41 protein-coding genes and 1 pseudogene are annotated in these 40621 nt (G+C 75.4%); 16 read left to right on the top strand and 26 right to left on the bottom strand.

What is annotated here, in order from left to right:
- The first annotated feature begins 146 nt into the window (after nt 1-146).
- Complete coding sequence (locus OO48_RS26495) at nt 147-746, top strand: hypothetical protein (RefSeq protein WP_081952401.1); 600 nt, start codon at nt 147-149, stop codon at nt 744-746.
- A gap of 108 nt (nt 747-854) precedes the next feature.
- Here the strand turns inward: OO48_RS26495 and OO48_RS26490 are convergent, their stop codons facing one another.
- The 3 genes from OO48_RS26490 to OO48_RS26480 form a co-directional block, all read right to left on the bottom strand.
- Nucleotides 855-1304 (bottom strand): hypothetical protein, encoded by a 450-nt coding sequence (locus OO48_RS26490; RefSeq protein WP_106970419.1) that lies wholly within the window; start codon nt 1302-1304, stop codon nt 855-857.
- Nucleotides 1301-2371 (bottom strand): DUF2804 domain-containing protein, encoded by a 1071-nt coding sequence (locus tag OO48_RS26485; RefSeq protein WP_033220640.1) that lies wholly within the window; start codon nt 2369-2371, stop codon nt 1301-1303. Before OO48_RS26485 ends, OO48_RS26490 begins: the two co-directional genes overlap by 4 nt.
- Nucleotides 2372-2528: 157 nt before the next feature.
- Nucleotides 2529-3992: an MFS transporter gene (locus tag OO48_RS26480; protein WP_167346482.1), complete on the bottom strand. Its 1464-nt coding sequence runs from the start codon at nt 3990-3992 to the stop codon at nt 2529-2531.
- Between the two features lie 123 nt (nt 3993-4115).
- On the opposite strand from OO48_RS26480, the gene OO48_RS26475 reads away from it, so the two are divergent.
- On the top strand, nt 4116-4577 hold the full coding sequence (locus OO48_RS26475) for a MarR family winged helix-turn-helix transcriptional regulator (RefSeq protein ID WP_033220638.1): 462 nt from the start codon (nt 4116-4118) through the stop codon (nt 4575-4577).
- A gap of 273 nt (nt 4578-4850) precedes the next feature.
- A complete protein-coding gene (locus OO48_RS26470; protein ID WP_033220654.1) occupies nt 4851-5615 on the top strand; it encodes a LamB/YcsF family protein in 765 nt (254 codons plus the stop codon).
- Between the two features lie 334 nt (nt 5616-5949).
- Here the strand turns inward: OO48_RS26470 and OO48_RS26465 are convergent, their stop codons facing one another.
- Both OO48_RS26465 and OO48_RS26460 read right to left on the bottom strand, forming a co-directional pair.
- On the bottom strand, nt 5950-6624 hold the full coding sequence (locus OO48_RS26465; RefSeq protein WP_033220636.1) for a B3/B4 domain-containing protein: 675 nt from the start codon (nt 6622-6624) through the stop codon (nt 5950-5952).
- Between the two features lie 29 nt (nt 6625-6653).
- Nucleotides 6654-7517: an EamA family transporter gene (locus tag OO48_RS26460; RefSeq protein WP_033220634.1), complete on the bottom strand. Its 864-nt coding sequence runs from the start codon at nt 7515-7517 to the stop codon at nt 6654-6656.
- 152 nt (nt 7518-7669) lie between these two features.
- On the opposite strand from OO48_RS26460, the gene OO48_RS26455 reads away from it, so the two are divergent.
- The 3 genes from OO48_RS26455 (at nt 7670) to OO48_RS26445 (ending at nt 10073) form a co-directional block, all read left to right on the top strand.
- On the top strand, nt 7670-8242 hold the full coding sequence (locus OO48_RS26455) for a GNAT family N-acetyltransferase (protein ID WP_033220632.1): 573 nt from the start codon (nt 7670-7672) through the stop codon (nt 8240-8242).
- A gap of 225 nt (nt 8243-8467) precedes the next feature.
- Nucleotides 8468-9310 carry an undecaprenyl-diphosphate phosphatase gene (locus OO48_RS26450; protein WP_033220653.1) on the top strand — a complete coding sequence of 281 codons (843 nt, stop codon included), beginning with the start codon at nt 8468-8470 and terminating at the stop codon, nt 9308-9310.
- Between the two features lie 313 nt (nt 9311-9623).
- Complete coding sequence (locus tag OO48_RS26445) at nt 9624-10073, top strand: VOC family protein (RefSeq protein ID WP_033220631.1); 450 nt, start codon at nt 9624-9626, stop codon at nt 10071-10073.
- Between the two features lie 55 nt (nt 10074-10128).
- Here OO48_RS26445 and OO48_RS26440 read toward each other — a convergent pair whose 3' ends face one another.
- Entirely contained in the window at nt 10129-11115 is a 987-nt protein-coding gene (locus OO48_RS26440; RefSeq protein ID WP_033220629.1) for an ArsR/SmtB family transcription factor, read from the bottom strand.
- Nucleotides 11116-11507: 392 nt separating this feature from the next.
- On the opposite strand from OO48_RS26440, the gene OO48_RS38570 reads away from it, so the two are divergent.
- Together OO48_RS38570 and OO48_RS26430 are read left to right on the top strand one after the other, a co-directional pair.
- On the top strand, nt 11508-12233 hold the full coding sequence (locus OO48_RS38570; protein ID WP_033220627.1) for a hypothetical protein: 726 nt from the start codon (nt 11508-11510) through the stop codon (nt 12231-12233).
- Nucleotides 12234-12448: 215 nt separating this feature from the next.
- A complete protein-coding gene (locus tag OO48_RS26430; RefSeq protein WP_033220625.1) occupies nt 12449-13171 on the top strand; it encodes a hypothetical protein in 723 nt (240 codons plus the stop codon).
- A gap of 200 nt (nt 13172-13371) precedes the next feature.
- Here OO48_RS26430 and OO48_RS26425 read toward each other — a convergent pair whose 3' ends face one another.
- The 3 genes from OO48_RS26425 to OO48_RS26415 form a co-directional block, all read right to left on the bottom strand.
- Nucleotides 13372-14130, bottom strand: a complete 759-nt coding sequence (locus OO48_RS26425; RefSeq protein WP_033220623.1) for a DUF1775 domain-containing protein — start codon at nt 14128-14130, stop codon at nt 13372-13374.
- 9 nt (nt 14131-14139) lie between these two features.
- On the bottom strand, nt 14140-15567 hold the full coding sequence (locus OO48_RS26420; RefSeq protein WP_033220621.1) for a hypothetical protein: 1428 nt from the start codon (nt 15565-15567) through the stop codon (nt 14140-14142).
- Nucleotides 15568-15847: 280 nt separating this feature from the next.
- A complete protein-coding gene (locus OO48_RS26415) occupies nt 15848-17332 on the bottom strand; it encodes a DNA-binding protein NsdB (RefSeq protein ID WP_033220619.1) in 1485 nt (494 codons plus the stop codon).
- Nucleotides 17333-17775: 443 nt separating this feature from the next.
- Here OO48_RS26415 and OO48_RS26410 point away from each other — a divergent pair, with 443 nt between their 5' ends.
- Nucleotides 17776-18936 (top strand): aminoglycoside phosphotransferase family protein, encoded by a 1161-nt coding sequence (locus OO48_RS26410; protein ID WP_245194813.1) that lies wholly within the window; start codon nt 17776-17778, stop codon nt 18934-18936.
- Between the two features lie 30 nt (nt 18937-18966).
- On the opposite strand, the gene OO48_RS26405 is transcribed toward OO48_RS26410, so the two are convergent.
- The 4 genes from OO48_RS26405 to OO48_RS26395 all read right to left on the bottom strand — a co-directional run bounded on the left by OO48_RS26405 (nt 18967) and on the right by OO48_RS26395 (nt 21829).
- On the bottom strand, nt 18967-20115 hold the full coding sequence (locus OO48_RS26405; protein WP_051732839.1) for an acyl-CoA dehydrogenase family protein: 1149 nt from the start codon (nt 20113-20115) through the stop codon (nt 18967-18969).
- A 55-nt stretch (nt 20116-20170) separates the two neighbouring features.
- Nucleotides 20171-20251 carry a putative leader peptide gene (locus OO48_RS41070; RefSeq protein ID WP_342449664.1) on the bottom strand — a complete coding sequence of 27 codons (81 nt, stop codon included), beginning with the start codon at nt 20249-20251 and terminating at the stop codon, nt 20171-20173.
- A 4-nt stretch (nt 20252-20255) separates the two neighbouring features.
- A complete protein-coding gene (locus OO48_RS26400; RefSeq protein WP_033220617.1) occupies nt 20256-20750 on the bottom strand; it encodes a hypothetical protein in 495 nt (164 codons plus the stop codon).
- Between the two features lie 824 nt (nt 20751-21574).
- Nucleotides 21575-21829 carry a DUF397 domain-containing protein gene (locus tag OO48_RS26395; RefSeq protein ID WP_033220615.1) on the bottom strand — a complete coding sequence of 85 codons (255 nt, stop codon included), beginning with the start codon at nt 21827-21829 and terminating at the stop codon, nt 21575-21577.
- Nucleotides 21830-22025: 196 nt separating this feature from the next.
- Here OO48_RS26395 and OO48_RS26390 point away from each other — a divergent pair, with 196 nt between their 5' ends.
- Both OO48_RS26390 and OO48_RS26385 read left to right on the top strand, forming a co-directional pair.
- Nucleotides 22026-22604 (top strand): PTS-dependent dihydroxyacetone kinase phosphotransferase subunit DhaM, encoded by a 579-nt coding sequence (locus OO48_RS26390; protein ID WP_342449663.1) that lies wholly within the window; start codon nt 22026-22028, stop codon nt 22602-22604.
- A gap of 162 nt (nt 22605-22766) precedes the next feature.
- Nucleotides 22767-23696, top strand: coding sequence for an NAD-dependent epimerase/dehydratase family protein (locus OO48_RS26385; RefSeq protein ID WP_033220614.1), 930 nt, complete (start codon nt 22767-22769; stop codon nt 23694-23696).
- Between the two features lie 42 nt (nt 23697-23738).
- Here OO48_RS26385 and OO48_RS26380 read toward each other — a convergent pair whose 3' ends face one another.
- The 6 genes from OO48_RS26380 to OO48_RS38565 form a co-directional block, all read right to left on the bottom strand.
- Nucleotides 23739-24218 carry an NUDIX hydrolase gene (locus OO48_RS26380; RefSeq protein ID WP_033220611.1) on the bottom strand — a complete coding sequence of 160 codons (480 nt, stop codon included), beginning with the start codon at nt 24216-24218 and terminating at the stop codon, nt 23739-23741.
- Nucleotides 24219-24314: 96 nt separating this feature from the next.
- On the bottom strand, nt 24315-24914 hold the full coding sequence (locus OO48_RS26375; RefSeq protein WP_033220609.1) for a NeuD/PglB/VioB family sugar acetyltransferase: 600 nt from the start codon (nt 24912-24914) through the stop codon (nt 24315-24317).
- Nucleotides 24915-25023: 109 nt separating this feature from the next.
- Complete coding sequence (locus OO48_RS26370; protein ID WP_033220608.1) at nt 25024-25698, bottom strand: sugar transferase; 675 nt, start codon at nt 25696-25698, stop codon at nt 25024-25026.
- 93 nt (nt 25699-25791) lie between these two features.
- On the bottom strand, nt 25792-26979 hold the full coding sequence (locus OO48_RS26365) for a glycosyltransferase (RefSeq protein ID WP_051732838.1): 1188 nt from the start codon (nt 26977-26979) through the stop codon (nt 25792-25794).
- Nucleotides 26972-27799, bottom strand: a complete 828-nt coding sequence (locus OO48_RS26360; protein WP_033220607.1) for a polysaccharide deacetylase family protein — start codon at nt 27797-27799, stop codon at nt 26972-26974. The genes OO48_RS26365 and OO48_RS26360 overlap by 8 nt, the downstream gene beginning before the upstream one ends.
- Nucleotides 27800-28090: 291 nt before the next feature.
- Nucleotides 28091-28351, bottom strand: a complete 261-nt coding sequence (locus OO48_RS38565) for a hypothetical protein (RefSeq protein ID WP_033220605.1) — start codon at nt 28349-28351, stop codon at nt 28091-28093.
- 344 nt (nt 28352-28695) lie between these two features.
- Between OO48_RS38565 and OO48_RS26350 the strand changes: the two genes are divergently transcribed.
- Nucleotides 28696-29709 (top strand): polysaccharide deacetylase family protein, encoded by a 1014-nt coding sequence (locus OO48_RS26350; protein WP_033220603.1) that lies wholly within the window; start codon nt 28696-28698, stop codon nt 29707-29709.
- Nucleotides 29710-29807: 98 nt separating this feature from the next.
- Here OO48_RS26350 and OO48_RS26345 read toward each other — a convergent pair whose 3' ends face one another.
- Nucleotides 29808-31031 (bottom strand): MFS transporter, encoded by a 1224-nt coding sequence (locus OO48_RS26345; protein ID WP_033220601.1) that lies wholly within the window; start codon nt 31029-31031, stop codon nt 29808-29810.
- A gap of 194 nt (nt 31032-31225) precedes the next feature.
- Here OO48_RS26345 and OO48_RS26340 point away from each other — a divergent pair, with 194 nt between their 5' ends.
- The 3 genes from OO48_RS26340 to OO48_RS26330 all read left to right on the top strand — a co-directional run bounded on the left by OO48_RS26340 (nt 31226) and on the right by OO48_RS26330 (nt 34072).
- Nucleotides 31226-31987 carry a glutamate racemase gene (locus OO48_RS26340; protein WP_033220644.1) on the top strand — a complete coding sequence of 254 codons (762 nt, stop codon included), beginning with the start codon at nt 31226-31228 and terminating at the stop codon, nt 31985-31987.
- Nucleotides 31988-32114: 127 nt separating this feature from the next.
- Nucleotides 32115-33296, top strand: coding sequence for a glycosyltransferase (locus OO48_RS26335; RefSeq protein ID WP_081952397.1), 1182 nt, complete (start codon nt 32115-32117; stop codon nt 33294-33296).
- A gap of 29 nt (nt 33297-33325) precedes the next feature.
- Complete coding sequence (locus OO48_RS26330; RefSeq protein ID WP_033220598.1) at nt 33326-34072, top strand: SAM-dependent methyltransferase; 747 nt, start codon at nt 33326-33328, stop codon at nt 34070-34072.
- A gap of 462 nt (nt 34073-34534) precedes the next feature.
- Here the strand turns inward: OO48_RS26330 and OO48_RS26320 are convergent, their stop codons facing one another.
- The 5 genes from OO48_RS26320 to OO48_RS40810 all read right to left on the bottom strand — a co-directional run bounded on the left by OO48_RS26320 (nt 34535) and on the right by OO48_RS40810 (nt 39970).
- The gene (locus OO48_RS26320) at nt 34535-35734 is read right to left on the bottom strand and encodes a glycosyltransferase family 4 protein (RefSeq protein ID WP_033220596.1); all 1200 of its coding nucleotides are present in this window, start codon (nt 35732-35734) and stop codon (nt 34535-34537) included.
- A gap of 2 nt (nt 35735-35736) precedes the next feature.
- Entirely contained in the window at nt 35737-36936 is a 1200-nt protein-coding gene (locus OO48_RS26315) for an ABC transporter ATP-binding protein (RefSeq protein WP_033220595.1), read from the bottom strand.
- Nucleotides 36926-37825, bottom strand: coding sequence for an ABC transporter permease (locus tag OO48_RS26310; RefSeq protein ID WP_033220594.1), 900 nt, complete (start codon nt 37823-37825; stop codon nt 36926-36928). Before OO48_RS26310 ends, OO48_RS26315 begins: the two co-directional genes overlap by 11 nt.
- 423 nt (nt 37826-38248) lie before the next feature.
- Entirely contained in the window at nt 38249-39025 is a 777-nt protein-coding gene (locus tag OO48_RS35435; RefSeq protein WP_051732836.1) for a thiol:disulfide interchange protein DsbA/DsbL, read from the bottom strand.
- 225 nt (nt 39026-39250) lie between these two features.
- Nucleotides 39251-39970, bottom strand: coding sequence for a DUF4232 domain-containing protein (locus tag OO48_RS40810; RefSeq protein ID WP_051732834.1), 720 nt, complete (start codon nt 39968-39970; stop codon nt 39251-39253).
- A 224-nt stretch (nt 39971-40194) separates the two neighbouring features.
- Here OO48_RS40810 and cutA point away from each other — a divergent pair, with 224 nt between their 5' ends.
- Nucleotides 40195-40521, top strand: coding sequence for a divalent-cation tolerance protein CutA (gene cutA / locus OO48_RS26295; protein ID WP_033220592.1), 327 nt, complete (start codon nt 40195-40197; stop codon nt 40519-40521).
- On the opposite strand, the pseudogene OO48_RS37650 reads toward cutA, so the two are convergent.
- Nucleotides 40518-40621: pseudogene (locus OO48_RS37650) on the bottom strand (IS481 family transposase); the annotation flags it as partial. The gene cutA and the pseudogene OO48_RS37650 sit on opposite strands and share 4 nt — an antisense overlap.

Genomic DNA, 40621 nt, shown 5'->3' with positions numbered 1-40621 from the left:
CAAGATTAGGGCTTTCCCCTGACAGGTCCGAAAAGCCCCTTTCGGGGGGCCTGTCCCCGCATGTTGAACACGTTCAAATACAGGTCTAGAGTCCTTCCCGCGACACCGTGTGCCACTTCCGGCACCCGCGTCACGAGGGGTTCCCCATGTCCGACATCGCCGTCGTCCCGGCCGGTTCCGCCACCGCCGGGCCGGATTCCGCGCCCACCCCCGACACCGCCCCGGTCCGCCGCCGGATCCGGCGCTGGCTGTGGCTGTTCATCGCCTGCCTGGTCCTCAGCGGCCTGACCGCCTTCCCCCTGCAGACCGAGACCTCCCTGCTGGCCCGCCTGCTCGACGCCACCGGACTGGACACCGCGCTGCCCGCCCTCGACGCCTGGGTCGACCGCGTCCGCCGGGGCGTCTCCGACGGCTACGGCACCTACCCCTTCCTCGCCTACGGCACCGACTGGCTCGCCTTCGCCCACCTGGTGATCGCCGCCGCCTTCTGGGGCCCGCTGCGCGACCCGGTCCGCAACGTCTGGGTGATCCGCTGGGCCATGCTCGCCTGCGGCGGCGTCATCCCGCTCGCCCTGGTCTGCGGCCCGCTGCGCGGCATACCCCTGTTCTGGCAATTCATCGACATGTCGTTCGGCGTCGTCGGCATCGTCCCGCTGCTGGTCGTCCACCGCCTGGTCCGCGCCCTGGAGTGGCAGCAGGCCGTCACCGCCCACCACGACTTCGCCCGCGCCACCCCCTGCCCCTGAACCGCTCAGGCCCCCGCGCCGCGGCCCGGCCCCCGGCGGCGAGGCGCCGGTACGCGTCCTCGTCCTCGACCGCGGCCGGGTCCGGCGCGGCCCGGGCCCGGAGTCCGGTCATCCCGGGGCGCCGGGCGCGGTCAGTCGCAGGTCGCCGTCCCAGGACTCGCAGCGGACGGTGCCGCCCGGGAAGTCGAGTTCGAGGGCGGTGCGGCCGGTGTCCGGGGCGTACTCCTGGCGGGTGGCGAGGACGGGCCGGCCGAGGTGCGGGGTGAAGGGGGTCCCGTGCGGGGCGGCGCGGACGTCGAGGCGGCCCCACTCGCCCAGGTCGACGTCGGCGTGCGGCTGCTCGTCGGCGACGATCAGGCACCAGTCGCTGCCGGTGCCGACGAAGGTGCAGCCGCCGTGGTCGTCGCGCAGCCACACCACCACGGGTTCGGCCGCGCGCTCGCCCTCGTGGCTGTACCAGGACGCGACCACGCCGGTGAGCCGGCGGCCGACCAGGGCGGCGAGGTCGGGGCCGGGGCCGTGCGCGGGGCACATGGGGGGCGCGGAGGGCGCGGTCACCAGCGCATCCGGACGTCCTCGGCCCAGCCCAGCAGCCCGTGCACCGTGACGCGCAGGCCGTCGTCGGTGCGGATCGAGCCCCGGTAGCGGCCGAAGCACTGGTCGGTGCGGTTGGCGATCAGGCCGGCCTCGGTGCGGGTGCGGCGGTCGTGGAAGGGGGTGAAGACCAGGTCGACCCGGTCGCTGCCGGGGGTGGTGATCCGCCAGGGGGCGAGCGGGTCGGCGGGGTCGTGGCGCCAGTCGAGCTCGGTGCCGATCTTGGTGAGCCGGCCGTCCACGCACAGCGCGTTCTCGGTGCTGCCGGTGCCCTCCGTCCACTGCCCGCCGAACTGCAGGCCGACCGTGTGCCCGTCGGTGCGACCGGACGCGGCGCCCCAGTTCCAGCCGAGCGAACGCGGCCAGCGCCCCCGGCCGTGGTCGAGCACGCCCCAGGCGTCCCCGTCCTCGCCGAACCCGTACGTGCGGTCGCCGAGGCGGACGGTGCCGGTGGCGGGGCGGGCGGTGTGCTTGGAGGTGTACTGGAAGCGCTCGGCGTCCCAGGGGACGACCACCGACAGGGTCTCGTGGCCGTCCGGCAGCGCGACCAGCAGGTCGGCCTCCAGCGGGCGCAGGTCGGCGGTGAGGGCGCGGGCGCGCAGCCGGGTGCCGCCGGGCTCGTGGCCGATCGAGATCCGGACCTGGCGGCGGTGGGGGCGCTCGGGGCCGACGGTGAGGTCCGCGCCGTGCGGGCCGCCGGAGCCGGCGATGCCCTCGGGGAAGGCGGTGCGGCGGGTCGGCAGGCCGGGGGCGATCGCGGTGCGCTCGTGCTCCTCCAGGACGCCGTGCTCGTCCCAGGAGAGGAAGTACGCGGTGTCGAGGGTGAGGAAGTCCAGGTCGCTGACGGTGAGCGCGAGCAGGTGGGTGGGCGTGGTCACGCACCAGTACTCCCAGCGCTTGGTGCGCCCCCAGCCGCGCAGGTTGCTCCGGTGCAGCGGGGTGCGCGACCAGCCGACGGCGCCGCGGTCCAGCCGCCCGTCGGGACGGCACAGGTCGGCGGGGGCGGTGATCTCTCGCTCGTGGGTCGCCATCCGCGCACCCTACTGCCGCGACTCGCGCGGAGGCCACGGTGCCCGGTTCGTCCGCGCGGGGACGGACCCCCGGGACGGGCCGCTCCCCCGGGGCCGGAGAGCACGGCGGGCCGTTCCTCCCCGCAGGGACGAACGGCCCGCCCGGGAACGGCGGCGGCTACTTCGCGGCAGCGCCCTCGGCGACGGCGTCCTGCGCCGTGCCGTCCTTCGGCCCGGCCTGGCCCGCGCCGCCGCCGGTGACCGCGCGGCGGACGCCCGGGATGGCGAGGGTGACCAGGGCGGCCGCGACGGCCGCGCCGGCGCCGATGAGGAAGGCGGTGCGGAAGCCGCTCTCCGACGGCAGGGGGTGGCCGTGGTAGTCGGTGGTCATGTGGGCCAGCACCACGCCGATGACGGCGGAGGAGCTGGAGGTGCCGATGGAGCGCATCAGCGTGTTGAGGCCGTTGGCGGCGGCGGTCTCGGAGACCGGGACGGCGCCCATGATCAGGGCGGGCATGGCCGCGTAGGCGAACGCGATGCCGCCGCTGATCAGGCAGGAGAAGAGCAGCACGCCCCAGGCGTGGCCCATCAGGGCGAGCGCGGAGAGGTAGCCGCCGGTGATGATGACGGCGCCGACCAGCAGCGAGACCTTGGGGCCCTTGGCCCGGGAGAGCTTGGCGGAGATCGGCGAGAGCAGCATCATGACCACGCCGGCGGGGGCCATCCACAGGCCGGCGGCGACCATCGACTGGCCGAGGCCGTAGCCGGTCTCGGTGGGCATCTGCAGCAGCTGCGGGGAGACCAGGCTCATCGCGTACATCGCGAAGCCGATCACCACGGAGGCCAGGTTGGTCATCAGCACCTGGCGGCGGGCGCTGGTGCGCAGGTCGACCAGCGGCTGCCGGGTGCGCAGCTCCCACCAGCCCCAGACCGGGAGGACCACGACGGCGACGGCCAGCGTGCCCAGGGTGGTGCCGGAGCCCCAGCCCCAGTCGCTGCCCTTGGAGATGGTGAGCAGCAGGGCGACCAGGCCGATGGTGAGCCCGATCGCGCCGACCACGTCGAAGCGGCCGCCGGAGCGCACCGGGGACTCGGGGACGAGGAGGAACACGGCGACGGCGATCGCCGCGCCGAGCACGGCGGAGATCCAGAACAGCGCGTGCCAGCTGGTGTTCTGGGCGATGACGGCGGACAGCGGCAGGCCGAACGCGCCGCCGATGCCGAGCGAGGAGCTCATCAGCGCCATCGAGGAGCCGAGCTTCTGCGGCGGCAGCTCGTCCCGCATGATGCTGATGCCGAGCGGGATGACGCCGGCGCCGATGCCCTGGAGCGCGCGGCCGACCACCATCGGGGCGAGCGAGCTGCTGAAGCCGCAGATCAGCGAGCCGATGACGAGCATGGTGAGGCTGGCGAGCAGGATCCGGCGCTTGCCGTACATGTCGCCGAGTCGGCCGAGCACCGGGGTGGCGACGGCACCGGCCAGCAGGGTGGCGGTGATCGCCCAGGACGCGTTGGCGGCCGTGGTGTGGAGCAGGTTCGGCAGGTCCGGGATCAGCGGGACGACCAGGGTCTGCATCAGCGAGACCACGATGCCCGCGCCGGCGAGCACTCCGACGACGGGTCCGGTGCGTGCCTGACTCATGGGGTACTTCCATCTCTTCGACTGGCTCTTCGGCTTGATATGCATGATGCACACAATGTGTACCATACATATGGCACCCTCGCGGGATATGCTGCCGAAAAGTGACGCAAGGGACGGAGGAGCATGCGGCGCGACAAGGAACTCGCCCTGATCGAACGGGAAATGATGCTGCTCGCCCGTCACCAGGTGCTCGCCACCGCACGCACCAACGGCGGCCCCGACGCGCTGGAGCGCAGCGCGTACACCCTGCTCAGCCGGATCGAGACCGAGGGCCCGCTGACCATCGGCCAACTCGCCGAGGCCTTCGGGCTGGACACCTCCACCGTCAACCGGCAGACCGCCGCGATGCTCCGGGCCGGCCTGGTCGACCGCATCCCGGACCCGGACGGCGGAGTGGCCCGCAAGCTGCGGATCACCGAGGAGGGCCTGCGCCGGCTGCGCCAGGACCGCGACTGGTCGATCCAGGGCCTGTCCCGGGTGGTCACCGACTGGACGGCCGAGGACCTGGCCGGCTTCGCCGAGGTGCTGGAGCGCTTCAACCGCGACATCGAACGGATCCAGGGCCGCCCCTGGCCGCGCGGCTGACCGCGACCCGCCCCCCTTCCCCGCCCGCCGCCCGCCCGCCGCCCGGCCCGCCCGTCAACCCCCCGGCGCCGGCCGCTCCCCCCGGCGGGCGTTGCGCCGAGCGGGTGGCCCTCGCGCCGCCCGCCCGCGACCTGACGGGTAAAACCCGCCGCCCGGGCCGCCACCGCCGCACCGGCCGAAACGATCAGGCCCTACGATCACCCCCAGGAGCGGACCCCGGGCCCGGACCGGCCCGCGCACGGAAGGGCGGACGAGGAAGAAGTGGCCGACGCGGTGATCGATCTCAATGCGGACCTCGGCGAGGGCTTCGGACGCTGGAGCCTGACCGACGACGAGGCGCTGCTCTCCGTGGTCACCAGCGCCAACGTCGCCTGCGGCTTCCACGCCGGCGACCCGTCCACGATGCGCCGGGTCTGCTCGCTGGCCGCCGAGCGCGGGGTGCGGATCGGCGCCCAGGTCTCCTACCGCGACCTGGCCGGGTTCGGCCGCCGCGCCATGGACGTCCCGCCGGACGAGCTGGCCGACGAGATCGCCTACCAGATCGGCGCGCTCCAGGTGTTCGCCCGCGCGGCCGGCTCCCGGGTCTCCTACGTCAAGCCGCACGGCGCCCTCTACAACCGGGTGGTGGACGACGGCGAGCAGGCGGAGGCGGTGGTCTCCGGCGTGCTGCGGGCCGGCGCGGTCTGCGACGGGCCGCTGCCGCTGCTCGGCCTGCCCGGCTCCCGGCTGCTGGAGGTGGCCGAGGGCGTCGGGCTGCCCGTGGTCACCGAGGCGTTCGCCGACCGCGCCTACACCCGGGTCGGCACCCTCGTCCCGCGCCGCGAGCCGGACGCCGTCGTGCACGACCCCGAGGCGGTGATCGCCCGCGCCGTCGGCATCGCCCGCGACGCCACCGTCACCGCCGTCGGCGGCGAGCCCATCACCGTCCGGGCCCGCTCCCTCTGCGTCCACGGCGACACCCCCGGCGCCGCCCAACTCGCCTGGCGGGTACGGGGCGCGCTGGCCTCCGCGGGCGTCCGCGTCGAGGCCTTCACCTGAGCCTCCCGACGCCCCGCCACGCCCCCGCGAGCGTGGCCCCCGCCGAAACCCCCGCCGAAACCCCACGCCGCAGGCCACACAGCCTCTAGCCACATAGCCTATGAACTGGTGTTTTCCAGATCTCCCCTGAGGATTGGCGGCACTGCGAGCCGCACGACCCGGTGTGCGACACGGTCGAGTCGGCCGCGAACGAGGTACCGCCTGGAGCCGCACCCTCCCGGCCGTGGTCAACGCGCTCTCGGCCCGGCTGGTCGCGGAGGAGCGCCGCGACGGTGCGAGACGGGCGGTGGTGGCCTGGCCGGTCGAAGGCCCCCACCCGCTTCCGGTTGACGCCTCAGCCCAGGTACCGCACCGCCACCTCCTCGCTATGCGGTGCCAGCAGGGCGCGCAACTCCTCGGCGGGCTCGGCGAGTTCGGCGCCGTCCATGGTCTCCAGGACGAACAGGACATCCGTAGCGCGCTCGGTGACGCGGGTGCGGTGGGCGTCGCGGTGGTTCCAGTGCCGGGTGAGGACGCCCGCCGCGTCGGTGTAGACCACCTCGCCGGGCTTGGGGTGCTCGACGGTGTCGGGTTCGCCGAGCGGGGTGAACCGTTCGGTGCCGTCGGCGAAGCGGATCTCGACGGGACCGTCGACCGCGGCCAGGTCGAACGCCCCGGCGGGGGTGGCGTGCCGGACGGAGACCGCGTTGTAGGAGTCGACGGCGGGGTTGATCCGGGGCAGCGCGCCCTGCTTGGCGAGGCGGCGGCCGAGTGCGTCCACGCTGGGGCGGACGCGGCGCGGGTTGGTGCCGAAGGCCCGGTAGGCGGTGTGCCAGGCGGCGATCCGCGGGTCGTGCTCGTCGGCGGGGTGCCAGCTGCCGTCGGCGAGTTCGGCCTCCAGGCAGGCGAGCGCGGCCTCGGTGGCGGGCCACGGCCCGGTGGCGCCGCGGACGCCGCGGGCGGTGAGGACGGCGATCCGGGCGGCGGGGAAGGCCGCGGCGACGGCGGGGTGCAGGTGCAGGTCGGTCACGGGAGGGGAGGTCCTTTCGGGCGGGGGTGTCAGGCCAGGGCCAGCAGGCCGACCGCGAGGGCGGCCGCGCCGAGGCCGGCCACCTGGCCCCGGTGGATGCGTTCGGCGAGGACGGTGCGGGCCAGCAGCACCGTGCCGGTCGGGTAGAGCGCGGTGACCACCGCGACCACGGCCAGGTCTCCGCTGCGCGCGGCCAGCAGGAACAGCACCCCGGCCAGCGAGTCGAGCGCCCCGGCGGTGGCCGCCAGGCCGTACGCGGGGCGCTCGGCGCCGAGTCGGCGGCGCCACAGCAGGACGGCGGTCAGGGTCAGGACGGAGGTGACGGCGCGGCCGACGATCAGCGGGGCGACCCCGCTGCCGGACGGCGCCTGGTGCAGGCAGACCAGCTGGACGGCGATCGCGGCGCCCGCGCCGAGCGCCAGCAGCAGCGCACGACGGCTCGCCCGCACCCGGCCGCCACCACCACCGTCACCGCCCTCGCCGCCACCCGGCCCCGCGCTCACCAGCACCACCGCGGCCAGCGCCAGCGGCAGCCCCAGCAGTCCGGCGGCGCCCAGCCGCTCACCCTGCAGCAGGCCGACGGCGACCGGCAGCATCGCCGAGACCAGCGCCGTCACCGGCGAGAGCACGTTCATCGGGCCGATCGCCAGCGTCCGGTACAGCAGGGCGAAGGCCGCGGCCGAGGCCGCCCCGGAGGCCGCGCCCCAGCCGACCGCCCCGGGCTCGAAGCGGGCGCCGAGCAGCGGCCAGAGCAGCAGTTCGACGGCCAGGCTGGCGGGCGCGGCGACCAGCACGGTGCGCAGCACGTGCGCGCGGCGGGCGCCGAGGCCGCCGAGGAAGTCGGCGCAGCCGTAGGCGAGTGAGCTGCCGAGGGCGAGCAGCAGGGCGATCATGGCACTTCCCGGGTGGTGAGGCGGAACAACTCGGACGGTACAACAGAGTGAACGCATCAGGCCAACATAATGATCGCCGCGCGCATTCCCTGCCCGCCCGAACCCCCGGAAACCGCTTGCCCCGCCCTCCCCCACGGTGCTCTGCTCGCCCGGTGACCGACCTCCGCCTGCGCACCGACCGGCTCGCCCTGCGCCGCCTCACCCCCGCCGACCTGCCCGCCGTCACCGCCCTGTGCGGCGACCCGGAGGTGATGCGGTACATCGACGACGGCCGCCCCGTCCCGCCGTCCCGGGTCGCGGACGAGCTGCTGCCGGCCCTGCTGCGCGAGTACGCCGAACTGCCGGAGGGGCTGGGCTGCTGGGCGCTGGAGGCCGACGGCCGCTTCCTGGGCTGGGCGGCGCTGCGCCCGCCCGCCTCCGTCGGCCTGGAGGGGACGGACGGCCTGGAGCTGGGCTACCGCCTGCTGCCCGCCGCCCGGGGCCGGGGGTACGCGACCGAGGCGGCGGCCGCGCTGGTCCGCGCCGCGTTCGAGGAGCTGGGGGCCGAACGGGTCGCGGCCACCACGATGGCGGTCAACACCGCCTCCCGCCGCGTCCTGGAGCGGGCCGGCCTGCGCCTCGTGCGGACGTTCTTCGCCGACTGGCCGGACCCGCTCCCGGGCAGCGAGCACGGCGACGTGGTCTACGCGCTGACCCGCGCCGAGCGGGCCGCCGCCACGCCCTGACGCCTGCCGGGGACACCCGCCCGGGACACCTGCCGGGGCGCCCCGGCGGGTGTCGGCACGGAAAGGTCCGGTTTCCCACTAATTGCACCTTTGCGATCTTCAGTACATCCGGACGCCTTATCATCTGCCCGCACCGGACCGCGCCCCGGCCGCCGGACCACCCACGAGCGAACAGGAAACCGCCATGCTGAGCCTCCGAGAGATATCCGCGGCGGGTGTCCGGTGATCGACTGGTTCCACGCCGCCGTGCTCGGCCTGGTGCAGGGTCTGACCGAGTTCCTGCCGGTCTCCTCCAGCGCGCACCTGCGGGTGTTCTCGGCCCTGGCCGGCTGGGACGACCCGGGCGCGGCGTTCACGGCCGTGACCCAGCTGGGCACCGAGTCCGCGGTCCTGATCTACTTCCGCCGCGACATCGGCGCGATCATCAGGGCCTGGACGCTGTCGCTGTTCCGGGCCGAGTGGCGCGGCGACCAGAACGCGAAGCTCGGCTGGTACGTGATCATCGGCACGCTGCCGATCGGCATCCTCGGCAAGCTGTTCCAGGACACCATCGAGACCACCCTGCGCGACCTGCGGCTGATCGGCACCACGCTGATCCTGTTCGGCGTGATCCTGGCGATCGCCGACCGCTCCCGCGCCGTCCGCAACGCCCGGCCGATCAGCTCGCTGAACTTCAAGCACGCGCTGGTCTACGGCTGCGCCCAGTCCCTGGCGCTGATCCCGGGCGTCTCCCGCTCCGGCGGCACGATCAGCGCGGGCCTGTTCCTCGGCTACAGCCGGGAGGCGGCCGCCCGCTACTCCTTCCTGCTGGCCATCCCCGCCGTGCTGGCCTCCGGCGGTCTCGAACTGCTGAAGATCGGCGACGGCCCGGCCCCCGCCTGGGGCCCGACGATCCTGGCCACCCTGATCGCCTTCGCCGTCGGCTACGCGGCCATCGCCTGGTTCCTGAAGTACATCTCGCACAACAGCTTCACGCCGTTCGTGGTCTACCGGATCCTGCTCGGCATCACCATCATCGCCCTGGTCACGATGGGCACCCTCGACCCGAACGCGGGCGCCGCGCACTGATCCGCCCCGACCGCCGCCCCGACGGGGACGGGCCGCCGCACCCCCGGCCGCCCGTCCCCGTCGCCGTCCGGAGGTAGGCATCGAGATCACCGCGGTCGGGGTCGAGCAGGTCGCGGACCGCGGATCGCGGGTCGCGGCGAGCCGCGGGTGCCCGAAGGATCCGTCAGCCATGCGGCCGAACGCATGCGGGGCCGAGGCCCGACGGCCACCGCTCCCGCGCGGGCGGCGACGCGCACCGGTCGGACGGCGGCGCCGACACACCGGCCTCGGAGATCATTGCCATTCGATCTGATGTGCGATGAGATCCCTTGCCATGACGCTCACTTGGAAGCTGGTCGTGGACAGCACCGACGCCCCCGCACTCGCCGAGTTCTGGGCCGCCGCCCTCGGCTACGAGATCGAGGACCCGACCGCCCTGATCGACACGCTGCTCGCCGCCGGCCGCCTCCCCGCCGCGGCCGTGGTCGAACGGGACGGCCGCAAGCTGTTCCGCGGCTACTCGGCCGTCCGCCACCCCGAGGACCCGTACGAGCAGGCCAGCGGCATCGGCAAGGGCCGCCGGATCCTGTTCCAGGACGTCCCCGAGTCCAAGCAGGGCAAGAACCGGCTGCACATCGACGTCCACTCCGACGGCCAACTCGACGCCGTGGTCGACAGGTTGGAGAAGCTCGGGGCCACCCGCGTCGAGGAGCAGGACCAGGGGCCGGTCGGACACTGGTGGGTGATGCGCGACCCCGAGGGCAACGAGTTCTGCGTCGCCTGACCGGGCCCCGACCGTCGGTCCCGTCCGGCGGTCCCGTCCGGCGGCCCCGGCAGCCTCAGCCCGGGCCGGCCACCAGCCGGTCGCCCAGCGGGGTGCGGTGGTAGAGCACCCGGCGGCCCACCCGGGTGCGCTCCACCAGGCCGGTGTCGCGCAGGATCGCCAGGTGGCCGCCGACCGTGCCCACCGACTGGGCCAGCAGCAGGGCGAGTTCGCTGGTGGTGGCGGGCGTCTCCAGGTTCCGCAGGATCTGCGCCCGCCCGCCGCCGAGCAGCCGGGCCAGCGCCCGGCCGTCCCCCGCCGGGCGGGCGCCGGCCCCGCCCTCCCCCGTACCGCGCGCCGGGTACACCATCGCGAACGGGCGCCCCGGCGCCTCGCACAGCCAGGAGCTGCGCTGCGCCGTGACCGGGACGAACAGCATCCCGTCCGGCCCGACCAGCCGGTCCCGGCCCGGCCGGTCGCTGAACCGGATCGCGTCCGCCCCGACCCACGCGCTGGTGCGGCTCATCAGGTGCAGGGCCCGCGGCCAGCCGTGCGCGGCCAGCAACCCGGCCCGGTGGGTGACGTCGCGCCGCAGGGCGGCCCGCCGGGCCGGCCAGTCCGCGGCCAGGTGCGCGTCCCAGACCGCCCGGAACAGCTCGGCCGCGCGGGCGCCGTGGCCGCGCCCGGTGAGCCAGTCCAGCCGCTGCCCCGCCCGGGCGTGGGCCTGCGCGACGCGCAGCCCCGCCACCGCCACCTCGTCCGGGACTCCGGCCACCTCGGCGAGTTCGGACTCCAGCTCGGTCTCCATGCCGCCGCCCGGCGGCAGCGTCAGGTGGTCCGGCAGGTACGCGGTCGCCGCGATCAGCTCCACCAGCCCCCGCGCGTACCCGTCCTCCGCCAGCCGGGCCAGGAACGCCGGACGGTGCTCCTCCCGCCAGGCCGCGGCCCACGGCTCGGTGTACGGCCGGGCGAGCTGGACGATCGCCGCCAGCGTCTCGGCGAACGGCGACAGCGCGAACCTGGACCGCGACAGCGCGAGCGAGTCCAGCCGCAGCACGACCACGGCGCCCCCTCTCCTCGGTGGCCTTTCGGCGGACGGCGAAACGATAGAGGCCCGGGCCCGCCGCCTCCCACACTCTGCGGGTGCTTCCACCACTCCTTCACCACCCCGGCTTCCGCCGCTTCCTGCTGGGCCGGACGATCTCCCTGCTGGGCAGCGCGACGGCCCCGGTCGCGCTGGCCTTCGCCGTCCTCGACGCCACCCCCGGCTGGGCCGCCCGGTCAGGGGCCGCCCACCGGGCGTCGCTCGTCCGATCGGATGGTGGCTCGCGGGAGCGGGTGACGCCCGGGCCGTCTGCCACTCGACTGGCGGACAGCCGGGCCGTGTGCGAACGGGTAGCGTTCGGCCAGGCCGTTCCGGCCCCGTCCTCGTCTCACCGCCCGGATGGAGACTGCATGTCCCGGACACCGTGCCCCACGCCCCGCACGATCACCGGCAGAACCGCCCGGTGGTCGGCCGCCGCGCTGTTCGTCCCCCTCCTCGTGGCCTGCGGTGGTGGCGGTGGTGATCCGGGGTCCGGGGCGGCGTCCTCGGCCACGCGGTCCGGTGGCGACCTCGGGGACTCGCCGCCGGCGGAGGGCTCGGGGACGCAGCCGGACGACGACCGGACCGGGGCCGGCGGGAACCCGGGCGGGTTCAACGCGGCCGGTCAGGTCTCGGCGAACGCCAGCGGGACGTGGAGCCTCGCCCGGATCGACCTGTCGAGTCCGCGGGAGGAGACCTTCACGGCCACCATCAGCCAGGTCACCGACTGCACCGGCGGCAAGGAGTCCGCGCCCGCCAGCCCGACCAGCCAGGAGATCAGGGTGATCGACGGCAACACGCCCGAGACCGCCCAGTTCACCCTCGCCGGGCCGAGGCCACCGGCCGGGAGCAAGCGCACGATCTGCGTCACCGTCACCGTCGACGGCGCCAGCAATCGGGTCACCGCAGGCGGAACGGTCGACGTCCCCGAGAGCGCCCCCGCCGACGGCGGCACCGGTGGACCGAGCAGCGGCCCCGCTGGCGGCGGTACGCCCGGCAGTGGGGCGCCCAGTAGTGGGACGCCCGACAGCGGTACACCCGACGGCGGGGCGTCCGAGCAGCCCGTCCCCCTCGCCGAGTCCGCGAGCCCCCGCTGAGCACTACCGGCGAGCGCCCGTCCGGCGACGGCCCGTCCGACGAGCCGGAACCGCCCGGACCGGAGCAGCCACCCGGCCCGCCGCAGCCGGAAGGGCGCTCGTGGCGCAGTTGGATCGGCCTGATCGCCTCCTGGATCGCGCCGACCACCTTCGTCACCGCCCTGCTGTTCTTCTTCGGCTACGCCTACACCGACTCCTTCTACAGCTATTTCGGCGTGGACTCCGCCACGATCGGCTTCTCCAGCCAGGACCTCCTGCTCCGCAGCTCGGCCGCGCTCTACCTCCCGGTCGGCGTCCTGCTGTGCGGCGCCCTGCTGGTCGCGGTCGCCTACCACCTGGCCACCCGGACCGTCCGCAGCGGCGCGGAGGGGCGCCGGGCCGTCCACCGGGTCTGCCAGGTCGTCGCACTGCTGGCCGTCCCGCTCGCGGTGCTCGGGTTCCTCGCCGGCTTCGAGGTCATCGACGCGGGCCCCACGGGCACCCCGCTGCTGCTGGGCGGTGCGCTGCTGCTGGTGGTGCTGGCGAGGCTGCTGGCCGTACGGACGACCGGCGCCGCCTACCCGCTGACCGGGGAGCGGGCGGCGCTCGGCATCAGCGTGGCGCTGATCGTGCTCTGCTCGTTCTGGACCGCGGGCGGCGTCGCCCACCAGAAGGGCCACGGTGACGCCGAGCGGCTCACCCGCAACCTCGCGCTGCGCCCGGCGGTGGTCCTCGACACCACCGAGCGCCTCTACCTGCAGTGGGCCGGCGTGGCCGAGCGGGCGCTGCCGGACGCCGGCGCGGGGCAGAAGTTCCGCTACCGCTACCGGGGGCTTCGGCTGCTGGCCCAGGCGAACGACCGGATGTTCCTGATCCCGCGCGACTGGACGTGGGAGGAGGGCAACGTGCTGATCGTTCCGGTGGACGCCAACGTCCGGATCGTCTTCCATCCGGGCTGACCCGCGGTCGACCGCGCCCCGGTCCACGAGCCGCCGGCCGATGCCCCGCGCCGACGCGGCGGTGCCGCGGCTCGTCCCCCGACGCAACCGCGCGGCGTCCGACCGCTCAACAGGCCCGGCACCGCCAGGAGGGCTGGTCGGCCCCGGAAGACCTGCCTCGTCGTCGACGACCGCCGGTCACGTGATCGGCCGGGCAGCTCCTAGGCGGACCTGCGGCGGCGCACCACCAGGACGATCAGCGCGGCCAGGACGGCGGCGCCCGCGAGGCTGCCGAGCACGACGGCGGTGGTGCCGGTGCCGTCCTCGCCGTCCTTCGGGGCCTCGGCGACGGCGGAGACGGAGGGGACGCCGGACGGGCTCGCCGGCGCGCTCGCGCTCACGGACGCGCTCACGGACGCGGACGCACTGGCGGACGCGCTCACGGACGCACTCGCACTCGCGCCGGGCGCCGCGAGCGGGGTCGCGCCGGGGGCGGCCGGGCGCAGGGCGAGGGTGGGAGCGGGGTGCTGCGGCTCGGTGTCGCCCTGGGGGAGCTCGATCCAGCGGTCGGTGTGGCCGTCGGAGTAGTCGACCAGGGTTTTGAAGACCAGCGAGGCGGCGTCGGGCAGCTGCCGGACCCTGACCTTCCAGTCGGCGGCCGCGCCGGGGGCGAGGGCCGGGCCGGCCACCGCGTAGCCGTCGGCGGTGGGGGTGAGCGCCCAGCCGGCGGGGGCCTCGACCAGGGTGACGTCGGCGGGGGCGAGCCCGGTGGGCAGCACCACCTTGACGTCGGTGATGCCCGCCGTGGAGGACTCGCCCTCGGCGGAGAAGGCCACCTGGGCGTCGACCGCGAGCGCCTGCGCGGTCGACGACTCGACCTCGACGTGCGCGGCGGCGGTGCCGGCCGTGCCGAGCAGCAGGCCCAGCGCGAGGGCGGCGGGGACGGCGGACCGGCGGGTCACTCGCGGGTGTCGCTGCATGGCGGCACCCTACCGGTCGCGCGCCGTCAGACGGCCGCGCACGGCGGCGTGCACCTCGGCTTCCTCGGCCGGGTCGGCGGCGAGCCGGCGCAGCCGTTCGAGGACGCGGACGTCGCCGGTGGTGGTGACGTGGGTGGCGGCCAGCTCGCGGGTGGACTCCTCGCAGTCCCACAGGCACTCGACGGCGGGGCCGGCCCCGAAGTTGGGGTCGGTGACGGCGAGCGCCTGGGCGGCGCGGCCGCGCAGCTCGGAGGAGGCGGCCTCGCCGTAGACGTGCCGCAGGGCGGGGACGGCGGCAATGGCGTGCAGCCGGCCGACGCCGTCGACCAGGCTGCCGAGGGCGGCGCCGGTGACGCCGTTCAGCGAGATCCACTGGTGCAGTCCGGCGACGACCAGCGGGGCGTCGCCGGGCTCGCCGGCGTCCGCCAGCAGGCGGACGGCGGCTTGGGCGAGGGCGCTGTCCGCGCCGCCGGTCGCCGGGTCGGCCCAGCGGCGGGCGTGCGCGAGCGCCTCGGGACCTCGCATCCGGCCGAGCAGTTCCAGCGAGGCGCGGACCACCCGGTGGTCCAGGTCGGCGGCGGCGGCCTCGATCAGGCCGGCGGCGGCCGGGTCGCGCTGTTCGACGAGGTGCCGGAGCGCGGCGCAGCGGGCGCCGGCCGGACCGTGCGCGGCGGCGTCGTGCAGCAGCGACACGTCCTCGGGGCGGACGACGGCGGTGAGGCAGCGGGCGGCCGCGGCGGCGCGGCGGGCCAGCGCGTCGGGTGCGGCGCTGTCGCCCTGGTCGGCCCAGGCCAGCACGTCGGCGGTGGACCAGCCGGGGGTGACGCCGGGACGGGCCAGCTGGCGCTGCCACAGGTCGAACGGCGACTGCTCGGCGGCGGCGGCGACCCGCGGGTGGTGGGCGGCCCACAGCCGCCACACCCGCGGCTCGTACGCGGCGCGGACGGCTTCGCGCAGTTCGGCGTCGCCCTCCGGGTCGGCCGGGAAGCGGGCGAGGACGGCGGGGGCGAGGGTGAGCAGGGACTCGTCGGTGTCGCGCAGGGCGAGTTCGTCGAGGGCCCAGGCCCAGTTGGTTCCGGTGGTGGTGTAGGCGCGCAGCAGGTCGAGGGCGTCGCGGCGGCCGTAGCCGGCGAGGTGGCCCAGTACGGCGAGGGCGAGGCCGGTGCGGGCCTCGTCGGTGTCGAGGCTGTCCTCGGGCGAGTGCAGGTGGAGCTCGATGCCGGCGAGGGGGGCTTCGAGCTCCATGTAGAGCCGCGCGTAGTACAAGGAGCGGTTCTCGACCTGCCAGTCGGCGCGGGGGTCGTTGGTGACGCAGGTCTCGACGGCGGCGATCGCCTCGTCGCGGTCTGCGGCCAACGCATGCAGCTGCCCGTCTCCGCGGCCTCTCTGGAGGAGGCCGAGTAGGCTGGCGCTGGGCGCTATCACTGGCTCGAACATGAGGTCAGCATCCGTTGCGGCGGTCGTCGTGGCAACGGGATTTCCGTCGCCGGGGTCGGTTGGCACAGCTCAGGCGCCCGGGCGCCGGAATCACCGAAGGTTACCGCCTGGGTGACCGGTCTGCACACAGGGCAACGGATTTCCGCAGCGTGACGGTACCGGACCGGGTCCGTCCGTACCGGATCGACCCCTTCCGCAACGGATCGTGCGTTCGGGTACGAATCGGATCGGCCCGCAGCCGGGAAAGGCCGCGGGCCGGCGCCGGGTCAGATCGTCCGGGTCAGATCGTCCGGGGGCTCCTGGGGGCGGGCAGCGCGGCGTGGATCTGCTCGCGGAGTTCGGCCACCGCGGGGAGCCCCTGGTAGCGGGTGGAGAGCCGGTACATCTCGCGCAGCCGGTCCCAGGTGCGCTTGGACGAGGTGTCGTTGATCGAGGCCAGGGCGAGCTTGGCCTGCACCTGGGCCTCGTCGGGCTCGCCGGAGATCCAGTGGATGGACGCCAGGGTGATCCGGTCGAGCAGCGCGGAGCGCTCCCGGCCGGTCTCCTGGCGCAGCCGGATCGCGGTCCGGGCGTGCCGCACCGCGAGCGGGACGGCGCCGGGGTCGTGCTCGGCCAGGGTGCGGTAGACCAGGGCCTGCATGCCGTGCAGTTCGGCCTCGTTGAACAGCTGCATCCAGCTGGGCGGGGGTTCGACGGCGTCCTCGACGAACAGTTCCTCGGCCTCGCCGAGCACCCGGCGGGTGGCCTCGGAGCGGCCGAGCGAGGCGTGCGCCCAGGCTTCGACGGTGTGCAGCATGGCCCGGGTGCGCGGCTGGGTGCCGTCGCCGGGACCGGCGCTGGCGTTGGCGAGCTGCATGAGTTCGAGCGCGTCGTCGGCCCGGCCGAGGTGGAGCATCTGGCGGGCGGCGCGGGAGATCGCCTCACCGGCCCGGGGGCGGTCGCCGGCCTCCCGGGCGGCCTGCGCGGCGATCACGAAGTAGCGCTGCGCGGTGGGTTCGAGCCCCACGTCGTGGGACATCCAGCCGGCCAGCACGGCGAGGTTGGCGGCGACCGTCCACAGCCGGCGCTCCAGCGCGGCCGGGTGGCCGTGGGTGAGCAGGCCGCCGACCTCGTTGAGCTGGCCGACCACGGCCTTGCGCTGGAGCCCGCCGCCGCGCGAGGCGTCCCAGGCCCGGAACACCTCGACGGCGCGTTCCAGGGCGGCGACCTCCTCGTCGCCGACCGGCCCCGGCTCGTAGACGTCGAGGACGGGGCGGGGCCCGGCCTGGGTGACGACGTGGCGGGGGCCCGGCCGGCCGGCCGCCTCGGCGACGGCGCCGCCGGTGAGCCAGTCGTGCAGGTTGTCGGCGATGACCGCGCCCGCCGCGAGGGCGGCGGAGGCGCCGACCAGTCCGCGTCTGTTCAGCATGAGGTCCATTCCCGTGAACTCGGTGAGGACCGCGGCCGTCCGATCCGGTGCCCAGGGCTCCTTCGGCGGTGCTGCGCTGCTGCCGGACCTGGTGGGCCGGTGTCGTTCGAGACCAAGGTCCTCGGTGGTGACGACACGGCCGAGCCGCTCCGTGAACACGGCGGCCAGCACCCTCGGCACCGGGTCGCGCGGGATCTCGCCCTGCTCGATCCAGCGCCGGACCCGGGAGGTGTCGGTGGACAGCTGCTGCTCGCCCATCGCGGCACCCCGCCGGTTGACCAGCCGGGCCAGTTCGCCCTTCGACCATCCGGTCAGGGCGAAGTGGTCGGCCAGTCTGGTGTTCGGCCCCTTGCTCAACTGAAGCCCCCAGGATCCTCGGCTGGTCACCGACCCTAATGGCTCTGTCACTTGCCAGGCGACCATTCGCCAGGGTTCGCCAGGGTGCGCTACGTGGTGTGCCAGTGCCGTCCGGGTGTCAGGTAGGTATGCGCCACCCCGGCTTCGCACCGGAACGGCCCCCGACCGGCCCGGACCTGGTTCCGAAGGCACGTCGGACGGCCGTCCGGGAGCAGCGTTCCGGGGGGTGGCGCGACCGGGTGGCGCGGGGGCGCCGGGCAGGGCGCGGTGGGTACGGGACGGACGCACTCCCCAGGGTGCGGGCGGTTCCGGCGCACCGCGGACCGTGCCCGGCGCCCGCGCCCCACCCGGCGGCCCGACCCCCGCGGACCCGGGCCCCAGCAGCTCGCGGCTGCGCCGCTTTCCCGCTTTGCCGCCGGTCAAGGAAGGACCCTCACCAGCCCATGTACTCCACAGCCAGCACCGGTACCCGTTCGTCGTCCCCGACCGGGGTGGACGGCGCGACCGTACGCCAGTCACGCTCCCCCCTGCGCCCCCCGACCGCCGGTGCGGGCCGGCCCGCGCCGCGCGGCGCCGAGCTGCGCGACCCGCGCGGGCGCACCACCCTGGTGACCCGGCCGCTGACCGACCAGGCCGGGCGGCTGGGCCGGCCCGCCGCGGGCCGGGCCCCGGAGGCGTTCGTGGACCGGGTGGACCCGGCCGCGCTGCAGACCCCGGCGGTGCGGGCGGTGCTCGCCAACGTCGCGCGGATATGTCCGGCGTTCCTGCCGCGGCAGGTGCTGCGCGAGGGCAGCCGGCACATCCTGATCGCGGGCACCATCGGCCGGGCCCCGGTGGTGGCGAAGTGCCTGGCGCCGGCGGCGCTGCGCGGGGAGCGGGCGGAGCAGCTGGTGGAACGCTTCCACCACGAGGTGGCGGTGTACCGGGCGTTCGTGCGGCACCGTCCGCCGGTGCGGCTGCCGCGGCTGGTGGCGGCCGACCACGACCGCTGCGTGCTGGTGCTGGAGCGGGTGCCGGGCCGGCCGGCGGCCCGCGAGCGGCACCCGGCGAACGCGCCGACGCCGGGCGAGGTGCGCGCGGTGCTGGGCGCGGTGCGCACGCTGAACCTGTGGCGCCCGCCGACGGACGTGTTCGGCAAGCCGATGGACTACCAGATCGAGATCGCCCGGTTCCACTCGCTGGGCCTGCTGACCGACCGGGACGCGGGCGACCTGCGCGGTCTGCTGCACGGCCTCTCCTCGGTGCCGTGGCAGCTCAACCACGGCGACGCGCTGCTGGGCAACGTGCTGCTGGCCCCGTCCGGCCCGGTCCTGCTGGACTGGGAGCAGGCCGGCTGGTACCTGCCCGGCTACGACCTGGCGGTGCTGTGGAGCGTGCTGTCCGGGGACACCGCGGCGCGCCGCCAGATCAGCCAACTCGCCCAGTCCGGCGGCACGCTGGCCCGGGACGCGTTCCTGGTGAACCTGGTGCTGGTGCTGATGCGGGAGCTGCGGCTGCACGACGTCCCGGGCGCGGGCGAGGAGCAGCGGATCATGATCCGCCGGCTGTACGACGACGCGGCGCTGGCCCGCCGCGCGGTCCGCGCGGCGGTCGGCACCCGCTGAGGCCCGGCCGTCGAGCCTCCGCCTCGGGCCTCAGCCGCCCAGCAGGGCTTCGCCGAGGGCGTCCAGCACGGCGTCCTCGGCGGGCAGTTGGGCCCGCAGGCTGAGCGTGTCGCGCAGGTGGCGCTCCAGCGGGTGGCGGCGGTCGAGCCCGGCGCTGCCGGTGAGCGTGAGGGCCCGCTGCACGGTGTCGCCCGCGGTGCGGGCGGCGAGCAGTTGGACGGCGGGGGCCCGGGTGGCGGCGGCCGGGTCGGCGTCGGTGCGGGCGGCGAGGCCGTGGACGAGTTCCTCGGCACCGGTGAGCGCGGCGTCGAGCTCGCCGAGCGGCCGGCGGTGGGCGGCGGCGCTGTCCCGCAGCCGCCCGGCGGCCCAGTCGAGCGCGGCCCGGGCGGTGCCCAGCAGGACGGCGGCGAGGGCGAGTTGGTGCCAGGCCACGGCGACCGGGTCGGGGGCGGGCGTAGCGCCCCTGGGCAGCAGGACGGCGTCGGTGCCGATCCGGACGTCCTCCAGCAGGACGTCGTGGCCGGCGGCGGCGCGCAGGCCGAGCTGGTCGGCGGCGGGGTCGATCTCCAGTCCGGGGCTGTCGGCGCGGACCAGGAACAGCCCGGTGCGCGGCCGGGCCTCGGCGGTGCGGGCCTCGACGACCAGCCAGGCGAGCGCTTCGGCGCCGGGGCAGTAGGGGGCGCGGCCGCCGAGCCGCCAGGCGTTGCCCTGCCAGTGGGCGGTGACGCCGGGCGGGCGCCCGGCGGGCGCGCGCAGGGTGCCGACCAGGGCGGGGCCGCGGCGGGACTCGGTGAGCAGCCGCCGGTAGAGCGCGGCCGGCCAGGGCGCGGTGCGGGCCTGTTCGGCGTGGTGCAGCAGGGTGTGCGCGGCGAGCAGGGCGACGGAGGCGTCGCCGCGGCCGAGCCTGGCCAGCACCCGTACGGTGTCGGCGAGTCCGGCGCCCGGTCCGCCGTGCCGGTGGCCGACGGTGAGGGTGAGCAGTCCGGCTTCGTGGACGGTTTCGACGCCCTGGTAGGGGAAGGTGCCGTCGCGGTCGTGTTCGGCGGCGCGGGCGGCCAGCAGGTCGATCACCCGGGGCAGCCGGGCGAGGGCGCGCTCGACGGCGCCGTCCGCGTCCTCGGCGGTCGCGGCCGTGGCGGCGGGGGTGGGGACGGTCGGCTGCGCTGCGGTGCGGGTCATGGCGATGGCCTCCGGGCGGGCGGCGTGGGTGTCTGGCGTCCGTGACTTGGGGGTGTCAGGGAGCCGGACAGGCCGCGCCGGCGGTGCGCCGGAGGTCCACGTGCAGGCGTCGGGTCAGCAGCAGCGGCCGGGGCATCTCGCTAGCCCTGCTGGAACATCTCCGCCGGAAGCGGCTTCAGGAGCTGGTAGAGATCGTCCGAAATCGGCCGGTCCCAGGAGGCGATGGTGACCTGGACGCCGTCGCTGCGGCCGAACTGCGAGCAGTAGAGCCGCTCTTCGGTGACCTTGACCTTGCGGACGATCAGCAGGTCGTCCCCGAGCATGACCGGGAAGTCCTCCGCCGAGACGAAGTCGACCTGCTCCTCGTTCTCCAGCGAGGCGAGCAGCTGGCGGGCCTCCAGGGGCACGCCGTCCTCGCTCTCGCGGGCGGGCGACTCCTGCGGGACGTTCCCGATCAGCATGGCCGGGCCGCGGCCGCCGAGCAGGTCGTACTGCAGGAAGATGCCCTGGCAGGAACCGTCCTGACCAGCCAGGATCATGGCACCGAAGTCGCCGGGCCAGTCGCCCGGATCCATGGCCAGTACGTCGAAGTCCGGGCCCGCGGGCTGTCCGGAGCGACGGCGGAGAAATGACATGGGCCCATCGTACGTGCCCGGTGGGCGGGGGCCGGTGATCGGGTCCGCGATCAGGCCGAGATCTACGCTCAGGGACCAATGTTGACTCTGAGCAACCGTCCGGGCTACGTTCGGTTCAGCACGACGGCCGCTCCGGGGCGAGATCCACAGGGGGCGGTCTGTCGCAGCGTGCCTTGCGCGCATTCCCTCACTGCGCACGCGGTCGTGTGAACTCCGAGCACCATTTGCTGATTCAATGGTCCTTAGACTGTTCCTGGAGCCTGCGGGTGATTCCGGCCGGCTCCGGGCTGTCGAGGCGCCGTCGGGATCGGCGAACCCGAATACAGCCACATAACACCCAGAGCCAGGTTCGCGGGGCCCTCAGCCGTCGCGTTCGCGAACCTTGCCCGGATCACCGCCGCGTGGGGGCGTGCGGAATCCGGGCTCCGGCCCACCCGGGGAGTAGCTCTTCCCGGTCGGGCCACTCCCGCTGCGACGGCTGCCGCACTCCTTGTGCGGCACGGGAGGGAGAGCCCGTCATCGGCGCCGTTGACGGGCAGCAGAAGCGGGCGCCGTGCCTATACCGCGTGGGGGCGGTAGGCACGGCGTCTGCCTGCTCTTACTGTGCTGGCAGGCTTGTCGACCAGTCAACAAGATTCGGCCCATCAGAACTCTTTTGTAACCTCGGCGTATGCCCGTCCGTCACCTGCGCGCGGGCTCGGGGCCCCGGCGGCCGCCGCGCGGATCCGCCGGTCCCGGGCCGTGGCCTCCCGGTGAACGCCGGGCGAACCGGCCCTCCCTCCGGGGGCGCGGGTCGGCCGGTTCCGGTGCTTCCGGGCCGTCGGCTACTGCGGCGGCTGGTTCTTCAGGTCGAACTCGCCGTCCCGGGCGCCCAGGACGAAGGCCCGCCACTCGGCGGGGGTGAAGATCAGCGACGGGCCGTCCGGCTCCGCGCCGTTGCGCATCGCGATGTACCCGTCGACGAAGGCGATCTGCACGCCCTGCTCGTCGCCGGGGGCGTGCTGCCACTCGGCCCCGCTCACGTCCAGCTCGATCTTGCGCCGCTCGTTCGCCGCCTGGGCCGCCTCTGCCGGCGTCATCCGCACGTCCTCCCGCTCGGGCCCCCGCCGGGGGCCTGCTCCGATGGTCGGGCCCCAGCCTAGCCAGCCGGAGCCGCCCGGTCCGGCCGTTGCTCCCCGCCCGGCCCGCGGGGCGGGCGACTGCGCCGTTCCGGCCGTCCGGCGGCGACACCTGTGCTAAGGGCGGCGTTCCGGACGGCGGGCGGGTGAGGATGGGGTGACGAGCAGTCAGCCACGCACCCGGGAGCAGCCGATGGACCAGCGGGACGGCAGCCGCGCCGACGTCATCCCGATCACCACCGCGTCCTCGGCCCCGCCGGTGGGCGCCGCGACGGGCACCGTGACCGCGCCCGTGCCGTCCGTGCCGCGCCCCTCCCGGCCGGCCGGGCACGGGCGGGTGGGCCTGGTGCTGGTGTCGCAGAGCCAGGAGTTGGCGGACGCGGTGCGGGCGCTGGCGCTGGCGGTGGTGGAGGCGGACGATCCGGCTCCGGTCGTGGCGACCGGCGGCTCGCTCGCGGACGGGCCCGGCAGCAGCGCGGTGCTGGTGGCGGCGGCGGCCCGCCGGGTCGACCAGGGCCACGGCGTGGCGGTGCTGTGCGACCTGGACGGTCCGGTGCGCACGGTGCTGACGGTGCTGGCGGCGGCCGAGGAGCACGGCCTGCCCTTCCCGACCCGGTTCGCGGACGCCCCGTTCGTGGAGGGCGCGGTGGCCGCGGTGGCGACCGCGACCGCGGGCGGCGACCTGGCGGCGGTGCTGGACGCGGCGGAGGAGAGCGCGCGTCGGCCGAAGCGCTGACCCTCCTCTCCCCCGCCCGTCGGACGAGATGTGTCCGATGGGTTGGTTTGGTCGCGACTGTGCGGGTTTCGTGTACGCCGGGCCCCGGGGCGGCGCTAGAGTCGGCCGCACCGGCCCGGCGGGGGGATTCCCCGGGCCCGAAGCGAGGGGTGGTGCGCGTCGATGCGCGTGGTCGTCACGGGCGGGGCGGGGTTCATCGGGGCCAATCTGGCCAGGGAGCTGGTCTCCCGTCCGGAGGTGGCGGAGGTCCGGGTGGTGGACGACCTGTCCACCGGCAGCAAGGCCAACCTGGCGGGCCTCGACGTCACCTTCTTCGAGGGCAGCGTCCTCGACGCCGCCCTGCTGGACGCGGCGTTCACCGGCGCCGACGCGGTGGTGCACCTGGCGGCGCTGCCGTCGGTGCCGCGCTCGATCACCGCCCCGCTGGCCAGCCACCGGGTGAACGCCACCGGCACCCTGGAGGTGCTGGAGGCGGCCCGCCGGGCGGGCGGCCTGTACGTCGCGGCGGCGTCCTCCTCCTCGGTGTACGGCGCCAACCGGGAGCTGCCCAAGCGCGAGTCGATGCGACCGGTGCCGATGAGCCCGTACGCGGTCTCCAAGCTGGCCGCCGAGTCCTACCTCGGCGCGTACCACCACTGCTACGGCCTGGGCGTGCTGCCGCTGCGCTTCTTCAACGTCTTCGGGCCGCTGCAGGCCGCCGGGCACGCGTACGCGGCGGTGGTCCCGGCGTTCCTGGACGCGGCGCTGGCCGGCCGGCCGGTGACGGTGCACGGGGACGGGCTGCAGAGCCGCGACTTCACCTACGTCGGCACGGTCACCCAGGTGCTCGTCGAGGCGGTGCTGCGCCGGGTGGTCTCCGCGGATCCGGTGAACCTGGCCTTCGGGACGCGCACCTCGCTGCTGGAGCTGCTCGACCTGATGGGCGGGGTGCTGGGCTCCCCGGTCGCCGCCGAGCACGTCGACCCGCGACCGGGTGACGTGCGGGACTCGCAGGCCGACAACGCGCGGCTGCGCGAGCTGTTCCCGGACGTCGTGCCCGTCCCGCTGGAGGAGGGCCTGCGACGCACCGCGGGCTGGTTCCGGACGCTGTGAACCGGGGGCGGGGGCGCGCGCCGGGCGCGCGCCACCGCTCCGCTAACGCCCCGTCAGCTCGAAGTGCGCCGCGTCCTTTCCGGCCAGGGCGTGGGAGATGTGGTCGCGGGCGCGGTCGTCCAGCTCGGGCAGCGCGTCCGGGTGGAACCAGCCGACCTCCAGCGACTCGTCGTCGTTGACCCGGGCCTCGCCGGAGAGCGGGCGGCAGCGGAAGACCAGGTCGAGGTACTGGCTGCGGTCGCCGTTCGGGTACTCGATCACCGGGGTGACGCCGACCGCGACCAGCCGCTCGGGCCGCACCAGCACGCCGGTCTCCTCCAGGCACTCGCGCACCACGGTGTCCGCGGGCTGCTCGCCGGGGTCGATGATGCCGCCGATCAACGCCCACCTGCCGTTGTCGACGCGCCGCCCGAGCAACACCCGCCCGCCGTCGTCCACCACCACCGCCGACACCCCGGACAACCACAGCGGCCGGTGCCCGACCACCTCGCGCAGCTCGGCCAGAAACGCAGGAATTCCCATGCCCCGGAGCCTATGCGCTGCCCGGGCCGGGCGGGACGGGTGGCGGCCGTGCCCTCCGGGCGGGAACGGCGGAGCCGGAGCACTCGTGCGCGGGGGTCAGGGTTTCATCGGGCGGGCGGGGGTGCCGATGACGGTGGTGCCGGGCGGGACGTCGCGGGTGACGGTGGCGGCGGCGCCGACGAAGGCGGCGCGGCCGACGGTGCGGCCCTGGAGGACCACGGCGCCGGAGCCGACCGTGCTGTCGTCCTCCAGGTGGACGGCGCCGGAGACGTTCGCGCCGGGGTAGACGGTGACGCGGGCGCCGAGCCGGCTGTCGTGGCCGACGGTGGCGTTGTAGTGCACCTGGCTGTGCGGGCCGAGCCGGACGCTGCTGGAGACGTGCGCGCCGCCCATCACCAGGCAGCCGGGGGCGAGTTCGGTCTCGGGGGCGATGATCGCCCGGGGGTGCACCAGGGTGACGGGGTGTCCGCCGGCCGCGTCCAGCAGCGCGGCCAGCCGGGCCCGGACCGCCGGGTCGGCGATGCCGATCAAGTAGGGTGCGCCGGCCGGTAGTTCGGCGGGCCTGCGGACGGGCAGCCCGCGCACCCCGCCCCCGGCGAGCCGGTCGTCCAGGAAGCCGGCCACCGTGACGCCCGCGGCGAGCGCCACGTCCAGCGCCTCCCGGCCGACGCCGCCCGCGCCCGCGATCCACACCATGCGCCGTTCTCCGTCCTGCGCCGTTCTCCTGATGGCGGGTCAAAAGTACTCGGCCGGGCGGCCGCGGTCGCCCGCTGCCGCCCGGCCGGGGCGAACCGTCGCGCCCGGTTCAGCCGCGCAGTTCCTCCCGGGCCAGTCGGGGCCCGGCCGCGGCGGCCTGCCGGGGCAGCACGATCCGGGGCGCGGCCGGGGCGGGCGCCTCGGCGTGGGCCGGGACCGGGAAGCCGGGGTTGACGCCGCCGGCGGCGGTGATGCCGGTGGGGCGCAGCAGCGTCCTCACGGTGAGGGCGAGGATGCGCAGGTCGAGCGCCAGGCTGCGGTGCTCGATGTACCAGAGGTCGAGTTCGATGCGTTCGGGCCAGGTGATGGAGTTGCGGCCGCGGACCTGGGCCCAGCCGGTGAGGCCGGGGCGCAGGGCGAGGCGGCCGCGCTGGCGGTCGGAGTAGTGGGCGACCTGCTCGGGCAGGGTGGGGCGCGGGCCGATGACGCCCATGTCGCCGCGGACGACGTTCCACAGTTGCGGGAGTTCGTCCAGGCTGGTCTTGCGCAGCAGCGCGCCGAGGCGGGTGATGCGCGGGGCGTCGGGTTCGTCCTCGTAGTGCTTGTCGCGCATGGTGCGGAACTTGAGGATGCGGAACTCCTGGCCGTGCCGGCCGGAGCGGGTCTGTCGGAAGATCACCGGTCCGCCCATGGTGGCGCGGATCAGGAGGGCGATCAGCAGGCCGAGCGGGACGGCGATGATCCCGGCCAGCGCGGTGACCGCGAGGTCCCCCCCTCGCTTCATATCTCCCCCAACTGGTTTGGTGCGTTGTGGTGTTGTGGACGCGCTTCGGGCTGCTCGGCGCGGGCGGCGGTGTGGTCCTGGTTCCGGACGCGGTCAGTCGGTGCTCCAGCGCAGCCCGCGTCGGCGGGCGACGGCGGCGTAGGTCTCCAGCGAGACCCGGGCGACCGCGCGCTGGTCGAACTGGTCGAGGGCGCGGCGGCGGGCCGCCGCGCCCAGGCGTATCCGCAGGCCGGGCTCGGTGAGGAGCCGGTCGAGCGCGGTGGTCAGGGCGGCGGCGTCGGCCGCCGGGGCGAGCAGCAGGTGCCGGCCGTGGGTGCCGATCTCGCGGCAGCCGCGGATGTCGCTGAGCAGCATGGGCAGGCCGCTGGCGGCGGCCTCCATGCCGGAGCGGGAGAAGCCCTCCCGGTAGGAGGGGAGGACGAAGACGTCGAGCGCGGCGTACACGGCGGGCATGTCGTCGCGGGCGCCGAGGAACTCGAGGCCGGCCTCGGCGGCGCGCAGGGCGTCGGGCTTGTCGGGGTCGTCGGGGCCGATCCAGACGAAGCGGGCCTTGCCGGCCAGCGCGCGGGCGGCTTCGGCGTACTCCCGGATGCCCTTCTCGGCGACCCGGCGGCCGACTCCACCGACCAGCAACTCGTCCTCGGCGAGGCCGAGTTCGGTGCGCAGCCGGGCGCGCAGGGCGTCCCTGGCGGGGCCGGGGGCGGGGAAGCGGTCGAGGTTGACGCCATTGCCGACGACGCGCGAACACCAGGCGGGGACGCCCCACTTGGCGAGCGTGGCGCGGTCCTCGGCGTTCTGGTAGAGCTCGGCGTGCGAGAAGCGGGCGGCCAGCGCCTCGGCGCCGAGCACGGCGAGCCGTTTGGCGAGCGGGTCGTGGGCCTGCGCCCACAGGCCGTGGCAGGTGTTGACCACCACGGGGACGCGGGCGAGCCGGCCCAGGACGCGTCCGAGCACGCCGGTCTTCGGGTTGTGGGTGTGCAGCACGTCGGGGCGGATCTCGCGCAGCGCGGCGAGCAGTTCGCGGGCGGCGGCGAGGTCGGCGCGCGGCTGCCAGGCGCGGGTGAGCGAGGGCAGCGGCCGGTGCCGGACGCCGATCCGTTCGATCCGCTCCAGGTAGGGGCCGGGCGCGCTGATGCCGTAGGTGTGCAGGCCCTGCTCGACGTCGACGGTGAGTTCGGTGGCGAGCAGCAGGTGCAGCGACATGTCGACGGTGGTGAGGTGGGCGACCCGCAGCGGGCGGCCGCCCTCGCCGCGCAGGCGGAGGGGGAGCTGCTCAGGCACCGGCGCCCACCGCCTTCGCGGTGGCGACGATCCGGGCGTAGGCGCGCTCCGGGACGAGCCGGCCGTACAGCTTGGCCCGGAAGAAGTCGATCGGGTCGGTCCGGCGGACCGGGACGCGGTGGAAGCGGACCGGGTCGTAGCCGGGCAGGTTCCGGCCGACCTGGCCGGTGGCGCAGGTGCGGAAGCGGGCGCGCAGCGCGGCGTCCATGTGCGGGACGGGGCGGCCCCAGGTGTAGGCGAAGTGCCGGGGGCGGGTGCCGAGGTGCTCCTCGACGTCGTCGCCGCAGGAGTCGAGTTCGGCGGTGGTGAGCAGTTCGGGGCGGGCGTGGCTGCGGGTGTGGTTGGCGACGGTGCACAGCCCGGAGTCGGTCATCTCGCGCAGCTGCTCCCAGCTGAGGCCGGTGGCGGGGGCGCCCTTGGCGGTGGAGCCCTCCCAGCGCATCGGGGCGCCGACCATGCCGCTGGCCAGGTAGACGGTGAACGGCAGGCCGCGTTCCCTGAGCAGCGGCCAGGCGGTCTCGTAGGTGTCGGCGAAGCCGTCGTCGAAGGTGAGGACGGTGCTGGGGGTGCGCAGGCCGGCGGCGAGGCGGTCGGTGGCGGTGTCCAGGGGGACCACCCGGCCGGGCGGCAGTTCGGCGAGCAGGTCCGCCTGGGCGGTGAAGTCGGCGGTGGCGAGGTCGAGCTCGTCGCCGGTGCCGCCGCCGACCCGGTGGTAGATGAGGACGGTGGCGCCCTCGCCGGGCACCCGGCCCGCGGCGCGGGCCAGCTGCTGCTTGACCTTGGTCCGGATGCCCCCGGCCTGGGCGGCGCTGTTCGCCATGGATCCCCCTCGCGGTGCCCCCGCACCGGACCTGTGACTCCCCCGGCCCGCGGCTGCCGCGGGCGATGCGAATCACAGTAGGGGGAACTGTGGGGCTGTTGCCCCCGAAACGTGAAAGAAGTGCGGAGGTAGGCCGAAAATCAGCCGGTCCGACCGGTCCTGTCCCTTTGCGGGACGTTTTCCGGTCGGCGGGCGGTCGGACCGTTGCCGGGCGGTCGGCGGGCGGCCAGCGGGCGGTCGGACCGTTGCCGGGCGGTCGGGCGGTCGGAGGTCGCCGGCCCGGCCCGCGGATCAGGGGGTGGCGCCGCCGCCCGGGCGGAGCAGGGCGATGCCGATCCGGACCAGCAGCAGCACCCCGGCGGCCAGGCAGCCGGCCACCGCCATCACCCAGGCCGGGCCGTCGGTCTCCGGGACCAGCACCGCCACCGCGATGCCCGTCCCCACGCAGACCACGCCGAGCAGGGCCAGCAGCGGCTGGTGGCGGCGGAGGGCGCAGCCGCCGAACAGCGCGGACCAGCGGGTAGCGGCGCGGTCACTTCGGGTGTCTGCCATGCCCTCCACGGTAACCCGGCGCGGGGAAGCGGGCCACAGTCCTCCGGCCCCCCGCCGGGCCCGTTCCGGCCCCCCGGACCCGCCCGTCCGCAAGCGCCGCCGGGCCCCTTCCGGGCCGTTTCCGGACCGCCCGCGAAATCTCGCCGTCCGGCGTACAACCATCCCGGGACGTCGTGGGTCTCCACTACATTGAGCGATCCAGGAGCCGTCCGACGTGCGGGCTAGGGAGTGTCCGCCGCGGGCTAGATCACTCGGGTGCGGAGCCGCCGCACCCGGGGTCGGAGGCCGGGCTCCGCCTGCCGACGGTACCGCCACGCCGCTTGCCGGCGACCGAGGGGGGAACCGTGTCGTACGCCACCACCGCCGCCGCTGCCGTCTGCGCCCCGCCCCAGCACGCCGTCCCGTCCTCCGGCTCGACGGCGGCCCCGGGCCTGTCCCGGGGGCGGGGGCGGGACCGGGGGAGCTGGCTGCGCTTCAGCCCCGCCCAGCCGCTGTTCCGGGCCCGCGCCGCGCAGCGCCTGGCCGTGCTGGCGTACCACGGGATCACCGAGCCGGCCTCGTTCGGCGCCCAGCTGGACCGGCTGCGGCGGCTGGCCACCCCGGTGTCGGTGCGGGACGTGGAGCGCTCGCTGGCCGAGGGGCGGCCGCTGCCGCCGCGCTCGGTGCTGGTGACCTTCGACGACCCGGACCGCACGGTGCTGCGGCACGCCCTGCCGGAGCTGGTGGCCCGGCGGATCCCGGCGGCCGCGTTCGTGATCGCGGAGCTGGTCGGCACCGAGAAGCCGTTCTGGTGGCACGAGGCGGCGTTCCTGGCCCGCCACGGCGGCCGGGCCCGGATGCTGCCCGGCGGTGGCGCCCCGGAGCGGGTGCTGGCGCTGCTCAAGGCGATGCCGGACCCGGACCGCCGGCGCAGCCTGGCCGAGCTGCGGGTCTCCGCGCACCGCCGCCCGCCGGCCCAGGAGCAGCTGCGCCCGGAGGACCTGCGCGTGCTGCGGGAGGCGGACGTCTCGGTCGGCAACCACACCCTGGGCCACCCCTCGCTGCGGCGCTGCGACGAGGCGACGGTGCACGCGGAGATCGTCGGCGCGCACCGGGCGCTGACCGGCTGGCTGGGCGAGGCCCCGACGGCGTTCGCCTACCCGGACGGCGGTTTCGACGAGCGGGCGGACGCGGTGCTGCGCCGGCTCGGCTACCGGCTGGGCTTCCTGTCCGACCATCGGCTGGGCCCCCGGCTGCCCGGGCACCCGCTGCGGATCAGCCGCCTGCAGGTCGACTCGACCACCTCGACGCGCCGGTTCGACACCATCCTGTCCGGCCTGGAGCCGGCGGTGCAGCGGCTGCTGGGGGCGCAGGCGTAACACCCCGTGCGCGTACGAGGCCCGCACCCCGGGACCGGGGGTGCGGGCCTCGTACGCGCACGGGGCGCGGTTCAGGCGGTGCGGCGTCGGGGCGCGGTTCAGGCGGTGGTGGTGGGGCGGATGCCGCGCATCCGGCCGATGGCGTAGACGGCGCCGGCCAGGGCGAGGTCGGAGAGCAGCATGAAGCCGATCGAGTAGCTGCCCTTGGCGCTGTAGATGGCGCCCATCACCAGCGGCGGGACGAACCCGCCGAGGCCGCCGACGGCACCGACGATGCCGGTCACCGAGCCGACCTGGGCGACCGGGGTGACCTGGGCGACCAGGGCGAACACCGAGCCGCTGGTGGTGCCGAGGCCGGCCGCCATCACCATGAAGGCGATGGTGCCGACCGGGCTGAGGTCCGGGTCGAAGGCCTGCACGATGGCGAACAGCGCGGTGACCCCCAGCGCCCAGCAGGTCACCACGGCGGGGTGGACGCGGTCCGACAGCCAGCCGCCGAACGGTCGGAAGACGACCGTGACCAGGGCGAACCCGGCGGCCTTGGTGCCGGCGTCGGTCGCGGACAGCTCGTACCAGGTCTTCAGGTACGTCGGCAGGTAGACGCCGAACGCGACGATGCCGCCGAAGCCGATCGCGTACAGCGCGGACAGCTCCCACGTCACCCGCAGCCGCCCGGCCTCGCCGAGCCGGGAGGCCAGCGAGGCGGTCGGGACCACCCGGTCGGGACGGTCGCGCAGCAGCAGGAAGGAGACCACGGTGTAGGCGGCCAGGGCGATGGCCATCACCCAGAACGGCAGGTCGTGGCCGTGCTTCCACAGCCGGGGGGTGAAGTAGCCGGACAGCGCGACGCCGCCCATGCCCATGCCGAACACCCCGATGCCCAGGCCGCGCTTGCTCGGCGGGAACCAGGAGTTCACCAGCGGCACGCCGATCGCGAAGGTGGTGCCGCCGAGTCCGAGGAAGAACCCGACGGCCAGCAGCGCCCCGTACGAGCCGCGGGCCGGGATCAGCAGCAGCACCGGGACGATGGTCAGCGCCGACATCAGCGGGAACATCAGCCGGGCCCCGAAGCGGTCGGTGAGCGCGCCGACCGGGACGCGGCCCAGCGAGCCGACGATCACCGGGACGGCGACCAGGAAGGACTGGGCGAACGACGTCATGTGCAGCGTCTTGTTGAACTCGCCCGCCAGCGGGGCGATCAGGTTCCACGCCCAGAAGGTCAGTGCGAAGCCGATGGTGGCGACCACCAGGTTGGTGTACGCCGTGCCCGGCACCCGGTCGTCGGCCGGCACCCGTTCGTTCGATGCGGTCAGCTGTCCCATGACGCCCAAGCCTCTGCGGACGCGCCGCCGCCGGGCCGGGACACGCGCACCGGCCGGTCGTACCGTCAGTCGGACGGAGCAGGCCCGGGACGCCGGGGTCCGGCGAGGTCCGACAGGTCCGGCGGCGCGTCCGGTACCGGCGGCGGGGGAACGGGCCGGGGCCCGTCCGGGCGCACGGGGTAGAGTCGGTGCTCGTGAAGATCGCCCTCGTGGACTCCGGAATCGGACTGCTCGCCGCCGCCGCCGCGATCCGCCGGGCCCGGCCCGACGCGGACCTGGTGGTCTCCTGCGACCCGGACGGCATGCCGTGGGGGCCGCGGACGCCCGAGGACATCACCGAGCACGCGCTGGCCTGCGCCCGGGCCGCCGTGGCGCACGGGCCGGAGGCACTGGTGGTGGCCTGCAACACGGCCACCGTGCACGCGCTGGCGCGCCTGCGGGCGGAGTTCGAGCCCGGGCTGCCGGTGGTCGGGACGGTCCCCGCGATCAAGCCGGCCGCCGCGTCCGGCGGGGTGGTGGCGATCTGGGCGACCTCGCGGACCACCGGCAGCGCCTACCAGCGCGGGCTGATCGCCGAGTTCGGCGGGGCCGCGCGGGTCCACGAGGTGGCCTGCCCGGAGCTGGCCGAAGCCGTGGAACGGGCCGACCAGGCCGCGATCTCCGCCGCCGTCGCCTCGGCCGCCGCCCGCACCCCCGTCGGCACCACCGACGTGGTGCTGGGCTGCACCCACTACGAGCTGATCGACGACCGGATCGCCGCCGCGCTCCCCGGCCCGGTCCGGCTGCACGGCTCGGCCGACGCGATCGCCGCGCAGACCCTGCGCCGCCTCGGCCCCGGCACCCGCCCCGGCGGCGGAACCCTGACGGTGCTGCACTCCGGCCGTCCGGCGTCGCTGGCCGCCGAGGCACTGGCCTACCCGCAGGGCGAGCTGCTGGCGGCGGACGCCCGGGTCTGAGACCTCCCCGTCCCGACCGACCCTGACCGACCGGCCCCGACCTCCCCGTTCCGACCGACCCTGACCGGCCAGCCCGGACCGGCCGGGCCGCGGGCTCCCGCCGCGCCTCGGGGGTCGCGGGGGCCAGATGGGGCAGACTGCCCGGGTGACTGTCCTGTGGTGGGTCTCGGTGCTGTCGCTGGTGGTGTGGGCGTGGTTGGCGGTGTGCCACGGCGGGTTCTGGCGCACCGACCAGCGGCTGCCCCGGGGCCGCGGCGAGCCGGCGGCCTGGCCGCCGGTGGTGGTGCTGGTGCCGGCCCGGGACGAGGCCGGGGTGCTGCCGGTGTCCCTGCCCAGCCTGCTCGCGCAGGAGTACCCGGGACGGGCCCGGGTGGTGCTGGTCGACGACCACAGCACCGACGGCACCGGGGAGCTGGCCCGGGAGCTGGCCGGGCGCACCGGAGGGCTGGAGCTGGCGGTGACCACTCCCCCGCCGCTGCCGGAGGGCTGGACGGGCAAGCTGTGGGCGTTGCGGCACGGCGTCGAGCAGGCCGGCGACGCCGAGTGGCTGCTGCTGACGGACGCCGACATCGCGCACCGCCCGGGCTCGCTGCGGGCGCTGGTCGCGGCGGGCGAGGGCGGCGGGCTGGACCTGGTCTCGCAGATGGCCCGGCTGCGGGTGGCGAGCGGCTGGGAACGGCTGGTCGTCCCCGCGTTCGTGTACTTCTTCGCCCAGCTGTACCCCTTCCGCCGTGCCAACCGCCCCGGCGCCCGGACGGCCGCCGCGGCCGGCGGCTGCTCGCTGGTGCGGCGGGCCGCGCTGGAGCGGGCGGGCGGGGTGGCGGCGATCCGCGGCGCCGTCATCGACGACGTGTCACTGGCCCGGGCGGTCAAGCGGACCGGTGGCCGCACCTGGCTCGGCCTCGCCGACCTGGTCGACTCCGTCCGCCCCTACCCCGGCCTGGGCCCGCTGTGGCGGATGGTCTCGCGCAGCGCGTACGCCCAGCTCCGGTACTCGCCGCTGCTGCTGGCCGGCACGGTGGCGGGCCTGGCGCTGGTCTACCTGGTGCCGCCGGCGGCCGCGCTGGCCGGGGCCGCGGCCGGGGCGTGGTGGACCGCCGGGGCGGGGCTGGCCGGGTGGGCCGTGATGGCCGGGACGTACGCGCCGATGCTCCGCTACTACGGGCAGCCCGTCGCGGCGGCCCCGCTGCTGCCGTTCACCGCGCTGCTGTACCTGCTGATGACGGTCGACTCCGCCGTCCAGCACTGGCGCGGACGCGGCGCCGCCTGGAAGGGCCGCACCTACCCGCAGCCGCAGCGCGCCGAATAGTTGGGCGGCCCGGTGGGCAGGACCCGGTGATGGAACGACACGAGATCTCACGGATCGCGCACCGCGACCACCCCGTCGCCGCACCGCTCTCCGACGAAACGGTGCGGGGCCTGCTGGAGCGCCTGCTGCGCGGCCGCGAGGACGGCCGACTGCTCGACCTCGGCTGCGGCGAGGCGGCCTGGCCCGTCCGGGCCCTGGCCGCGCACCCGGCCCTGCGGGCGGTCGGCGTGGACACCGACCCGGTCGCGCTGCGCCGCGCCCTGGAGACCGCGCAGCGGCTGGGCGTCGCCGGCCGGATCGGCCTGCACCACACCGACGCGCGGGAGTTCACCGCGTCCGAACCCTTCGACGCCGTGCTGTGCGTGGGCTCGACGCACGCCTTCGGCGGCCTCGGCCCGACCCTCGCCGCGATCGCCCCGCTGCTCGCCCCGGGCGGCGCGGTGCTGCTCGGCGAGTCCTACTGGGAGCGCGAACCGACGCCCCTGGCCCGGGAGGTGTTCGGTGACGGACTGTCCGACCTGGCCGGGACGGTCGCCGCGGCCCGGGAGGCCGGCTGGCTCCCCGTGGCCGGCCACACCTCCACCCGCACGGAACTCGACGCCTACGAGTGGGCCTGGACGGGCTCCCTCACCGACTGGGCCCTGGACCAACCTCCGGGCCCCGACCGCGAACAGGCCCTGCGGACGGCGGCCGAGCACCGCGAGGAGTGGCTGACCGGCTACCGCGACTGCTTCGGCTTCGTCACGCTGCTGCTCCGCCGCTCCCCGGAGTCCTGAGGCCGCCGTGGCCGCGACCGGCGCGTGAGGGGCGGAGGGCCTGGTCAGCAGGCCCTCCGCCGCCTCCGGTAAGGCCCCGGCGGCGGTGCGGGGCGGCGGCCGTGGAGGTCGCCGGAGGTGGCGTGGTGTGGGAGAGCGCGCCCGGAGAGGGCGTCCCGCCGGGAGAGGAGGGCTTCGGGTTCCGGCGGGAGGTGACCGGACGGAGCCGCGCGACCGACATGACCGGCGATCCCGCAGAGGGCGTACGGGCGTACGTCCTGCCCGACCTGCACGATCCCGGCCCGGCTCCGCAGGAGTCCGACGCCGGCAGCAACGGCAGCGGCAGCGGGCGGGCGATCGGGCTTGGTGCCGTGGGCGAAGGCGCTGAGGACGGTCGGCGCCGCCGCGTACGGGACGGGGGCGCGAACTCGGCGCAGGGCGTGAAGGAGGTGTCACGGCGCAGGTGTCACGGCGAGCGGGTCGTCAACGTCCCAGCAGGCGGCGGGCGGTGGGCTTGACGAACTCGTAGCGGGACATCTGCTCCAGGTCCCGGAGCCAGGCGGTGCGGCCGGGGGGCTGCCGGAGGAGTTCGCGGTAGATCTCCTCGAAGGCGGTGGAGACGTGGTCGAGGGAGAACCGGCCGACCACCCAGTCCCGGCCCCAACCGCCCAGTTCCGCACGGCGGTCGGGGGCGTCGGCGAGGGCGCGGATCTGGGCGGCCAGCGCCTTCGCGTCGGCGGGGTGGTCGCCGTGGCCGTACATGCAGCGGGAGGCGTGCGGTTCGACCAGCGGACCGGGTTCGTGGACGGCGGTGTAGCCGCTCGCGCCGTGGACGATGACGGGCTTGCCGAAGGCGAGGCCGCGCAGCGCGGAGCCGCCCATGCCGAGGACGATGTCGGCGGCCTGGTAGGCGGGGCGCGGGTCGGAGCGCTGGCCGGTGAGGACGATCGCCTCGCGGCCGAGCTCCTCGTTGACGGCGGCGGCCTCGGCGCGCAGGCGCTCCTCGCTGGGGCCGCCGCCGACGACGGCGAGGACCAGGTTCGGGTCGTCGAGCAGCCGCAGGGCGGCCATGGTGCGGGAGACGCCGTCGTCCTTCTCCAGACCGGAGACCAGCCGGGTGACGACGCAGAGCAGGAGCCGGCCGTCCGAGGCGCCGACCTCGGCGCGGAAGTCGGCGCCGGAGACGGCGCCCGGCGCGTCGGAGTCGGTGTCGACGGGGGGTTCGATCAGCCGCACGTCGCGGTGGCCGAAGGCGCGGCCGTCCGGTACCAGGGCGCCCAGGCCGAGGACCAGGGGCTGGTAGCGGGGCATGCCGCGGAGCATCCGGATGCCGTAGAAGGTGGTGACGATCGGGAGGCGGCCCTGGCGGCCGGGGCCGAAGTAGGCGTTGCGGGCGGCCCGGACCTCCCAGGCGTGGACGACCTGGGAGCCGTGCTCGTCGGCGAGCCTGGAGAGCCGGGCGCGGATCACGGCGTGCGGGGTGGTCGGGTCGCCGGCCACGACCAGGTCGAGGCCGTGCTCGGCGGCCAGTTCGACCAGCGGGGCGGGCCCGTCGACGCCCTGGGCGAAGAGGACCGGTTCGTGGCCGCGGTCGCGCAGGGTGCGGGCGATGTCGACGGCGTTGAGCTGGGCGCCGCCGAGCGCCAGGTTGTTGAGGTGGACCAGGACCCGGACGGAACGCATGCTCAGTCCTCCCACTGGTGCGGGACGAAGACGGGGGCGGCCATCACGACGGCGCGCGGCGGGGTGTCGAGCATCGGGCCGAAGACGTCGAACTGACCGGCGGAGTGCCAGCTCATCAGCGTGCCGCCGTCGGTCTTGCCGATCGAGTAGACGCCCGTCCACAGGGTGTAGCGGCCGCGCGGCAGCGGCAGGCGCGGGATGACGCAGGCGACGCGGTGGTCGCCGCCGGTCATCCGGATCTCGTGGCTGATCTGGAAGATCGGGCTGGAGGTGCCCTCGCTGACGCCCAGGTGCAGGGTGGCGTCGCCGCGGTAGTCGCCGCCGAGGGTGAGCTCGACGGTGACCGGCTCGTCGGTGTGCAGCGTGGTGTCGTCGGCGTCCTCGCCGCGCACCTCGTACTTGAGCAGTTGCAGGGGCTCGCCGACCCGGGCGCTCGCCTCGGACTGGGCCTCGATGGAGTCGCGGTAGCCGGCCAGCGCGTCCTTGATGCCGGCGTCGACCCGGACGGTGCCCTGTTCGAGCCAGACGCCCCGGCGGCAGATGGACTGCACGGCGGGCAGGTCGTGCGAGACGAAGACGATGGTGGTGCCCTGTTCGGCGACCTCGCGCATCCGGTCCAGGCAGCGCTGCTGGAAGACCGCGTCGCCGACCGCGAGCACCTCGTCCACCAGCAGGACGTGCGGCTCCAGGTAGGCGGCGACCGCGAAGCCCAGGCGCATCTGCATGCCGGAGGAGTAGAACTTCACCTGCCGGTCGATCGCGCCGCCGAGGCGGGCGAACTCGACGATGTCGTCGAAGCGTCCGGCGACCTCGCGGCGCTTGAGGCCGAGCAGCGCGCCGAACAGGTAGATGTTCTCCCGGCCGGTCAGGTCGGGGTGGATGCCGGCCCGGATCTCGATCAGGGCGCCGATCCGGCCGCGCACGTCGATCACGCCCGCGTACGGGTACATGACCCGGGTGAGCATCTTCAGCAGCGTCGACTTGCCGGAGCCGTTGGAGCCGATCAGGCCGACCGACTCGCCGGGTTCGATGTGCAGGTTGATGTCGCGCAGGGCCCAGCGCCAGTCCTCGCCGCGGTCGCCGCGCAGGCGGCGGGCGGCCTGCTCGACCCGGTCGCGCAGCAGCATCCGCTGCTGGTCGGCGCGGAAGCGCTTCCAGACCTGCTCGGTGCGGATGGTGCCCGCAGGGTAGTCACGCGACATCGGCGATCCCCGTTTCCAGCTTCTTGAAGAGCAGGTACCCGCCGATCAGGAAGACCAGCGAACTGGCCGCGGCGATCAGCGTCATCCGGGCGTCGGGGGCGTCGCCGTACAGCAGCGCCTTGCGGTAGCCCTCGATGACCGCGCCGAGCGGGTTGACGCCGACGTAGATCTCCTGGAGGCGCTGCGGGATCTTGGCCAGCGGGTAGGCGACGGGGGTGGCGAAGACGCCCATCTGGGTGATGATCGGCAGCAGGTGGCGCACGTCGCGCAGGTAGACCACGGCGACCGAGAGGATCAGCGCGATGCCGTAGGTGAAGGCGAACTGGATGACCAGCAGCGGCAGCACCCACAGGAAGGTCGCGGCGGGGGCCGTCCAGAAGACCAGGAACATCAGGCCCAGCACGCCGACGCCGATCACCATGTCCACGGTGGCGACCAGCATGGTGGCGAGCGGGAACACCTCGCGCGGGCAGTACACCTTGTTCAGCAGGCTCAGGTTGTTGGCCAGGCTGAGCGCGCCCTGGTTCATCGTGTTGGAGAAGAACTGCCAGACGATCAGGCCGAGGTAGGCGAACAGCGTGTACGGGACGGCGCCCGTCTCGATCTTGACCGCGCGGTGGAACACCAGGGTGAAGATCGCGCACAGCGCCAGCGGGGTGAGCACCGCCCAGGCGAAACCGAGCACCGCCTGCTTGTACCGGGCGCGCAGGTCGCGTTCGGCCAGGGCGCGCACCAACTCCCGTGCGGCCCACAGCTCGCGGGCCACCTGGAGGGGGCGCAGCCGGCGTTTGAAGACCAGTTCGGGCGGTGGTCCGGCCGGGACCGGCACGCCCGGCGGGGCGGCCTGGCCCCGCTGCTCGTCGATGACCTGCGCGCGCTGTCCCCCCACGGACTCCCGCCCTCCCCGGAGGCTGTGCTCGCCCCTGGTGCCTGTGCCGTCTGCCTGCCGTCGACCGGTTCCGGGCCCGGTCGTTCCCCCCGGCCGGGTCGGCCGCCCCCGGGCGCGGTGCGCGCCGGAGGACCGGACGCGCCGCTGCCGTCGGGGCCGGGCCGCCGGTGCTGTCCGGCCGACCCGCGGACCACAATGACACAGAGTGTGCGGGCCGGGGGCGGGTTCGGTGAAGATTGCGGCAGCTCAGCCCGGTACGGGACGGTTCCGGACCGGACCGGTCGCTCCGGTCGGGGAGTTCGACGGCGGGAGCGGCGCGGCGGGCGGTGCCGGCAGTGCGGTACGGGGAGTGCGGTGCGGGCGGTGCGGTGCGGGCGGTGCGGTGCGGGCGGTGCGGTGCGGGCAGTGCGGTGCGGCGGGCGGTCAGCGGGCGGGCTGCTCGGCGACCAGCCGGTCGAGTGCGGACGGCATGCCGTCGACGCCGCCGGCCTTGGTGGGGGACGTCCGGCCGGCGCCGTCCACGACGACGGTGGGCAGCTCGGTGATCCCGTCCCGGACGAACAGCTGCTGCGCGTCCTCCACCGCCCGGTCGACCTCCGCGGAGCGGTAGGCGGCCCGGAACTCCGCCGCGTCGACGCCCTGCCCGGCGGCCCAGTCGGCGGCCGCCCGCTCGGTGGTCAGGTCGGTGTGCCGCTCGCGGACGGCGCGGAACACCTCGGCCTGCAGCCGGTCCACCTCGCCGAGCCGGTCCAGGGCGTAGAACAGCCGGGCGTGGGCCCGCTGTTCGGCCTCGTCGGGGCTGCCGGTCCAGATCGCCGGGACGCGGCGCAGCGTGACGTCCGACCGGTGCTCGGCGGCCCAGCGGGTCAGCGGCTGCTCCAGCAGGGCGGAGTGCGAGCAGTCGTACCAGAAGAACTCGACGGCCTCGTGGGTGCGTTGGGCCTTCGGCCCGGAGCCGGGCGAAGCGGTCTGCCCCGACGGGGCGACCTGCTCCGGCGGGACGGCGGGTGCCGGCGCGGGCTGCCGGATCGGCACGGACGGCCGGACGGTGTCGAACTGGTGCCCGAAGGACGGTAGTTGCCCGCCGTTCGGGCTGATCGGCAGCCGGGGAAGGACGGACGCGGCTTCGGCGGCGACCGGGGCGGCCAGCAGACCCCCGGCGACGGCGAGCAGGACGGTGGTTCTGATCAGCGGCTTCACCCCGGCAGACTGGCAGGCGGGGTGCGCGGCGTTCCAGGCGATCGGGCCCCGGGCGGCGGAATTCGCCGGATCGGAGCAGTGCGGCGGCGGTGCGGTTCGAACGTTCGTCGGGCGTTCGGGGCCGCGTCTGTCCCGGTGCGCCGCAGGGCGGTCGTCGGTGCTCCCCGAGCCCGGTGGGCGGGCGCGCCCCCGCTCCGGCGCCCACCTGCGTCGGGGTGGTCCCGACTACTTGCCCTCGTGCTTCCACTGGGCGCGGGCCTCGCCCTCGGTGGCCTTCGGGACGCCGATCTGGATCTGGTCGGAGCCCTCTTCGGCGATCGGGCAGTAGCGGCCGTCCTTGACCTGCGCGGTCAGCGTCAGCACCTCCTCGTTGCGCACCAGTTCCAGCACGTCGCCGGTGGTGCAGGTGGCGTTGGCGGCGACCGGCGGCGAGGAGAGCCAGCTGACGGCCTGGTAGACGGGGGTGCCGGGGCGCAGCACCGTCCCGTGGGCCTTGTCGGTGGCGAAGCTGCCGCCGCCCAGGACGCCGCTCTTCAGCTTCGTGAACTCGTTGGGCACGTGGTTGGTGCGCAGGTCGGGGGCGCCGTAGACGACGCAGTCGTGGCCGCTGGTGTTGGTCAGCTTGATCACGCCGTTGATCCGCGGATCGGCGCTCTTGTCGAGCGTCAGCTCGGCCTTGACGTCGCTCTCCTTCTCGGAGTTGCCGCAGATCGGCACGTCGGCGCCGACCGTGCCGCCGGCGGCGGCGCCGCCGGTCGCGGCCTTGCTCGCGGTGGCGCCGGCGGTGGCGGGCGGGGCGGCGGGGGCGCTCTTGCCGGCGGTGGCGCCCGCGGCGGTGGAGGCGGCGGGCGCGGCGGAGCCGGAGTCCTCGGGGTCGCAGGCGGTCAGGGCCAGGACGGCGCAGGCGGCGAGGGCGGCGAGGGCGGCGGGCTTGCGGACGTTCATCTCGTGCTCCGTGGTGTCGTGCGCTGGGCCGCCGGTCGGCGGCAAGCATCACCACGGCGTCCGGTCACCGGACGGTTGCGGGTCCGGGCGTCCGGTACAGCGCTGTGACACACGCTGTTACACGCGGACGCCGGACCTTCCGTCAACCCCCCTTCGCACAAGCACGGTTCGCACACCCGTCGAGTTCTCGCCGTGACACGACCGCCCTGGCCTACCGTGGGTCCATGACGAACCGTGAGTTCCTCGTGGTGACCACGACCCACGACGACGAGGCGCGGGCCCGCGAACTGGCCGCCGCGGCGGTGCGCGAGCGCCTGGCGGCCTGCGCGCAGGTGTACCCCGTCCGGTCGGTGTACCGGTGGGACGGCGAGGTGCGGGACGGCGCCGAGTGGCGCGTCGACCTGAAGACCCGGGCCGCGCTGGCCGAGCGGCTGACCGCGTTCATCGGCGAACGGCACCCGTACGACGTCCCGGAGGTGATCGGGGTGCCGGTCGTCACGGGCTCGGCCGCCTACCTGGACTGGATCGCGGCCGAGACCGGCGGGGCCTAGGTGTTCTGTCCTGCGAGGTTGGGGACGCGGCTGGCGGGTGGTTGGCCTGCGAGTGCGGTGTGTCCGCGGTGGTGATTGTAGGTGTGGAGCCAGGCGGGGT

The organism is Kitasatospora phosalacinea (assembly GCF_000716545.1).
Taxonomy (GTDB): Bacteria; Actinomycetota; Actinomycetes; order Streptomycetales; family Streptomycetaceae; genus Kitasatospora; species Kitasatospora phosalacinea.
The sequence above is the reverse complement of the archived record's forward strand: the minus strand, read 5'-3'. Positions and strand labels throughout refer to the sequence as shown.

Excerpts from the sequence above, each read along its gene's own strand:
- OO48_RS26495 (WP_081952401.1), top strand. The coding sequence starts at position 147 with ATGTCCGACATCGCCGTCGTCCCGGCCGGTTCCGCCACCGCCGGGCCG.
- OO48_RS26485 (WP_033220640.1), bottom strand. The coding sequence starts at position 2,371 with ATGGCGACCCACGAGCGAGAGATCACCGCCCCCGCCGACCTGTGCCGT.
- OO48_RS26480 (WP_167346482.1), bottom strand. The coding sequence starts at position 3,992 with ATGAGTCAGGCACGCACCGGACCCGTCGTCGGAGTGCTCGCCGGCGCG.
- OO48_RS26475 (WP_033220638.1), top strand. The coding sequence starts at position 4,116 with ATGCGGCGCGACAAGGAACTCGCCCTGATCGAACGGGAAATGATGCTG.
- OO48_RS26460 (WP_033220634.1), bottom strand. The coding sequence starts at position 7,517 with ATGATCGCCCTGCTGCTCGCCCTCGGCAGCTCACTCGCCTACGGCTGC.
- OO48_RS26445 (WP_033220631.1), top strand. The coding sequence starts at position 9,624 with ATGACGCTCACTTGGAAGCTGGTCGTGGACAGCACCGACGCCCCCGCA.
- OO48_RS38570 (WP_033220627.1), top strand. The coding sequence starts at position 11,508 with ATGTCCCGGACACCGTGCCCCACGCCCCGCACGATCACCGGCAGAACC.
- OO48_RS26425 (WP_033220623.1), bottom strand. The coding sequence starts at position 14,130 with ATGCAGCGACACCCGCGAGTGACCCGCCGGTCCGCCGTCCCCGCCGCC.
- OO48_RS26420 (WP_033220621.1), bottom strand. The coding sequence starts at position 15,567 with ATGTTCGAGCCAGTGATAGCGCCCAGCGCCAGCCTACTCGGCCTCCTC.
- OO48_RS26410 (WP_245194813.1), top strand. The coding sequence starts at position 17,776 with ATGTACTCCACAGCCAGCACCGGTACCCGTTCGTCGTCCCCGACCGGG.
- OO48_RS26405 (WP_051732839.1), bottom strand. The coding sequence starts at position 20,115 with ATGACCCGCACCGCAGCGCAGCCGACCGTCCCCACCCCCGCCGCCACG.
- OO48_RS41070 (WP_342449664.1), bottom strand. The coding sequence starts at position 20,251 with ATGCCCCGGCCGCTGCTGCTGACCCGACGCCTGCACGTGGACCTCCGG.
- OO48_RS26400 (WP_033220617.1), bottom strand. The coding sequence starts at position 20,750 with ATGTCATTTCTCCGCCGTCGCTCCGGACAGCCCGCGGGCCCGGACTTC.
- OO48_RS26395 (WP_033220615.1), bottom strand. The coding sequence starts at position 21,829 with ATGACGCCGGCAGAGGCGGCCCAGGCGGCGAACGAGCGGCGCAAGATC.
- OO48_RS26385 (WP_033220614.1), top strand. The coding sequence starts at position 22,767 with ATGCGCGTGGTCGTCACGGGCGGGGCGGGGTTCATCGGGGCCAATCTG.
- OO48_RS26380 (WP_033220611.1), bottom strand. The coding sequence starts at position 24,218 with ATGGGAATTCCTGCGTTTCTGGCCGAGCTGCGCGAGGTGGTCGGGCAC.
- OO48_RS26375 (WP_033220609.1), bottom strand. The coding sequence starts at position 24,914 with ATGGTGTGGATCGCGGGCGCGGGCGGCGTCGGCCGGGAGGCGCTGGAC.
- OO48_RS26370 (WP_033220608.1), bottom strand. The coding sequence starts at position 25,698 with ATGAAGCGAGGGGGGGACCTCGCGGTCACCGCGCTGGCCGGGATCATC.
- OO48_RS26360 (WP_033220607.1), bottom strand. The coding sequence starts at position 27,799 with ATGGCGAACAGCGCCGCCCAGGCCGGGGGCATCCGGACCAAGGTCAAG.
- OO48_RS38565 (WP_033220605.1), bottom strand. The coding sequence starts at position 28,351 with ATGGCAGACACCCGAAGTGACCGCGCCGCTACCCGCTGGTCCGCGCTG.
- OO48_RS26345 (WP_033220601.1), bottom strand. The coding sequence starts at position 31,031 with ATGGGACAGCTGACCGCATCGAACGAACGGGTGCCGGCCGACGACCGG.
- OO48_RS26335 (WP_081952397.1), top strand. The coding sequence starts at position 32,115 with ATGGGGCAGACTGCCCGGGTGACTGTCCTGTGGTGGGTCTCGGTGCTG.
- OO48_RS26330 (WP_033220598.1), top strand. The coding sequence starts at position 33,326 with ATGGAACGACACGAGATCTCACGGATCGCGCACCGCGACCACCCCGTC.
- OO48_RS26320 (WP_033220596.1), bottom strand. The coding sequence starts at position 35,734 with ATGCGTTCCGTCCGGGTCCTGGTCCACCTCAACAACCTGGCGCTCGGC.
- OO48_RS26315 (WP_033220595.1), bottom strand. The coding sequence starts at position 36,936 with ATGTCGCGTGACTACCCTGCGGGCACCATCCGCACCGAGCAGGTCTGG.
- OO48_RS40810 (WP_051732834.1), bottom strand. The coding sequence starts at position 39,970 with ATGAACGTCCGCAAGCCCGCCGCCCTCGCCGCCCTCGCCGCCTGCGCC.
- cutA (WP_033220592.1), top strand. The coding sequence starts at position 40,195 with ATGACGAACCGTGAGTTCCTCGTGGTGACCACGACCCACGACGACGAG.